51 protein-coding genes (1 of these 51 only partly in view) are annotated in these 56,616 nt (G+C 65.4%); 25 read left to right on the top strand and 26 right to left on the bottom strand.

Features of this window, described 5'->3' with window-relative positions; translation table 11 throughout:
- On the top strand, positions 1-216 hold a 216-nt coding region (locus AC3WUT_RS17935; protein ID WP_492348441.1), incomplete at its 5' end, for a hypothetical protein.
- On the opposite strand, the gene AC3WUT_RS17940 is transcribed toward AC3WUT_RS17935, so the two are convergent.
- Genes AC3WUT_RS17940 through AC3WUT_RS17955 form a run of 4 tightly spaced genes read right to left on the bottom strand, consistent with a single transcriptional unit; the run spans position 191 to position 7,860 of the window.
- Positions 191-820 (bottom strand): response regulator transcription factor, encoded by a 630-nt coding sequence (locus AC3WUT_RS17940; protein ID WP_027474691.1) that lies wholly within the window; start codon positions 818-820, stop codon positions 191-193. The genes AC3WUT_RS17935 and AC3WUT_RS17940 overlap by 26 nt on opposite strands.
- A gap of 52 nt (positions 821-872) precedes the next feature.
- Positions 873-2,936: a two-component system sensor histidine kinase NtrB gene (locus tag AC3WUT_RS17945; protein WP_492348442.1), complete on the bottom strand. Its 2,064-nt coding sequence runs from the start codon at positions 2,934-2,936 to the stop codon at positions 873-875.
- Between the two features lie 32 nt (positions 2,937-2,968).
- Complete coding sequence (locus tag AC3WUT_RS17950) at positions 2,969-3,784, bottom strand: carbon-nitrogen hydrolase family protein (RefSeq protein WP_492348443.1); 816 nt, start codon at positions 3,782-3,784, stop codon at positions 2,969-2,971.
- Positions 3,781-7,860, bottom strand: coding sequence for a YhdP family protein (locus AC3WUT_RS17955; RefSeq protein WP_492348444.1), 4,080 nt, complete (start codon positions 7,858-7,860; stop codon positions 3,781-3,783). The genes AC3WUT_RS17950 and AC3WUT_RS17955 overlap by 4 nt, the downstream gene beginning before the upstream one ends.
- A 124-nt stretch (positions 7,861-7,984) precedes the next feature.
- Between AC3WUT_RS17955 and glnE the strand changes: the two genes are divergently transcribed.
- The gene (gene glnE / locus AC3WUT_RS17960; protein ID WP_492348445.1) at positions 7,985-10,702 is read left to right on the top strand and encodes a bifunctional [glutamate--ammonia ligase]-adenylyl-L-tyrosine phosphorylase/[glutamate--ammonia-ligase] adenylyltransferase; all 2,718 of its coding nucleotides are present in this window, start codon (positions 7,985-7,987) and stop codon (positions 10,700-10,702) included.
- A gap of 36 nt (positions 10,703-10,738) precedes the next feature.
- Here glnE and AC3WUT_RS17965 read toward each other — a convergent pair whose 3' ends face one another.
- Complete coding sequence (locus tag AC3WUT_RS17965) at positions 10,739-11,404, bottom strand: DsbA family oxidoreductase (RefSeq protein WP_492348446.1); 666 nt, start codon at positions 11,402-11,404, stop codon at positions 10,739-10,741.
- Positions 11,405-11,482: 78 nt separating this feature from the next.
- Here AC3WUT_RS17965 and AC3WUT_RS17970 point away from each other — a divergent pair, with 78 nt between their 5' ends.
- The 5 genes from AC3WUT_RS17970 to AC3WUT_RS17990 all read left to right on the top strand — a co-directional run bounded on the left by AC3WUT_RS17970 (position 11,483) and on the right by AC3WUT_RS17990 (position 19,112).
- Positions 11,483-12,070, top strand: coding sequence for an IMPACT family protein (locus AC3WUT_RS17970; protein ID WP_492348447.1), 588 nt, complete (start codon positions 11,483-11,485; stop codon positions 12,068-12,070).
- A 64-nt stretch (positions 12,071-12,134) separates the two neighbouring features.
- Complete coding sequence (locus AC3WUT_RS17975; RefSeq protein ID WP_492348448.1) at positions 12,135-13,622, top strand: efflux transporter outer membrane subunit; 1,488 nt, start codon at positions 12,135-12,137, stop codon at positions 13,620-13,622.
- 8 nt (positions 13,623-13,630) lie between these two features.
- On the top strand, positions 13,631-14,740 hold the full coding sequence (locus AC3WUT_RS17980; protein WP_492348449.1) for an efflux RND transporter periplasmic adaptor subunit: 1,110 nt from the start codon (positions 13,631-13,633) through the stop codon (positions 14,738-14,740).
- Between the two features lie 10 nt (positions 14,741-14,750).
- Entirely contained in the window at positions 14,751-17,837 is a 3,087-nt protein-coding gene (locus AC3WUT_RS17985; RefSeq protein ID WP_492348450.1) for an efflux RND transporter permease subunit, read from the top strand.
- Between the two features lie 57 nt (positions 17,838-17,894).
- Positions 17,895-19,112 (top strand): HD-GYP domain-containing protein, encoded by a 1,218-nt coding sequence (locus AC3WUT_RS17990; protein ID WP_492348451.1) that lies wholly within the window; start codon positions 17,895-17,897, stop codon positions 19,110-19,112.
- 52 nt (positions 19,113-19,164) lie between these two features.
- Here the strand turns inward: AC3WUT_RS17990 and AC3WUT_RS17995 are convergent, their stop codons facing one another.
- Complete coding sequence (locus tag AC3WUT_RS17995; protein ID WP_492348452.1) at positions 19,165-20,025, bottom strand: ferritin family protein; 861 nt, start codon at positions 20,023-20,025, stop codon at positions 19,165-19,167.
- Between the two features lie 50 nt (positions 20,026-20,075).
- Entirely contained in the window at positions 20,076-21,647 is a 1,572-nt protein-coding gene (locus AC3WUT_RS18000; RefSeq protein WP_492348453.1) for a cryptochrome/photolyase family protein, read from the bottom strand.
- Between the two features lie 179 nt (positions 21,648-21,826).
- On the opposite strand from AC3WUT_RS18000, the gene AC3WUT_RS18005 reads away from it, so the two are divergent.
- The 9 genes from AC3WUT_RS18005 to AC3WUT_RS18045 all read left to right on the top strand — a co-directional run bounded on the left by AC3WUT_RS18005 (position 21,827) and on the right by AC3WUT_RS18045 (position 29,739).
- The gene (locus tag AC3WUT_RS18005; RefSeq protein WP_492348454.1) at positions 21,827-22,432 is read left to right on the top strand and encodes a glutathione peroxidase; all 606 of its coding nucleotides are present in this window, start codon (positions 21,827-21,829) and stop codon (positions 22,430-22,432) included.
- Between the two features lie 269 nt (positions 22,433-22,701).
- Complete coding sequence (locus AC3WUT_RS18010) at positions 22,702-24,006, top strand: NAD(P)/FAD-dependent oxidoreductase (protein ID WP_492348455.1); 1,305 nt, start codon at positions 22,702-22,704, stop codon at positions 24,004-24,006.
- Between the two features lie 11 nt (positions 24,007-24,017).
- The gene (locus AC3WUT_RS18015) at positions 24,018-24,821 is read left to right on the top strand and encodes a DUF1365 domain-containing protein (RefSeq protein WP_492348456.1); all 804 of its coding nucleotides are present in this window, start codon (positions 24,018-24,020) and stop codon (positions 24,819-24,821) included.
- A gap of 19 nt (positions 24,822-24,840) precedes the next feature.
- Positions 24,841-26,064, top strand: a complete 1,224-nt coding sequence (locus AC3WUT_RS18020) for a class I SAM-dependent methyltransferase (protein WP_492348457.1) — start codon at positions 24,841-24,843, stop codon at positions 26,062-26,064.
- On the top strand, positions 26,061-26,600 hold the full coding sequence (locus AC3WUT_RS18025) for a chalcone isomerase family protein (protein WP_492348458.1): 540 nt from the start codon (positions 26,061-26,063) through the stop codon (positions 26,598-26,600). Before AC3WUT_RS18020 ends, AC3WUT_RS18025 begins: the two co-directional genes overlap by 4 nt.
- Before the next feature lie 13 nt (positions 26,601-26,613).
- The gene (locus AC3WUT_RS18030; RefSeq protein ID WP_492348459.1) at positions 26,614-27,957 is read left to right on the top strand and encodes an MFS transporter; all 1,344 of its coding nucleotides are present in this window, start codon (positions 26,614-26,616) and stop codon (positions 27,955-27,957) included.
- A complete protein-coding gene (locus AC3WUT_RS18035) occupies positions 27,954-28,496 on the top strand; it encodes a DUF3833 domain-containing protein (RefSeq protein WP_492348460.1) in 543 nt (180 codons plus the stop codon). The genes AC3WUT_RS18030 and AC3WUT_RS18035 overlap by 4 nt, the downstream gene beginning before the upstream one ends.
- Positions 28,493-29,275 carry an SDR family NAD(P)-dependent oxidoreductase gene (locus AC3WUT_RS18040; protein WP_492348461.1) on the top strand — a complete coding sequence of 261 codons (783 nt, stop codon included), beginning with the start codon at positions 28,493-28,495 and terminating at the stop codon, positions 29,273-29,275. Before AC3WUT_RS18035 ends, AC3WUT_RS18040 begins: the two co-directional genes overlap by 4 nt.
- 2 nt (positions 29,276-29,277) lie before the next feature.
- Complete coding sequence (locus AC3WUT_RS18045; protein ID WP_492348462.1) at positions 29,278-29,739, top strand: nuclear transport factor 2 family protein; 462 nt, start codon at positions 29,278-29,280, stop codon at positions 29,737-29,739.
- Between the two features lie 83 nt (positions 29,740-29,822).
- Here the strand turns inward: AC3WUT_RS18045 and AC3WUT_RS18050 are convergent, their stop codons facing one another.
- Positions 29,823-30,437, bottom strand: coding sequence for a glutathione S-transferase N-terminal domain-containing protein (locus tag AC3WUT_RS18050; protein WP_492348463.1), 615 nt, complete (start codon positions 30,435-30,437; stop codon positions 29,823-29,825).
- A gap of 91 nt (positions 30,438-30,528) precedes the next feature.
- On the opposite strand from AC3WUT_RS18050, the gene purB reads away from it, so the two are divergent.
- Positions 30,529-31,908 (top strand): adenylosuccinate lyase, encoded by a 1,380-nt coding sequence (gene purB, locus AC3WUT_RS18055; protein WP_492348464.1) that lies wholly within the window; start codon positions 30,529-30,531, stop codon positions 31,906-31,908.
- 21 nt (positions 31,909-31,929) lie between these two features.
- On the opposite strand, the gene AC3WUT_RS18060 is transcribed toward purB, so the two are convergent.
- A complete protein-coding gene (locus AC3WUT_RS18060) occupies positions 31,930-32,487 on the bottom strand; it encodes a DUF4124 domain-containing protein (RefSeq protein ID WP_492348465.1) in 558 nt (185 codons plus the stop codon).
- A 140-nt stretch (positions 32,488-32,627) separates the two neighbouring features.
- On the opposite strand from AC3WUT_RS18060, the gene AC3WUT_RS18065 reads away from it, so the two are divergent.
- Positions 32,628-33,188: a YaeQ family protein gene (locus AC3WUT_RS18065; RefSeq protein ID WP_492348466.1), complete on the top strand. Its 561-nt coding sequence runs from the start codon at positions 32,628-32,630 to the stop codon at positions 33,186-33,188.
- 159 nt (positions 33,189-33,347) lie between these two features.
- Here AC3WUT_RS18065 and AC3WUT_RS18070 read toward each other — a convergent pair whose 3' ends face one another.
- Positions 33,348-33,830: a DUF3717 domain-containing protein gene (locus tag AC3WUT_RS18070; protein WP_492348467.1), complete on the bottom strand. Its 483-nt coding sequence runs from the start codon at positions 33,828-33,830 to the stop codon at positions 33,348-33,350.
- A 409-nt stretch (positions 33,831-34,239) separates the two neighbouring features.
- Between AC3WUT_RS18070 and AC3WUT_RS18075 the strand changes: the two genes are divergently transcribed.
- The 3 genes from AC3WUT_RS18075 to AC3WUT_RS18085 all read left to right on the top strand — a co-directional run bounded on the left by AC3WUT_RS18075 (position 34,240) and on the right by AC3WUT_RS18085 (position 35,924).
- The gene (locus AC3WUT_RS18075) at positions 34,240-34,971 is read left to right on the top strand and encodes a TerC family protein (RefSeq protein WP_492348468.1); all 732 of its coding nucleotides are present in this window, start codon (positions 34,240-34,242) and stop codon (positions 34,969-34,971) included.
- A 92-nt stretch (positions 34,972-35,063) separates the two neighbouring features.
- Complete coding sequence (locus AC3WUT_RS18080) at positions 35,064-35,528, top strand: hypothetical protein (RefSeq protein ID WP_492348469.1); 465 nt, start codon at positions 35,064-35,066, stop codon at positions 35,526-35,528.
- A 42-nt stretch (positions 35,529-35,570) separates the two neighbouring features.
- On the top strand, positions 35,571-35,924 hold the full coding sequence (locus AC3WUT_RS18085; protein WP_492348470.1) for a phage holin family protein: 354 nt from the start codon (positions 35,571-35,573) through the stop codon (positions 35,922-35,924).
- On the opposite strand, the gene AC3WUT_RS18090 is transcribed toward AC3WUT_RS18085, so the two are convergent.
- Both AC3WUT_RS18090 and tfpZ read right to left on the bottom strand, forming a co-directional pair.
- Complete coding sequence (locus AC3WUT_RS18090; RefSeq protein ID WP_492348471.1) at positions 35,892-37,418, bottom strand: M48 family metalloprotease; 1,527 nt, start codon at positions 37,416-37,418, stop codon at positions 35,892-35,894. The two genes, AC3WUT_RS18085 and AC3WUT_RS18090, sit on opposite strands and share 33 nt — an antisense overlap.
- 29 nt (positions 37,419-37,447) lie before the next feature.
- The gene (gene tfpZ / locus AC3WUT_RS18095; protein ID WP_492348472.1) at positions 37,448-38,206 is read right to left on the bottom strand and encodes a TfpX/TfpZ family type IV pilin accessory protein; all 759 of its coding nucleotides are present in this window, start codon (positions 38,204-38,206) and stop codon (positions 37,448-37,450) included.
- A gap of 64 nt (positions 38,207-38,270) precedes the next feature.
- On the opposite strand from tfpZ, the gene moaC reads away from it, so the two are divergent.
- The 3 genes from moaC to AC3WUT_RS18110 are packed head-to-tail and all read left to right on the top strand — an operon-like array spanning position 38,271 to position 40,680.
- Positions 38,271-38,753: a cyclic pyranopterin monophosphate synthase MoaC gene (gene moaC, locus AC3WUT_RS18100; protein ID WP_492348473.1), complete on the top strand. Its 483-nt coding sequence runs from the start codon at positions 38,271-38,273 to the stop codon at positions 38,751-38,753.
- 38 nt (positions 38,754-38,791) lie between these two features.
- Positions 38,792-39,184 (top strand): GtrA family protein, encoded by a 393-nt coding sequence (locus AC3WUT_RS18105; RefSeq protein ID WP_492348474.1) that lies wholly within the window; start codon positions 38,792-38,794, stop codon positions 39,182-39,184.
- A gap of 32 nt (positions 39,185-39,216) precedes the next feature.
- The gene (locus tag AC3WUT_RS18110) at positions 39,217-40,680 is read left to right on the top strand and encodes a hypothetical protein (protein WP_492348475.1); all 1,464 of its coding nucleotides are present in this window, start codon (positions 39,217-39,219) and stop codon (positions 40,678-40,680) included.
- Positions 40,681-40,708: 28 nt separating this feature from the next.
- Here AC3WUT_RS18110 and AC3WUT_RS18115 read toward each other — a convergent pair whose 3' ends face one another.
- From AC3WUT_RS18115 to sucC, 12 genes are all read right to left on the bottom strand, one after another.
- Positions 40,709-41,707: a glycosyltransferase family 2 protein gene (locus AC3WUT_RS18115; protein WP_492348476.1), complete on the bottom strand. Its 999-nt coding sequence runs from the start codon at positions 41,705-41,707 to the stop codon at positions 40,709-40,711.
- 12 nt (positions 41,708-41,719) lie between these two features.
- Positions 41,720-43,300 (bottom strand): NAD(P)/FAD-dependent oxidoreductase, encoded by a 1,581-nt coding sequence (locus AC3WUT_RS18120; RefSeq protein ID WP_492348477.1) that lies wholly within the window; start codon positions 43,298-43,300, stop codon positions 41,720-41,722.
- Positions 43,301-43,333: 33 nt separating this feature from the next.
- Positions 43,334-43,762, bottom strand: a complete 429-nt coding sequence (locus AC3WUT_RS18125) for a GtrA family protein (RefSeq protein ID WP_492348478.1) — start codon at positions 43,760-43,762, stop codon at positions 43,334-43,336.
- Between the two features lie 7 nt (positions 43,763-43,769).
- A complete protein-coding gene (locus tag AC3WUT_RS18130) occupies positions 43,770-45,692 on the bottom strand; it encodes a hypothetical protein (protein WP_492348479.1) in 1,923 nt (640 codons plus the stop codon).
- A gap of 180 nt (positions 45,693-45,872) precedes the next feature.
- Positions 45,873-46,355 carry a pilin gene (locus tag AC3WUT_RS18135; protein WP_492348480.1) on the bottom strand — a complete coding sequence of 161 codons (483 nt, stop codon included), beginning with the start codon at positions 46,353-46,355 and terminating at the stop codon, positions 45,873-45,875.
- 184 nt (positions 46,356-46,539) lie between these two features.
- Positions 46,540-47,331, bottom strand: coding sequence for an MBL fold metallo-hydrolase (locus tag AC3WUT_RS18140; protein WP_492348481.1), 792 nt, complete (start codon positions 47,329-47,331; stop codon positions 46,540-46,542).
- Between the two features lie 12 nt (positions 47,332-47,343).
- Entirely contained in the window at positions 47,344-49,632 is a 2,289-nt protein-coding gene (locus AC3WUT_RS18145; protein ID WP_492348482.1) for a CHASE2 domain-containing protein, read from the bottom strand.
- Between the two features lie 20 nt (positions 49,633-49,652).
- Positions 49,653-50,324 carry an FHA domain-containing protein gene (locus AC3WUT_RS18150; RefSeq protein ID WP_492348483.1) on the bottom strand — a complete coding sequence of 224 codons (672 nt, stop codon included), beginning with the start codon at positions 50,322-50,324 and terminating at the stop codon, positions 49,653-49,655.
- A 68-nt stretch (positions 50,325-50,392) separates the two neighbouring features.
- The gene (locus AC3WUT_RS18155) at positions 50,393-51,178 is read right to left on the bottom strand and encodes a Stp1/IreP family PP2C-type Ser/Thr phosphatase (protein ID WP_492348484.1); all 786 of its coding nucleotides are present in this window, start codon (positions 51,176-51,178) and stop codon (positions 50,393-50,395) included.
- A 443-nt stretch (positions 51,179-51,621) separates the two neighbouring features.
- Positions 51,622-52,311: a TerC family protein gene (locus tag AC3WUT_RS18160; RefSeq protein WP_492348485.1), complete on the bottom strand. Its 690-nt coding sequence runs from the start codon at positions 52,309-52,311 to the stop codon at positions 51,622-51,624.
- Between the two features lie 135 nt (positions 52,312-52,446).
- Positions 52,447-53,343 (bottom strand): succinate--CoA ligase subunit alpha, encoded by an 897-nt coding sequence (sucD, locus tag AC3WUT_RS18165; protein ID WP_019573884.1) that lies wholly within the window; start codon positions 53,341-53,343, stop codon positions 52,447-52,449.
- A 15-nt stretch (positions 53,344-53,358) separates the two neighbouring features.
- A complete protein-coding gene (gene sucC / locus AC3WUT_RS18170) occupies positions 53,359-54,519 on the bottom strand; it encodes an ADP-forming succinate--CoA ligase subunit beta (protein ID WP_027474734.1) in 1,161 nt (386 codons plus the stop codon).
- A gap of 156 nt (positions 54,520-54,675) precedes the next feature.
- Between sucC and argC the strand changes: the two genes are divergently transcribed.
- Positions 54,676-55,611: an N-acetyl-gamma-glutamyl-phosphate reductase gene (gene argC / locus AC3WUT_RS18175; RefSeq protein WP_492348486.1), complete on the top strand. Its 936-nt coding sequence runs from the start codon at positions 54,676-54,678 to the stop codon at positions 55,609-55,611.
- A 72-nt stretch (positions 55,612-55,683) separates the two neighbouring features.
- Here argC and recX read toward each other — a convergent pair whose 3' ends face one another.
- Together recX and recA are read right to left on the bottom strand one after the other, a co-directional pair.
- A complete protein-coding gene (gene recX / locus AC3WUT_RS18180; RefSeq protein WP_492348487.1) occupies positions 55,684-56,172 on the bottom strand; it encodes a recombination regulator RecX in 489 nt (162 codons plus the stop codon).
- 63 nt (positions 56,173-56,235) lie between these two features.
- Positions 56,236-56,616, bottom strand: partial view of a recombinase RecA gene (gene recA / locus AC3WUT_RS18185; RefSeq protein ID WP_492348488.1) — the 3' end only. The gene runs 687 nt beyond the window's last position; the window shows 381 of its 1,068 coding nt (coding positions 688-1,068); its start codon lies beyond the right edge, outside the window; the stop codon is at positions 56,236-56,238.

The following is a 56,616-nucleotide window of genomic DNA, read 5'->3' on the forward strand; positions in this document are numbered from 1 at the left end:
TTTCTTTTGGGTACTTTGCTTTGGCGAAGCAAAGAAAAGTGCCTCGGCCGCCGGGACGAACCCCCGGCCTCCGCCCTCAAACAAAGAGCAGAAGCCACAGAGCGCAGCGGCAAGACAAAGCCTTCAATCAATGAACAAGGCAAACCATCCATTGCCACCCAAGGCAGACAAGCTCAGTGGCGAAGCCACATCACCCCAAACTCCTCAACAAATTAGCCAACTCAACAGCCGACTTGACATTCATCTTGTCAAACACCCGCGACCGGTGCACCTCCACCGTCCGCACACTGATGTCGAGCTGATCCGCAATCAACTTGTTAGGCAAGCCCTCCACCACCAGCCGCATCACATCGCGCTCCCGCTCGGTCAGCTCCGTCAGCCGCACCTGCAAGCCCCGGTGCTGCCGGTGTTGCGCCAGCACCTCGGCCGAGCGCTGCAGGGCCTGCTCGATGCGGTCGACCAGGGCATTGTCAGAAAACGGCTTTTCGCAGAAGTCGAAAGCCCCGCGCTTGACCGCATCGACCGCTGTCGGCACATCAGCATGGCCGGTCAGGAAGATCACCGGCATGGCCGCCTGCAGGCCGCGCTCGATCAGTTGGTCGAACAGCGCCAGCCCGCTCATGCCGGGCATGCGCACATCGAGCAGCAGACAGCAAGGGTGGCTGGGGGCCGGGCGCGAGCGCAGGGCGGCGTCAAACTGCTCGGCGCTTTCGAACACCTCGCTGAGCAGATGGCGCGAGCGCAGCAGCCAGGCCAGCGCGTCGCGCACTCCGGCGTCGTCATCCACAATGAAAACGGTGGCGTCGGGCGAGGGTTCCATGAGGATCGGTTCCGTCGGATCAGAAAAAGAAAACAGGGTGGCCGGCCGGCGCTCAGGCCGTGCTCACGGTCGCATTCAAAGCCGCGGCCGTGGGGCCTTTTTTCACCGGCAGGGTGAAGCTGAAGATGGTACCCCTTGGCGCCTGGCCCTCGAAGCCCAGGTAACCCCCATGCTGCTCGACCACGGTGCGGCACAGGCTCAGGCCCAGGCCCATGCCCTCGGCCTTGGTGGTGAAGAAAGGGGTGAAGAGTTGCTCGCCCACCTCTTTCGGGATGCCCGGCCCATGGTCGATGACACGCCACTCCAGCCAGCCGCTGGATTCGTTGGAGGCGGCCTTGCGGGCCTCGATGCGCAGCACCCGCTGGGCCAGCTCGCAAGGCTCCATGGCCTGCATGCCGTTGCGCGCCAGGTTCAGCAGCACCTGCTCGACCATGGTGCGGTCGCACAGCACCTCGGGCAGGCCCGGCTCGATGTCGGTGATCACGCGCACCCCGAGCTTGCGCGCCTGCAGCGTGACCAGGGGCATGATGGCTTCGAGCAGGGCCCGGGCGGCCACCGGCTCGCGGGCCTGGTCACGGCGGCGCACAAAATCGTGCACGCTCTTGATCACCCGGCCGGCACGTTCGGCCTGCTCGGCAATGCGGCGCAGGGCCATGTCCAGGTCAGGCGGGGCACTGGCCCCCTGGTGGCGCAGCAGGTTCATCGAGCCGGTGGCATAACTGGAGATGGCGGCCAGGGGCTGGTTGAGCTCGTGGCTGAGCAGCGAGGCCATCTCGCCCACCGTGGCCAGGCGGGCGGTGGCCTGCAGGCGTTCTTGCGAGGCACGCGACAGCTCTTCGATGCGGCGCTGTTCGCTGATGTCGAGAAAGGCACTCATCCAGCCGGTCTGCAAGCCCTGGGCGTTGATCAGGGGCGCCTCGATCACCAGCACCGGAAAGCGCGTGCCGTCCTTGCGCATGAAGACCGACTCGAAGCCCTCGCGCGGCGGCACATTGCCGGCCAGCCGGATGGCCTGACGCTGTTCGTACTCGGTGACCCGGTCGGGGGGCCAATAAGGCGCCGGCACACCGTGGCCCAACAGTTCCTCAGCGCTGAAACCGACCATCTGGCAGAAGGCCGGATTCACATAGGTGATGTGGCCTTGCAGATCACGCGCACGCAAGCCCGTGACCAGGGAGTCTTCCATGGCCTTGCGGAAGGCCAGGGCATCGGCCAGGTCGCGCTCGGCGGCCAGGCGCCGGCGCGTGTCCTTGGCCAGCAGCACCAGCACCGACACCAGGGCAATCGCCATGGCCGTGACCAGGGCCGTCATCACGTTGGGAAACAGGCTGGGCGCGCTGTGCCAGCTGTCCAGGCGCAGCACCAGGGTGTTGCCCGGCAGGTCCAGCAGTTGCTGGGCGGTGAACATGCGCACCCCGCGCCGTGCCGACCCGTGCAGGGCCAGGCGCGTGCCGTCGGCCTCGGTGAAGGAGATCTCCTGGCTGCGCGCCAGTTGGCGCCCCACCAGGTTGGCCAACACTTCCTGCAGGGCGTAGGTGGTCACCGCGTAGCCCGCGACCCGCCCCGAGGTGATCAGGGGCAGGCACATCTCGATCACTTCCAGGCCCAGACCGTCGTTGCTGGGCACGAAATACGAGCTGGAATAGGCCGGCCCATTGAAGCGCCGCGCATTGGCACAGGCCAGCGACACGTCGGTCTGCGCCCGCTCGCGTCCACCCTGGCCGTCCACGGCACCGCGGCCGAACAGGTTGCCGCGGTAGGGCGTGTCCACGTGGGCCAAGGGGCGCAGACCCGCGTCGCGCCACTCGATGCGCATGATTTCGCGGTGCTGGCGCAGCATCTCGGCGGCATCGATGGCCCAGGAGTTGGGGGTGGGGTTGCTGGACTGCAGCGCCTGCAGGCTTTGCACATTGCGCGTCAGCCCCCCGCGGATGTCGCTCAGGGCGTCCGAGGTGTCGCGCTCCAGGCGGCTTTGCACCTGGCTGGCCTCATAGCGCCCGGCCAAGTACACCATGATGCCCAGCATCACCAGCACCAGGGCAGCCAGCAACAGCCACAGCGTCCAGCGTCGCCAGCCCAGGGGCAGCAGGCGCGCCTGCCAACCGCGGGACCGCAAGGGCCCGGGGGGCGGAGCGAATTCGTCCGCGCTCACAGCACGCGGTGGCCCAGCGCGGGCAATTGCTGTCGCCAGGTGGTCAGTTGCTCGCGATCCAGCTCGCCCAACACCACGCCCACGCCCTGGGCCTGACAGGCCATCACCTGGCCCCAGGGGTTGACCAGCATCGAATGACCCCAGGTGCGGCGACCGTTTTCGTGTTCGCCCCCCTGGGCCGGCGCCAGCACATAGGCCAGGTTCTCGACGGCCCGGGCGCGCAGCAGCAGCTCCCAATGCGCCTCGCCGGTGGTCGCGGTGAACGCACTGGGCACCAGCAGCAGATCGGCGCCCTGCGCCGCGTAAGTGCGGTACAGCTCGGGAAAGCGCAGGTCATAGCAGACCGACAGGCCGATGCGCCAGCGCTGGCCATCGCGCGAGGGCAGGTCGAAGCACACGGGCTCGGTGCCGGCCTCAAGTACGCGCGATTCGTCGTAGCGTTCACGCCCGTTGTCGAAGCAGAACAGGTGGATCTTGTCGTAGCGGGCCACGGGCTCGCCCGCGGGCGACCAGACCAGGCTGCTGTTGCGCACGCGCTCGGGCTGGCCGGTGGACAGCGGCAGGGTGCCACCCACGATCCACAGGCCCAGGGTGCGTGCCTGCCGGGCCAGAAAGTCCTGGATCGGGCCGTGGCCGGGGGCCTCCTGCACGGCCAGCTTGTCGGTGTCGCGCCGGCCGAGCAGGCAAAAATACTCGGGCAACACGGCCAACTCGGCCCCGGCCTCGGCGGCCTGGGCCAGCAACAGGCCGGCCCGCTCCAGATTGGCCTGGACCGTGGTGGCGGACACCATCTGAAGGGCGGCGACTTTCATGGTTTGACTCCTGCGGGTGCCGGAACATTGACGGGGAGATTGTCGCGCGGGCCGCGGCTCTGGCGCACGATGCGCGGGTCGGTCCAGGTGCCATCGATGTGGAACTCCTGGGTGGCCGCTTCCATCAAGGGCTTGCGCAGGAACAACTGGGCCAGAAACGTGCCCAGGCCAATCGCCGGGTTGATGGCGGTGGCCACCAGCGAGGCCGTGCCGGCATTCACCTCGGGCACCACCACCACCTTGAGGTCTTGCGTCTCGCGGGCCAGGTCGGCCTTGCCCTCCATCAGCACCGCGGCATTCACGCCCTTCATCTGCAGGTTGTTGGTGCTGGCAATGCCTTGCTCGATGTGGGCGTCGCCGCGCACCAGGTCAAAGGCAAAGCCCTGGCTGAACACATCCCGGAAATCCAGCGTCAGACGCCGCGGCAGGGCCTGCAGACTGAGCACGCCCAGCAGCTTGGCCAGGCCCGGGTCGGCCTTCAGAAACTGGCCACCTTCAACCTGGATGCTGAGTTGCCCCGCCATGCTGGGGTAGTCGAGCGTGAGGGGTGAGCCCATCCAGGCCACCTGCCCCTCCAGCGGGCCATGACCCTGGCGCACCACACCGGGCATGCCCAGGCGGGTGAGCAACTGACCGGCATCGCGAATGTCAAAACGGAAGTTCATCACCGTGCGGCGGCGCTCGGACAGCAGGCGCGGCCCGACGGTGGGCAGGGGCAGGCTGGCCCAGTTGCCGGTGGCCGTGAGCGTGGCCTCAGGGGTGAGGATGTTGAACTTGTTCAGGCGCCACTCGCGCTGGGCGCCCTCACCGCCTCGGTTCACGGCTTCGATCTCGACGCGGCCCAGGCGCTTGCCGCGCAATTCGAAGTCGTCCACCACGATGTCAAGGGCCGGGATGCTGGTGGGTTGCTCGTCCAGCAGGGCCTCGACCTCGCTCTGGTTGCTTTGTGCCAGCTTGAGTCGCGACAGGCGAGCGAACAGCCGCCCCGCACCGGCGCTGCCCGGTGGCCGGTACTCCAGATAGCCATTGAGCTCGGTGGCGTCAAGGTTGGCACGCCACACCGAGCCCTCGCGCGAGCCCCCGACCACCACCTGGTGCAGGTTGCGGCCGTCAAACACCAGGGTGTCGGCGCGCACGGCCAGCGCATTGGGCAGGTAACTTTGGGCACTGGCCTCGCTGCCCGAAGACGCCACCCCGGTGGACCGGGCCGGGCCACCGGCGCGGGTGAGCGCATGCTCCCAGGCATCCAGATCCACCAGGGGCAGGTGCACGCTGGCCATCACGCCGCTGTCGGGCAGGGGGGCCGATTCGCCCGGCCCCAGCCCAACCGCGATGCTGCCCTGCAGCACACGGGCCTGGGGGCCGGCGATGTCGCGCACGTAATGGATCTGCACCTGGCGCCCCAGTTCAACCATCAACTGGTCGCGCAGCGGGCCCTGGAGTTGTGCCTCGCGCAGCAGGCTGTTGTCGAAGCGCAGCGGCATCACGGCATCGGCCGCCTTGCCCAGGGGCGCAGGCAGGTTCAAGGTCAGGCCCTGCAGGCTGCTTTGCACCTGGATCTCGGGCTGGCCACGGCGCATGCCCAGCACCAGGGAATACGGGGCACTGCCCGTGGCCTGGGCCGCCAGTCCGGCCACAAAGCCCAGCTCACCGGCCTGGCGCAGGCCTTCGGCGCTGAACGTGCCGTTGGCCCGCAACTGCAGCACCGGGTCGGGCGGCTGGGTGCCGACCGGCGGCGGGCGCATACCGCCCTCCAGCCGCACATCGCCGCCCAAGGCCCGGGCCAGCACCCCATTGAGCTGGAAGCCGGTGTCGGAGAACGCCACGCTGCCCCGCACCCGCGACAACTGGGGGGCCTGCGGCACCACCCGCAAATCGTTGCTGCCCGTGAACGTGACGCTGCCCTGCACCTTGCTGCGCTCGATCTGGGCAATTGGCAGCGCGAGCTTGAGTTTGACCTCGGCCGGCCCGGTGGCCACGGCCTGGGCCAGGGCCTGGTTGGTGATGCGGCTCAGCGGCGAGCTGTTGACGATGCCCAGGGCATCGGCCAGCGGCCCGCGCACGGTGGCGTCCACATCGACCACGGTGTGCATCAGGTCGGGGATGTCGGCCTCCACACGCACCACCTGCAGATCGGGCAGGCCGGCGAACTGGGCGGTGGCGCCCTTCACGTGCATGCTCTGGCGATCGAAGATCAGCTCGCCATTGAGGTGGGCCAGGGCCGGCCAGGGCGCGGCGCCCGCCGGCATCAGGCTTTTGGGCACATAGGCGAGGCCGGCCTCGCGCACCTGGGCGCTGATGCGAAACTCTCCCAGGCGCGGGTTGGCAAAGGGCAGATCGCGCAGATCGCCCTTGACGCGGAACTGCGCCCGTCCGATGCGGCCGGCCGTCACGGCCTCGCGCACGTAGTCGCGCACATCCTTGGGCAGGGCGCGCGGCAGGTAGCGGTAAACCCGTGTGGCATCAGCCTCGCTGAGGCTGGCCGTGAGGTCCAGCACGCCCGGGGAGCGGCCTCGCCCCGGCACCTTGCCCGGCTCGGCGCTGCGCCACTGAAACCGCCCTTCACCCCGCAGATCGGCATTGGCAAAGCGCAGATCGGCCACCTGGAGCGCCAGTTGCTCACCCTGCTGCTGCCACTGCAGCTGGGCCTGCAACTGGTCCACCGGCAGCAGGGGCTCGTCAAACACCGTGGGCAGCTCGACCTGGCCATTGGCCATCCTGACCGAGGCCTTGCCGCCGCCCTGGTTGAGGTCGAAGTCCAGGTCCAGGCCGGACACCCCAGGCAGCGAATCGTGCGCGGCCAGCGCCAGGCTGCTGGCCCGGCCCTTCAGGCTGTAGCGTTCGGGGGCATCGACCGGCCCCTGCCATTGGGCCTGCACCGACTCGACCAGCCCCCGCGGCGCCTGACCCTTGAGCAGGCGGTGCGCGGCCTCCCCCAGGGGCAGGCGGTTGGCGATCTGGCTCAGGGCGGCCAGGTCCAGCCGGTCGGCCCGCAGTTCGCCCTTGGCGCCGTGGCGCGGATCGGGCTGGGTGTAGCTGACAAACGCATTGCCGCCCGGCCAGCGCAAACCGTCGGCGGTCAGAAACTGCAGCCCAGTCGTCGAGGCATCAAAACCGCCCGCCAGTCGGTGCCCCCCCAGCCGCCCTTGCACCGACTTGAGGGCCAGGGGCTCCAGGTCGGGGGCAAACTGCACGTTCACATCAGACAAGGCCACATCGGCCACCGCGCCGGTGAACTGCCCCTTGGCCACATCCGCCCACAGACGCAGGGCGCCCTGACCGCTGGCCACTTCAAAACCCAGGTCGATCTGGCGGCGCAAGCGGGCGACATCGACCCGATCGAAGCTGCCGTACAACTGGCCGTTCCAGTCGCGCCAGTGCCCGCGATGCACGCTCAACAAGGGCTGGCGAAACTGCCCCATCAGGGTGAAACGCTCGCCCCAATCGGGCGGGGGCGTGCCGTCCAGCCGCATCAGGTGGCGGCGCGGGCTGTTGCGCAGCACCACGTTGACGTCGGACAGGCTCAAGGTTTCGGCTCCGCGCAGCTCGTCGCTCCAGTGCACGATGCCCGAGGCCACCACCAGCTCGGCCTGGGAAAAGACCCAGTCGCTGATGCGGTCATCGCCCGGGCTGGCCGGGTCGATCTCCAGGCCGGCGACGCGCAGCCGACCCTCACGGGTGCGGCGGATTTCCAGTTCGGGGCGTTCGATGTAGAGCTGCTGAAAACCCAGGTTCCACAGCGAGCGCGGCGAGAGTGCCGCCACCACCCGCGGCAGGATCAGCGCCTCGCGCCCTTCGCGGTCGGACAGCACCACGTCCTCCAGCTCGAAGGTGGGGATCAGGCCTTCACTGCGGGCGCTGATGTGACCGATGCGCACGGGAAGCCCCATGGCCCGGCTGGCCTGCCGCTCCAGTGCGGGGCGGAACTCTGCGATTCGGGGCACAATCCAGCCGTGCAGCGCCCCCCAGGACGCTGCCAGGATGAGCCAGAAGGCCAGCAACGCCCACAGGGCCCAGCGCGTCAAGGCTGAAAACAGCTTCAGCCCTCGCGAAGGAATGGGGATCGGGTCGTTCATGGCGCTTGTTGAATGTGGCAGGAATTATGACCCGCAGCGGAAACACGGTTTTTTGCGTACCCCGTGAAGTTTTGTTAATGAATGGGATGCCCGTCGGGCATTCCCCCGTCTGATCCGAGGGCCCATGAGCACACAGCCACTCTCCACCCAGTCCCGCCTGGTGCAGCGCCTGCACCGGCGCTACGCCGATCTGCTGCCCCTGCTGCCCCCGGGGCCCCCCACCCATGCCACCCTGCGCGAAGCGCTGCAGGCCCTGCGCCAGCGCTCGCTGGACACCGGCGCCGCCTTGCGGGTGTTGCGCCAGCTGGTGATGGAACGCCTGGTGGTGCTCGATTGCGACCGGCAGGCCAATCTGGCCACCATCACCCGTGGCATCACCGAGCTGGCCGAACTGGCCCTGGATGTGGCCTGCACCGAGGTGCAGGCCGAACTTGACAGCCGGCACGGCGCCCCCCTGGGCCCGGACGGCCAACGCGCCGAACTGTGGGTGATCGGCATGGGCAAGCTGGGTGCGCGTGAGCTCAATGTGTCCAGCGACATCGACCTGATCTATATCTACGACCACGACGGTGAGACCGCAGGCCTGCCCGATGGGCGCGGCCGACTGTCCAACCACGAGTATTTCGGCCGGGCGGTGAAGATGATCTTCGCCCTGGTCGGCGACACCACCGAGCACGGTTTCGTGTTCCGCGTCGACCTGGCGCTGCGCCCCAACGGCAACTCAGGCCCGGCGGCGGTGTCGCTGTCGGCGCTTGAGGAATACTTTCAGGTGCAGGGCCGCGAGTGGGAGCGCTTTGCCTGGCTCAAGAGCCGGGTCATCGCCCCGCGCAGCGCCCTGAGCGGCAGCGGCGTGCAAGCCCTGCGCGGCGTGGTGCTGCCCTTTGTGTTCCGGCGTTACCTGGACTACAGCGTGTTCGAGGCGCTGCGCACCCTGCACCGCCAGATCCGCGAGCATGCAGCGCGGCGCAGCGCCGGCCACCCGGCGCGCGCCAACGACGTCAAACTGTCGCGCGGTGGCATCCGCGAGATCGAGTTCACCGTGCAATTGCTGCAGGTGGTGCGCGGCGGCCAGTACCCCGAGCTGCGCTGTCGCCCCACCCTGGAAGCCTTGCAGCGCCTGGCCCATGCGGGCCTGATGCCCGCCGAAACCGCCAACGCCCTGGCCCGCGCCTATACCTTCCTGCGCCGGGTCGAGCACCGCATCCAGTTCCTCGACGACCAGCAGACCCACCTGCTGCCCACCCAGGACGAAGACCTGAACTGGATCGCGCACAGCCTGGGCTTTGCCGACTGCTGCCCCTTCCTGCACGAACTGGACGCCCACCGCGAGCTGGTGGCGCAAGAGTTCGACACCCTGCTGGGCCAGAGCGAAGAACGCAAGAGCTGCCGCGGCGGCAGTTGCGGCGCCAAGACCGGCGCCGTGCCGGCCGACATTGAAGGCCTGCTCGACAAACTGCCACCCGCCCTGCGCGAACGGGTGCAGGAGTGGCAAAACCACCCGCGCGTGCAGGCATTGCGCGAGGACGCCCGGGCGCGCCTGATCCGCCTGGTCCAGCGCAGCGCGGTGTGGGTGCGCGAAGACCGCGTGACCGAAGCCGCCGCGGTGCAGCTGATCAACTGGCTGGAGCCCCTGCTGCGGCGCGAAAGCTACCTGGCCATGCTGCTGGAGCGCCCGGCCGTGCACGAACGCCTGATGCACCTGCTGGGGGCGGCCCGTTGGCCGGCGCGCTACCTGCTGCAACACCCTGGCGTGATCGACGAACTGGCCAGCGACGCGATGCTGTCCGAACGCTTCTCGGCGGCCGACCTCAAGGACGAGCTGGCGCGCCGCGTGGGCTCGCTGCGTTCGACCGGCGAAGACGACGACGAAACCCTGCTCAACCTGCTGCGCCGCGCCCACCACGCCGAGGTGTTCCGCACCCTGGCGCGCGATGTGGAGGGCCGGCTCAGCGTCGAACAGGTGGCCGACGACCTGAGCTCGCTGGCCGACACCTTGCTGCAGATCACCGTGCGCTGGTGCTGGGAGCGGCTGAAAAACCGCCACCGCACCGACGCCGACCTGCCGCAGTTCGCCATCATTGGCTACGGCAAGCTGGGCGGCAAAGAGCTGGGCTATGGCAGCGACCTGGACATCGTGTTCGTCTACGAAGACGAGGACGAACGCGCCTCCGAGGTGTACTCGGCCTTTGTTCGCAAGCTGATCAACTGGCTGACCGTCAAGACCGCCGAAGGCGATCTGTTCGAGATCGACACCGCCTTGCGCCCCAACGGCAACTCGGGCCTGCTGGTGACCAGCTTCCAGGCCTACGCCAACTACCAGCAGCAGCGCGGCAGCAACACCGCCTGGACCTGGGAACACCAGGCCATGACGCGGGCCCGCTTCGTGCTGGGCAGCCCGGGCCTGCAGGCCCGCTTCGACGCGGTGCGCGAGGCCGTGATCACCGCGCCGCGCGATGCGGCCGCCCTGCGCGACGAGATCGTGAGCATGCGCGACCGCGTGCGCGGCGCCCACAAGGTGCGCAGCGGCCGCTTTGACGTCAAATACAGCCAGGGCGGCATGGTCGATGCCGAGTTCGCGGTGCAGTACCTGGTGCTGGCCCAATCGGCCAGCCACCCCGGGCTGCGCGACAACGTGGGCAACATCGCCCTGCTGCAGCGTGCCGAGGCCTGCGGCCTGCTGCCCGCCGGGGTGGGCGAGCGGGCGGCTGCGGCCTACCGCGAACTGCGCCGCATCCAGCACAAGGCCCGGCTCAACGACGAGCCCACCCAGGTCGAGCCGGAGCAGGTGGCGGCCGAGCGCGACGCCATCATGGCGCTGAGTGCGGCGGTGCTGGGCGGCTGAAGCCGCCCGGGCGCCCATGTGGGCGCTGGCGCGGGCTCAGGCCTCGGCAGCGATCTGGCGCAGCGCCTGCACAAACACCGCCGGCGGCTGGCCGCCTTGAATCAGGTGGCGGTCGTTCACGATCACCGCCGGCACCGAATGGATGCCAGCACCTTGGTAAAGCTGCTCCTGCGCCCGCACCTCGGCGGCAAACTCATCGCTGACCAGAATGGCCCGGGCCCGGGCCGCGTCCAGGCCCACGCCGGCGGCCAGCTGGATCAGCAGTTCGGCATCGGACGGGTTCTGCCCGTGACTGAAATAGGCTTCGAACAAGGCTTTCTTGAGCGCCAGCTGACGCCCCGGGCCCTCGCCCTCGGCCCAGTGCAGCAGGCGGTGCGCGTCGAAGGTGTTGTAGATGCGGGCCCGTGCGGCCATGTCAAAACGAAAGCCCACCGATTCGCCGCGCTGCCGGATCGCTTCGCGGTTGGCGGCGCTCTGCTCGGCGGTGGCGCCGTACTTCTGGGCCAGGTGCTCGGTGATGTCCTGCCCATCAGGCCCCATCTGGGGGTTGAGCTCGAAAGGCTGGAAATGCAGTTCGGCTTGCACGCTGCCCTGCAGTTCGTCCAGGGCCTGCTGCAGACCGTTGAGGCCAATGGCGCACCAGGGGCAGGACACGTCGGAGACGAAATCGATCTTCAAGGTGGCAGGGGCGGTGGTGTTCATGGCGCAGCTCGGGTTCAGGATGATGGGCGCATCGTAGGGGATTCGCCCGGCCTTTGCCTGGGTTAAGCTTTTGCCCCCATGCCTCAGACCCTCAGTGCCCCCGCCCACAGCGAACTGCTGATCAAGAAAAGCCGCTTCATCGGCTGCGTCCAGCCGATGAGCGACCGGGCCGCCGCCCAGGCCGTGGTGCAGCAATTGCGCCAGCAACACCCAGGCGCAGCCCATGTGTGCTGGGCCTTGCTGGCGGGCGGCCAGTCGGCGGCGGTGGACGATGGCGAGCCCGGCGGCACCGCGGGCCGACCGATGCTGGACGTGCTGCGCCACCAGGACCTGGAGGGCGTGCTGGCCACCGTGGTGCGTTACTACGGCGGCGTCAAGCTCGGGGCTGGTGGCCTGGTGCGCGCCTACACGGATGCGGTAGCCCAGGCCCTGCTGCAGGCGCCGAAAGTGACGCTGCAGAAGATGCGGGCACTGGCCTGCAGCGTGCCCTATGCGCTCGAAGGCACGGTGCGGCGTGAGCTGGAGCAGGCGGGCGCCACACTGGGCGAGGTGCAGCACGGCAGCGTGGTGACCCTGCATTTCAGCCTGCCCGAGACGGCCAGTGCCGCCCTGGTGGCGCGCCTCAACGAGCTGGGCCAGGGCCGTCTGGCCTGGGTCTCGGACTGAATCCACAGCCGGGTCGCAACGGCCCACCCGCCAGAGCGCGCGCACTGTGCTCAAATCCGCCGCCATGACACCCGCTTTCGTTCTGATCGGGCGCGCCCTGCTGGTCGTGTTGCCCCTGGCCCTGGCGGCCTGTGCCGCGCCCCTGGCCATGCCCCCGCTACCGACCAGCGCCCCCGAGCGTTGGACCGCCCCCTTGCCACACGGCGGCCAGCCCCAGGCGGTGGCCGACTGGTGGCGGCAATGGAACGACCCCGTGCTGCCAGGCCTGATCGAACAGGCCCAGGCCCTGAGCCCGGGCCTGGCCAGCGCCCAGGCACGGCTGGTCGAGGCGCGCACACAGCGCGTCGAGGCGGCTGCCAAGCTGCAACCGCTGCTCAGCGGCAATGCCAGCGTGAGCCGCGGCTACGCCACCGCGCTGGGCAGCGTGGCCACCATCGCCTCCGCCGGCCCGCAACTGAGCTGGGAGGCCGATCTGTTCGGCATGAACCGGGCGGCCCTGGCCGCCAGCGAGGCCCGGCTGCAAGGCGCCCGGGCCCAATGGCACGAGGCGCGCGTGAGCGTGGCAGCCGAGGTGGCCAGCCAGTACGCCCAATGGCGCCAATGCGGGGCCCAGGCCCGGCTGGCTGCCGCCGATGCCCGCTCACGCGAGGCGAGTGCCCGATGGATGGAACAGGCCCAACGGGCAGGCCTGCAGGCGCCCGCGGCACTGGCCCTGGCCGAGGCCAGCGCCGCCGAGGGCCGGCAACGCTGGCGCCAGCAACAGACCCTGTGCGAGGTGCAGGTGCGCGCCCTGGTGGCCCTGACCGGCCAGACGCCCGGCTTTTTCGACACCCTGCAAGACAGCGAGCCCCCCGCCCCGCCCGACACGCTGTTCAGCCTGGGCAGCCTGCCGGCCCGCGTACTGGAGCAACGCCCCGACGTGGTCCAGGCCACCCGCCAGTTGGCCGCCAACTGGGCCGAGGTGCAACAGGCCGATGCCGCGGGCTACCCGCAGCTGAGCCTGCAAGGATCGGTGAGCGCGCTGCGCCTGGACGCCCGGGGCAGCACCCAGCACCTGTCGACCTGGTCGCTGGGGCCGCTGAGCCTGAGCTTTCCGATCACCGACGGCGGGCGCCTGAAGGCCGAGCGGCAAGCCGCCCAGGCCCGCTACACCGAAGCCGTGGCCCTGTATCAGGCCCGGGTGCGCCAGGCCGTGCGCGAGGTGGAGGAAGCCCTGCTGAACCTGGCCTCGGCCCAGCAGCGTCGACACGACGCACAACTGGCCAGCCAAGGCTACGACAGCGTGTTGCAACACACCCAGACGCGCCAGCGCGCCGGCCTGGCCAGCCTGGCCGAAGTGGAAGAAGCCCGGCGCAGCGCCCTGGCCGCCCAGACCAGCCTGAGCACCCTGGCCTTGGAACGACAGCTGGCCTGGATCAACCTGTACCGTGCCGCCGGCGGCGGCTGGGACGGCAACACAAGCTTGCCCGCCCCCCCACCCGACGCCCCACCCGACATCACCGAAGAAGCCGCCGCCCCCGCGGGCCCGGCCCGCCCCGGCCCCGCCCTGTGAGACCCGACATGAACCGCCAACGACTCGCCGCCCTCGCGCTGGCCTGCCTGCCCTGCCTGCTGGGGCTGATCGCCCCTGGAGCCCAGGGCGCCGAGCCCGCCACGGCCCGCCCCGCCTTGACCGTGAGCACCACCCGCCCCAGCCAGGTGACCCTGCCGCTGCAGTTGCAAGCCAACGGCAACGTGGCCGCCTGGCAGGAAGCCCTCGTCAGCCTGGAGACGCAGGGGCTGCGCCTGACCCAGGTGCTGGTCAATGTGGGCGATACGGTACGCGCCGGCCAGGTGCTGGCGCGGCTGGCCGACGAGACGGTGCAGGCCGATCTGGCCCAGGCCCGCGCCGCACTGCTGGAGGCCGAAGCCAACGCCGACGAAGCCGTGGCCAATGCCAACCGCACACGACAGGTGCAGCCCGGCGGGGCCCTGAGTGAACAGCAGATCAGCCAGGCCCTGAGCACTGAGCGGGCCGCCCAGGCCCGCGTGCTGGCCGCCCGGGCCAGCGTGCAGGCCCAGGAACTGCGGCTGCGCCAGACCCAGGTGCTGGCCCCTGACAGCGGCGTGATCTCGGCCCGCAGTGCCACTGTGGGGGCGGTGCCCGCCAGCGGCACCGAGCTGTTCCGCCTGATCCGGCAGAACCGGCTGGAGTGGCGCGCCGAGGTGACCGCCGCCGAGCTGCCACGCCTGCGCCGTGGCACCCGAGTGCGCTTGGGCCTGCCCAGCGGGGCCCAGGTGCTGGGCGAGCTGCGCCAATTGGCCCCCACCATCGACCCGCAGACGCGCAACGCCCTGGTCTATGTGGACCTGAAGCCCCACCCCGAACTGCGTCCGGGGCTGTTTGCCCGCGGTGAGTTCGAGCTGGGCCAGAGCCCGGCCCTGACCCTGCCGCAGCAGGCGCTGGTGGTGCGCGACGGCTTCAGCTATGTGTTCGAGCTGGATGCCCAGCAGACCGTGCAGCAGCGCAAGGTCGAGACCGGGCGGCGCCAGGGTGAACAGGTGGAGCTGCTGCGTGGCCTGGCCCCCGGGGCCACGGTGGTGCTGCAGGGCGCCGGCTTTCTGAACCAGGGTGACCGGGTGCGGGTGAGCAACCCGCCGGCCCCCGGCACCACCGCCCCTCAGCGCTGAGGAAGCCGGTATGAATGTCTCCGCCTGGTCCATCCGTAACCCGATCCCGGCCCTGATGCTGTTCGTGCTGCTCACCTTCGGTGGGCTGGTGGCGTTCCAAAGCATGAAGGTGCAGAACTTTCCCGACATCGACCTGCCCACGGTGTCGGTGTCGGTGTCGCTGCCTGGGGCCGCGCCCGCCCAACTGGAAAACGACGTAGCGCGCAAGATCGAAAACAGCTTGGCCACGCTGCAGGGGCTCAAGCACCTCTACACCAAGGTGCAGGACGGCGGGGTCACCCTGACGGCCGAATTCCGCCTGGAAAAGCCAGTGCAGGAGGCGGTGGACGATGTGCGCTCGGCCGTCTCGCGCGTGCGGGCCGACCTGCCCGCCGATGTGCGCGACCCCATCGTCACCAAGATGGACCTGGCGGCCCAGCCCATCCTGGCCTACAGCGTGCGCAGCGCGGCGCTGGACGACGAGGCCCTGTCCTGGTTCGTGGACAACACCGTGGCGCGGCGCCTGCTGACGGTGCGCGGTGTGGGCGCGGTGAACCGGGTCGGGGGGGCCGAGCGGCAGATCCAGGTGACGTTGGACCCCCTGAAGCTGCAGGCCCTGGGGGTGACGGCGGCCGAGGTGTCGCGTCAGCTGCGCCAGGTGCAGGTGGAGAGCGCCGGCGGGCGCACCGACCTGGGCGGCGGCGAGCAGCCCGTGCGCACCCTGGCCACCGTGCAGGATGCCGCCGGGGTGGCCGCGCTGGCCCTGCCGCTGGGCGACGGCCGCCCGCTGCGCCTGAGCCAGTTGGCCCGGGTCAGCGACACCGTGGCCGAGCCCCGGGCCGCGGCCCTGCTGAATGGCCAGCCGGTGGTGGGCTTCGAGGTGGCACGCAGCCGCGGGGCCAGCGAGGTCGAGGTGGGGGCCGCGGTGCGCCAGGCCCTGGCCGCGCTGCGCGCCGAGCGGCCCGATGTCGAGATCACCGAGGCCTTCGACTTTGTGGCGCCGGTGCAGGATGAATACGACGGCTCGATGCACCTGCTGTACGAGGGCGCCCTGCTGGCGGTGGTGGTGGTGTGGCTGTTCCTGCGCGATGCCCGCGCCACCCTGGTGTCGGCGGTGGCACTGCCGCTGTCGGTGATTCCGGCCTTCATCGGCATGGCCTGGCTGGGCTTTTCGATCAACGTGATCACCCTGCTCGCGCTGTCGCTGGTGGTGGGCATCCTGGTGGACGACGCCATCGTCGAGGTGGAGAACATCGTGCGCCACCTGCGCATGGGCAAGAGCCCCTACCAGGCGGCCATGGAGGCGGCCGACGAGATCGGCCTGGCCGTGGTGGCCACCACCTTCACCCTGGTGGCGGTGTTCCTGCCCACGGCGTTCATGAGCGGCATCGCCGGGCGCTTCTTCAAGCAGTTCGGCTGGACCGCCGCGCTGGCGGTGCTGGCCTCGCTGCTGGTGGCACGGGTGCTCACGCCCATGATGGCGGCCTACCTGCTGCGGCCCCAGCCCGAGGCCGAGCCCGACCCGCGCTGGATGCGCCTGTACCTGCGCTGGGCCGCCTGGTGCCTGCGCCACCGCTGGGCCACGCTGGGTTTCACGCTGGCCTTTTTTGTGGGTTCGCTGGCGCTGATCCCGCTGCTGCCCACCGGCTTCATCCCGCCCGACGACAATTCGCAGACCCAGGTGTACCTGGAGCTGCCCCCGGGCAGCACGCTGGCCCAGACCCGGGCCGCGGCCGAAGAGGCCCGCCAGCGGGTGAGCGCCGTCTCCGAGGTGAAAAGCATCTACACCACGATCGGCGGTGGCAGCGCCGGTGGCGACCCCTTTGCGCCCCAGGGCGCCTCGGAGGTGCGCCGCGCCACCCTGACCCTGCAACTGGCCGAACGGGGTCAGCGCCCGCCCAAGCCGGTGCTGGAAAACCGCTTGCGCGCCGCGCTGGAGCCGCTGGCCGGCGTGCGCAGCAAGGTGGGCCTGGGCGGTTCGGGCGAGAAGTACATCCTGGTGCTGACGGGCGATGACCCGGCCGCCCTGCAGCAAGCCGCCCTGGCGGTGGAGAAAGACCTGCGCACCATTCCCGGCCTGGGCAGCGTGGCCTCCAGTGCCAGCCTGGTGCGGCCCGAGATCGCGGTGCGGCCCGACTTTGCCCGCGCCGCCGACCTGGGCGTGACCAGCACGGCCATCGCCGACACCCTGCGCATCGCCACCGTGGGCGACTACGAGTTGGGCCTGGCCAAACTCAACCTGGCCCAGCGCCAGGTGCCGATCGTGGTGCAACTGGAGCCCGCCGCCCGCCAGGACCTGGCGCTGCTGGGACGGCTGAGCGTGCCCGGCACCCGGGGCCCGGTGCTGCTGGACCAGGTGGCCACGCTGAGCGCCTCGGGCGGGCCCGCGGTGATCGACCGCTACGACCGCTCGCGCAATGTGAACTTCGAGATCGAACTCTCTGGCCTGCCCCTGGGCGACGTGGCCAAAGCCGTGCAGGCCCTGCCCGCCATGCGCCAACTGCCGCCCGGGGTGCACGTGGTGGAGGTCGGCGACGCCGAGGTGATGGGCGAGTTGTTTGCCAGTTTCGGCCTGGCCATGCTGACCGGGGTGTTGTGCATCTACATCGTGCTGGTGCTGCTGTTCAAGCACCTGCTGCACCCGGTGACGATCCTGGCGGCCCTGCCGCTGTCGCTGGGCGGCGCTTTTGTCGGGCTGCTGATGGCTCAAAAGAGCTTTTCGATGCCTTCGCTGATCGGTCTGATCATGCTGATGGGCATTGCCACCAAAAACTCGATCCTGCTGGTCGAATACGCCATCCTGGCGCGCCGCGAACACGGCATGAGCCGCCGCGAGGCCTTGCTGGACGCCTGCCACAAACGGGCCCGGCCCATCATCATGACCACCCTGGCCATGGGCGCGGGCATGCTGCCGATCGCCCTGGGCATGGGCGCGGCCGATGCCTCGTTCCGCTCGCCCATGGCAGTGGCCGTGATCGGCGGCTTGATCACCTCCACCCTGCTGAGCCTGCTGGTGATTCCGGCGGTCTTCACCACCCTGGATGACCTGGCACAGGGGCGCCCCTGGCGACGCCGACCGCAGCCCCCCAGCCCCGCGATCGATCAAAAAGAAGCGTAAACACCTGGGCAGGAGGCCGCTCATTTGTTACGAATACATACATAATTGATGACGCCTATGAAGCTCGTCAAGCTCGACCTCGAAACCATTCCGCTGGGTCATCCACTGCCTTTCATCCTGCGCAGTGCTACCGGCGTTCTGCTCGCCCAGAAGGGCTATGTGGTGCAGTCCAAGGATGAATTGCAGCAGATGGCCTTGCGCGGCATGAGCCTGTGCGTGGACACCGACGAGTCGGGCGAGAGCCACCGGGCCTACGTGGGCAAGCTGCACTCGATGGTGCGAGAGGGCAAGACCCTGGGCACCATCGCATCGACCCAGTTCGTGACCGACGGCAAGGGGCCGGACACCACCGCCCCGACCATCACGGACCCGACGGCGCGCCCGAACTGGCACGACATCCAGACCCGGGCCAGCAATGTGCTGCGTCAGCCCGAGAGCACCAGCTTCATGACGCGGCTGTTCCAGCTGCACGCCGACCTGACCCTGTTGACCCAGCGCCAGACCGATGCCACCTTGTTTGCGCTGATGCACTTGTCGGCCGGGGAAACCCGGCTCTACAGTGCCACCCACGCCATGCTGGTGTCGGTGGTGTGTATGCTGGCCGCCCGCACGGTCTTGCAGTGGTCCGAGGATCGGGTGAACAGCCTGGGCCTGTCCGCGCTGACCATGAACATCAGCATGACCGAACTGCAGGACCAATTGGCCCAGCAAAGCCTGCCTTTGAGTTCAGCCCAGGTCGAGGCCATCGACGGCCATTCGCAAAAGTCGGTGGACATGCTCATGAAGCTGGGCATTCAAGACCCGGACTGGCTGGAGGCGGTGCGGCATCACCACGATCGCAGCCCCGGCCCCCTGACCGGCCGCCCACCCGCCCAGCAGATGGCGCGGCTGATCCAGCGGGCCGACATCTTCGGCGCCCGCATGGCCCCGCGCGCCACCCGCTTTCCGCTGCCCAGCACGGCCGCCATGCAGGGCAGCTATTTCGACGAAGACAAGAAAGTGGACGAGGCCGGTGCCGCGCTGGTCAAGGCGGTGGGCATGTACGCCCCGGGCTCGTACGTGAAGCTGGCCTCGGGTGAAGTGGCCGTGGTGACACGGCGCGGTGCCACGCCCAGCACACCGCGTGTCAGCGTGGTGATCAGTCGGCAGGGCATGGCGATGGCCGAACCCCCACCACGTGACACGGCCCGGCCCGACTTCAAGATCTCCGCCGGGCTGCCCGCGCGCGAGGTGAAGGTCAAGCTGCCGCTGGAACGCCTGCTGACCCTGGTCTGAAAGCTGAAAAACAAAACGGCCCCGAGGGGCCGTTTTTCGCAGGGGACGGGGCTCAGGCCGGCTGGGCGCCAGCCGCGGGGCTGACCAGGGTGGCCGAGACCTCCTTGCGGTAGCGGTTGAGTTCCTGCACGGTCTTGAAGCTGCGGTCCAGCAGCAGGCTCATGTTGTGCAGGATGCGGTCGACCACCTTGGTTTCCCACACGGCATCGAAGTTGATCTGACTGTCGAGCCAGGTCTCCAGCCACTCGGGGTTGGGCAGGCGGCTCTGGATGGTGTCACGTGGGAACAGCTGCTTGTTGACGTGCAGGTTGGTGGGGTGCAGCGCCTGGGCGGTGCGGCGGGCGCTGGCCATCAGCACCCCCACCTTGGCGAAGGCGGCCTTGGCTTCGTTGCCGAAGTTGTTGATGGCGCGCTTCATGTAGCGCAGGTAAGCGCCACCGTGGCGGGCTTCGTCCTGGCTGAGGGTGGTGTAGATCTGCTTGATCACCGGCTCGGTGTGCCATTCGGCCGCACGGCGGTACCAGTGGTTGAGGCGGATCTCGCCGCAGAAGTGCAGCATCAGGGTTTCCAGGGCGGGGGCCGGATCGAACTCGAAGCGGATCTCGTGCAGCTCTTGCTCGGTGGGCACCAGGTCGGGCCGGAAGCGACGCAGGTATTCCATCAGGACCAGCGAGTGCTTTTGCTCTTCAAAGAACCAGATCGACATGAAGGCCGAAAAGTCGCTGTCACCCCGGTTGTCGCGCAGGAACATCTCGGTGGCCGGCAGCGCAGCCCACTCGGTGATGGCGTTCATCTTGATGGTCTGGGCCTGCTCATCCGACAGCTGCGAAGCGTCGAATTGGTCCCAGGGGATGTCCTTGTCCATGTCCCAGCGGACGGATTCGAGTTGTTTGAAAAGTTCGGGGTAAAGCATGCTGTCTTTCGTGAATCGCTCGGATTTTAAGGGAGGGGCCTCAAAAACCTTCACAAATCATCGAGGTGATCAAGGACATGATTGGCCTTTTCAGTTATGGCAATGCGCTCGGCAGGCGGCAGCCGGGCCAGGCTGCGCGCCATCAGCGCCATGCGGGGATGGGCCTTGAAATCCGCTTCATGGCGCAGCAAAAACCGCCAATAGAGCACGGTGACCGGACAGGCGGTATCGCCCGTGCGCAGTGCAGGGTCATACGGGCAGTTGCCACAGTAGTTGCTCATGCGCTGGATGTATTGCCCGCTGGCGATGTAGGGTTTGCTGGTGAAGCGCCCGCCGCAGGCGTTCAGCGCCATGCCCAAGGTGTTGGGCAGTTCCACCCACTCGACCGCATCGACGTACATGGCCAGGTACCAGTCGCCGACTTGGCGCGGCTCGATCTCGGACAGCAGCGCGAACTGGCCGGTGACCATCAGGCGCTGGATGTGGTGCGCATAACCGTGGGCCAGGGTCTGCTGCACCACCTCGCGCATGCAGGCCATGCGGGTGTCACCGCTCCAGTACCAGGCCGGCAGGCCACGCTGGTGGCCCCAGTGGTTGGACTGGGCGAGTTGCGGCATGTCGAGCCAGTAAACCCCGCGGATGAACTCGCGCCAGCCCAGCACCTGGCGCACAAAGCCTTCGACACTGGCCAAGGGCAGGTGATGCTCCCGCCAGGCGGCCTCGGCCGCCGCCAGCACCTCGCGCGGGTCCAGCAGGTGCAGATTCAAAGCCACCGACAGCAGCGAGTGCCAGCCCCACGGCGTGGCGGTCCACAAGGCGTCCTGATGCGGCCCGAAATGAGCCAGCCGCACCGAGACAAAACGCTCCAGCGCCTCCAGCGCCTGTTCGCGCGTGACCGGCCAGCCAAAATGCGCCAGCGAGCCGGGGTGATCGGGAAAGTGCTTTTCGACCAGCGCGATCACCTGCACGGTGATGCGATCGGGCTCAAAAAACTCGGGCTCGGGAATGGCGCCCGGGCCGCTGGCCGGGTAGCCACGGCGGTTCTCGACATCGAAGTTCCATTGCCCGCCCGCCGGGTCGCGCCCGTTCATGAGCACCCGGTGACGCCGGCGCATGTCGCGGTAGAAGAGCTCCTGGCGCAGCTCTTTCTTGCCCAGCGCCCAGCGGGCGAACTCGGCGCGCGAGCACATGAAATGAGGGTCAGGCAGCACCTCGAGCGCCAGTTGGGCGGCATGGGCCACCCTGCGCACGTCTTCCAAGGTGCGCCATTCTCCGGGCTCGCACAGGCGCAGTGTCTCGGGCCGCAGGGCCTGCAAAACCCGCAGGGCGCGACCGTCGAGGTCAGGCGTTTCGGGCTGCTCGTCCAGGCGCACATAGGTGTAGGCCCAACCGCGGCGATGCACCTCGTTGCAGAAGTGACGCATGGCCGACAGGAACAGCGCAATGCGTGCCTTGTGGCTCCAGACCACCGAGGCCTCGCCCGGCGCCTCGACCATCAGAACATGGTCACAGGCAGGGTCGAAATCACGCAGGGCCGGGTGGCCGAACCAGAGCTGATCGCCCAACACCCAGACCACCCGTCGCGGGTGGGTCCAGGCGGGGCCGGAGCGGTCATGGGTCATGGTCATCTGGAACAAAAACAGGGGACAGCACGGATCCGGGAAAAACCCGACTGGCAAAATGGTGTCAAGAATACTGTTTAGTATCGGTCAAATACACTTCAGTACAAATTCAAAACCCTTCGGGGTCGGTCACAGACGATTGTGTCCTGATCGCCACCGATTCCGGCCCAGGAGGCCCCATGAAAAAACTGTTTTCCAAGCTGCTGCCAGGGCTGGCCCTGGGCCTGATCACGGTGCTCGCGATGCCGGCAGCCCGGGCGGCGACGGCGGCACCAGCGGCCCCGAACCCCGGTGCCGCGTCCAGTTGCCCGGCCACCTTGCAACACACCTTTGCCCGCCTGCAAGACGAAAAGCCCCAGTCGCTGTGCCAGTACGCCGGCAAGGTGGTGCTGGTGGTGAACACCGCCAGTTACTGCGGTTTCACCGGGCAGTACAAGGGCCTGGAGGCGCTGTACGCACGATACAAGGACCAGGGGCTGGTGGTGCTGGGCTTTCCGTCGAATGACTTTGCCCAGGAAACCGGCGACAACAAGCAGATCGCCGACTTCTGCGAAAACACCTTCGGGGTGAAGTTCCCCATGTTTGCCAAAAGCAGCGTGACCGGGGCCGACGCATCGCCCTTCTTCAAGCAACTGGCCGAGTTGTCAGGCCAGAAGCCGCGCTGGAACTTCTACAAATACCTGCTGGGGCGCGATGGCCGCGTGGTGGCCAGCTACTCCAGCATGAGCGGCCCCGATGACAAGGCTTTGATCAAGGCCTTGCAGCACGAGTTGCAGGCGCACTGAGACCCGGAGGAACACATGTCTTGTCTTTACGGGAATTTACGTTTTCAGCCCTGGAACTTTTCTGGGAAGTCCCCACTCTATCGGGCACTGAGAACTTCTGGTTCAAAGTTGCTTTTGTTGTTGCGAAGCCTTCCGGCGCTGTATAGGCCGGTCGAAATCCTGGAACGCTTCTCCTCCTCCCTCCCTCCCTCCTTCGTTCCGGGGCGCTTCGCAACACTTTTCTTCCCTCTCGCCCTTCTGGGCTCAGCCCGCCGCCACGGAGGCCAGCCATGAAGGTCGCCGTGATCGGATCCGGCATCTCCGGCCTGGCAGCGGCTCATGCCTTGCGCGACCAGGCCGCTGTCACCCTGTTCGAGGCAGGCGCCTACTTTGGCGGCCACACCCACACGGTCGACATCACCCTGCCCACGGCACGCGGCCCGGTCACCCATGGGGTGGACACCGGCTTTCTGGTCTTCAACGAACGCACCTACCCCCAACTGATTCGGCTGCTGGCCGAGCTGGGCGTGGCCACGTCGCCCTCGGACATGTCGTTCTCGGTGAAGGCACCGGGGGCCCTGGACGGCCACGACCTGGAGTGGAGCGGCTCCAGCCTGGCCACGGTGTTTGCCCAGCGCAGCAATCTGCTGCGCCCGCGCTTTCTGGGCATGCTGGCCGATCTGCTGCGCTTCAATGCGCTGTGCACGCGCATCGCCCGCGCCAACGAAGAAAGCGCCCTGATGCAGCCGCTGGCCGACTTTCTGCGCCAGCACCGTTTCGGCGACGCCTTCCGTGACTGGTACTTCCTGCCCATGCTGGGCTGCATCTGGAGCTGTCCGACCGACCAGATGCTGAAGTTTCCGGTGGCCACCATGATCCGTTTCTGCCACAACCATGGCCTGATCCAGGTCAGCCAGCGGCCCCAGTGGCACACCGTGACCGGCGGCGCCCGCCACTATGTGGACAAAATCCTTGCCGGCCTGGACGACAAACGGCTCAACACGCCGGTGCACCGCATCGAACGCGACGCCGCCGGCGTGCGAGTGACCAGCGACCAGGGAGCCGAACGCTTCGATCGACTGGTGCTTGCCACCCATCCCAACCAGGCCCTGGGCTTGCTCGCCGATGCCAGCACGCTGGAGCGCGAGGTGCTGGGCGCCATCCGCTACCAGGCCAACCGGGCCGTGCTGCACACCGATGCCAGCGTGCTGCCCCAACGGCGCCAGGCCTGGGCCGCCTGGAATTACGAACGCGCGGCCGACAGCGCCCAGGAATCCACCCGCGTCTGCCTGCACTACCTGATCAACCGACTGCAGCCGCTGCCCTTTGAACAACCGGTGCTGGTGTCGCTCAATCCGGTGAAAGCGATTGCCCCGGCCCAGGTGCTGGGCGAGTACGACTACGAACACCCGGTGTTCGACCTGGCCGCCATTGCGGCCCAGCAGCAGGTGCCCCACCTGCAAGGCCGCCAGCACACCTGGTTCTGCGGCGCCTGGACAGGCTACGGCTTCCATGAAGATGGCCTGAAATCCGGCCTGCAGGCGGCGGCCATGCTGCAGCCCACCCTGGCGGCATCGCAGGCCCGGGCCGCATGAGGCCGCAACGCATGGCGCCCCCCAGCCCCGCGACAGAACAGACCCAGCCCCTGCTGGGCTTTGGCCAGGTGCGCCACACCCGCCTGCGGCCCCATCGCCACGCCTTTGCCTACCCCACCTTCTTTGTGCTGCTGCCGATGCGTGAACTGGCGGGCTGCGACGGCCCCTTGGGCATCAACCGGCGCGCCGCCCTGAGCTTTCACGATGTCGACCACGGCGATGGCCGCCCGGCCAGCCAGGGGGGTGCCCTGGCCTGGCTGGAGCAGGTGCTGCAAGCCGAGGGCATCCTCGACGCCACCGGCCCCGTGTGGCTGCACTGCTACCCGCGCGTGCTGGGCTACACCTTCAAGCCCGTGAGCTTCTGGTACTGCCACCGCGCCGATGGCACGCTGCGGGCCATCGTGGTCGAGGTGAACAACACCTTCGGCGAGCGCCATTGCTACCTGCTGGATCCCCCTGCCAGCGGGCCCTTCTGGGGCGCCGAGCTGAGCGCTCGCAAGGTGTTCCATGTGTCGCCCTTCTGCGCCGTGCAGGGCGGCTACCGCTTTCGCTTCATGCGCACACAGCGCGACGGCCTGGATCGCACCGTGGTGCGCATCGACCACGATGACGCCCAGGGCCCGCTGCTGCAGACCAGTGTCAGCGGCACGCTGGAACCGATCACGCCCGCCAGCGTGCGCCGCGCGCTGTGGGGCCACCCTTTGATGACGCTGGCCCTGATGGCCCGCATCCACCTGCAGGCGCTCAGGCTGTGGCTCAAGCGCGTGCCCTTTCACCGCAAGCCCGAAGCGCCCACCGCCTTCGTCAGCCGTTGACCTGCCCACCCCGAACGCCATGAACAGCAGCACCGCCCCCACCTCGTTCACCCTGCCGCAGGGCACGCCCGCCGCCGCGCGCACCGCGCTCAGGCTGCTGCAGCGACTGCAGCACGGCTCGCTGACCGTGCAATTGCCTGATGGGGCTTTGCACCATTTCGGCGACGGCCACGGCCCCGCGGCGGCCATGACGCTGCGCAACTGGCAGGTGTGCCGGGCGGCCCTGAAATCGGGCGACATCGGCTTTGCCGAGAGCTACATCGCCGGTGACTGGACCACGCCCAACCTGACCGAATTGCTGAAGGTGTTCCTGGCCAACCGCCAGCACGTGGAAGACGTGATCTATGGCAGCTGGGCTGGGCGCCTGCTGTACCGCATCAAGCACCTGCTCAACCGCAACACGCGGCACAACAGCCAGAAAAACATCCACGCCCACTACGACCTGGGCAACGCCTTTTACGAGCTCTGGCTGGACGACACGATGAACTACTCGTCGGCCTGGTTCGAGGCCGGGCCAGACCAGGACATGCGCAGCGCCCAGCACGCCAAGGTGCGCCGGGCGCTGCGCATGGCCCGGGTGCAGCCGGGCGACCGGGTGCTGGAGATCGGCTGCGGCTGGGGCGCCCTGGCCGAGATGAGCACCACCGAGTTCCAGGCCCGCCTGACCGGCGTGACCCTGTCCACCGAGCAGTTGGACTTTGCCCGGCAGCGCATGCACGCGCTGGGCGTGCCAGACCGGGCCGACCTGCGCCTGCAGGACTACCGCGACATCGACGACGGCCCCTACGATGCGGTGTGCTCGATCGAGATGGTCGAGGCCGTGGGGCGCGAGTACTGGCCCACCTATTTCTCGGCCATCCAGCGCCTGCTCAAGCCGGGTGGGCGGGCCTGCATCCAGAGCATCGTGATCGATGACGCCTTGTTCGAGCGCTACATCGGCTCGACCGACTTCATCCAGCAATACATCTTTCCGGGCGGCTGCCTGCCCTGCCCACGCGAGTTTCGCCAGGCCGCCGAAGCCGCCGGCCTGCAGGTCGAGGACAGCTTCGCCTTCGGCCAGGATTACGCCGAAACCCTGCGCCGCTGGCGCGAACGCTTTCTGGCCCAGCGCAGCCAGATCCAGCAACTGGGTTTTGACGAACGCTTCATGCACATCTGGGAGTTCTACCTGGCCTATTGCGAGGCCGGCTTCTCGATGGGCAGCATCGACCTGGTGCAGTACACCCTGGTGAAGCCCGCATGAAACGCCGCCAGAACCTGCTCTGGTGGGCCGCGCTGGCGGCCAGCGCAGGGCATGCCGCCGCGAGCCCGCAGCACCCACCCTTGCCCGGCGCCGTGCCCGCCGGCGAGGCCACGATGCGCTTTCTGGGCTGGTCGGTCTACCAGGCCCGTCTGTGGGTGAGCCCGGGCTTTAGCGCCGAGCAGTACGCCAGCCTTCCGCTGGCGCTTGAGCTGCTCTACCTGCGCGACTTCAGCGCCGAGGCCATCGCCAAGCGCTCGCTCAGCGAGATGCGCCGCATCGAGCCCATCAGCGATGAGCAGGGCGCCCGCTGGCAGGCCCAGTTGCAGGCCCTGCTGCCCGACGTGAAGAACGGCGACCGGCTGTTGGGCCTGCACCAGCCCGACGCCGGAGCCCGCTTCTTGTACAACAACCGCCCCCTGGGCGCGCTGGAAGACGCCCGCTTCTCACGGCTGTTCTTCGGCATCTGGCTCTCCGCATCGACCTCGGAGCCCTCGCTGCGGCAAGCCTTGCTGGCACCCGTGACCGGCGCCCGCTGAAGGGATTTGCCTCATGGCCGACCTTGCCCCCCCCTCGCCGGTGACCGGCGTGCAGCCCGCACTGACGCCGCCCCTAGGCCTGGCCTATGGCCTGATGGGCCTGCCCCTGGCCTTTGTGGCCCTGCCCCTGTACGTGGTGCTGCCGCACCATTACGCCAGCACGCTGGGCGCCCCGCTGGCGGCCCTGGGGGGCGTGCTGCTGGGCGCCCGCCTGCTGGACGCGCTGATCGACCCGGCCCTGGGCCGGCTCGCCGATCGCCTGCTGCACCAGGGGCCACAGGCCGTGTGGCGTGCCTGTGCCGCGGCCGGTGCCTTGCTCGCGCTGGCCCTGTGGGCCGTGTTCATGCCCCCGGTGCACAGCCCGGGCGCCTTGCTGGTTTGGGCTGCGGCAGGCCTGGCACTGGCCTACCCGGCTTACAGCCTGTTGAGCATCGCCCACCAGGCCTGGGGCGCCCGCCTGGGCGGTGACGAAGCACAGCGCGGCCGGGTGGTGGCCTGGCGCGAGGGCGCAGGTCTGCTGGGGGTGGTGCTGGCCTCGGTGCTGCCTACGCTGCTGGGGGTGCCGGCCATGCTCGCCGCCTTCAGTGGCTTGCTGATGCTGGGCTGGCTGGCCTGGCACCGCGCACCGGTGCCTTCCCCCCGGCCTCCGGCCAACGAATCCGCCGACCCGGCCGGGCTGTGGCAGCCGTGGCGGCAGGTGGCCTTCCGCCGCCTGATGGGGGTCTTTGTGCTGAATGGCATCGCCAGCGCGGTGCCGGCCACCTTGCTGCTGTTTTTTGTGCAGGACCGGCTGCACGCCGCGCCCGGACAAGAGCCGGTGTTGCTGGGTCTGTACTTTCTGAGTGCCGCCGCCGCCATGCCGCTGTGGCTGCGTGCCGTGGCGCGCTGGGGGCTGACGCGCTGCTGGCTGGCCGGCATGCTGCTGGCGGTGGCGGTGTTTGCCTGGGCCGCCACGTTGGGGACGGGGCAGGTGGGCGCGTTCCGCTGGATCTGCGCCCTGTCCGGACTGACGCTGGGGGCCGATCTGGTGGTGCCCGGTGCCCTGCTGGCCGGCGTGCTGGCCCAGCCCGGCGCCGCCTCGGCAGGGGCCAGCTTTGGCTGGTGGAACTTTGCCAACAAGCTGAACCTGGCCCTGGCTGCCGGCCTGGCACTGCCCCTGCTGGCCGCGCTGGGCTACACGCCCGGCAGCACCGACGCAGCCGGCCTGCAGGCCCTGAGCCTGGGCTATGCCGCGCTGCCTTGCGCGCTCAAGCTGGGGGCGGCCGCGGCGCTGTACCAGTTGATCCTGCGGCCAGCAGCCCGGGCCAAGGCCCAACCCGGGCCCCTTCTTCAACCCTCACCCCTCGACACACCATGAACCGACAACACTTTCTGCGCTGCGCCCTGGGCGCCGCCACCTTGGCGCTGGCAGGCTGTGCCGGCCCCCAGGTGAGCGACTACGCGGCCGAAAAACCCACCCTGGATCTGCGCGAGTTCTTCAAGGGCCGCGTGGATGCCCAGGGCCTGTTCCAGGACCGCAGCGGTCGCATCGTGAAGCGCTTCACCGTGGTGATGGATTGCCGCTGGGACGGCGACGAAGGCGTGCTGGACGAACATTTCAGCTACTCCGACGGCAGCACCCAGCGCCGCGTCTGGCACTTGACCCGCCTGCCCGACGGAAGCTACCGGGGCCGGGCCGATGATGTGGTCGGCGAGGCCCAGGGCCAGGTGGCCGGCAACGCGCTGCGCTGGAACTACACCCTGGCGCTGCCGGTGGACGGCAGCACCTACCACGTGCAATTTGACGACTGGATGATCCTGATGAGCGCGCAGACCATGCTGAACCGGGCCACCATGAGCAAATTCGGTGTGCGCCTGGGCGAGGTGCTGCTGTCGTTCCAGAAGGCGCAGCCATGAGCCGCAACCCGCGCATCACCGACTGGCAGGGACGCCGGGTGTGGCTGGTCGGGGCCTCCAGCGGCATCGGGCTGGCCACGGCCAGCGCACTGCACCAGCGGGGCGCCCAGGTGATCGTGTCGGCGCGCAATGCCGAGGCGCTGCAGGTTTTTGCCCACCAGCACCCCGGCAGCCAGGGCCTGGCACTGGACGTGACGCAGCGCGATCAGGTGCAGGCCGTGGCCGCCCAGGTGCTGGGCGCGGGCCCGCTGGACCTGATGCTGTACTGCGCCGGCTACTACCAGCCCATGCGGGCCACGCAGCTACGGCTCGACAGCCTGCTGCAGCACCTGCAGATCAACTACATGGGGGCCCTGCATGTGCTGGACGCCGTGCTGCCCGGCATGATCGAGGCGGCCCGCGCCGGGCGGCCTGGCCACCTGAGCCTGGTCAGCAGCGTGGCGGGCTACCGGGGCCTGCCCAACAGCCTGGCCTATGGCCCGACCAAGGCGGCACTGATCCACCTGGCCGAAACCCTGTACCTGGACCTGCAGGACCTGGGCCTGGGCGTGAGCGTGATCAACCCCGGCTTTGTGGCCACCCCGCTGACGGCCCAGAACGACTTTGCCATGCCGGCCCTGATCAGCCCCGAGCAGGCGGCACTGGCCATGCTGCAAGGCTGGCGCCAGGGAGATTTCGACATCCATTTTCCGAAACGATTCAGCCGCGTGATGAAGCTCTTGCAGTGCCTGCCTTACCCTGTCTACTTTCCGCTGGTGCGCCGCTTCACAGGACTGTGACCATGACCGAACCCCTGTCACCCGCCCCCGGCGGGATCGATGCCGCCGTGCAGCGCACGGTGCAGTTCTTTGAACACCTGCGCCCGACCGATCTGGCCCGACTGGGGCAGCACTACGCGGCTGATGCGGTCTTCAAGGACCCGTTCAACGAGGTGCGTGGCCTGGCTGCGATCGAGGGGGTGTTCCAGCACATGTTCGTGTCGCTGCATGAGCCGCACTTTGTCGTGACCCAGCGCGTGGTGCAGGGCCCGCACTGCTTTCTGACCTGGGATTTCTTGTTCCGATTCCAGCGCTTCTCGCCCACCCAGTGGCAGACGGTGCGTGGCGCCAGCCATCTGGTGTACGACGAGCAGGGCCTGATCACGCTGCACCGCGACTACTGGGACGCGGCCGAAGAGCTGTACGAGAAACTGCCCGTGGTGGGCCGCATGATGCGCTGGCTGAAGCAACGCGCCCGCGAGTGAGCCGTGAGCCCCGGGGCCCAGACATGAAAAAACCGGCCAAGGCCGGTTTTTGATTGGAGGGCCATGCCCCGCACCGAGGCGCTTCAGGCCGGGCGGGTGTCGGCAAAGCTGGGGCGCTGCATGAGCTTGTCCATGAGGCGCGCCAGGTTGGGGTGCTCGGTGCGCCAGGACACCTCAGGAAAGCGGAACTCGAGCCAGCCCAGGGCACAACCCACGGCGATGTCGGACAGGCTGAGGTGGATGCCACTGCAGAAAGGCTTGTCGCCCAGGCCCTGGCTCATGGCCTTGAGGCTTTCGGTGATCTTGCCCATCTGGCGGTCGATCCAGGCCTGGCATTGCTGCTCGGGCGGGCGGTGTGCCCACACGGTTTCCATGCGTGCCAGCAGGCCGGCGTCCATCAGGCCATCGGCCAGCGCCTCCCAGGTCTTGACCTCGGCGCGCTCGCGGCCCTGGGCCGGGATCAGCTTGCCGACGGGCGACAGGGTGTCGAGGTACTCGACGATGACGCGCGAATCGAAGACGGCCTCGCCGCCCTCCATCACCAGACACGGCACCTTGCCCAGGGGGTTGGAGGTGCTGATCGTCGTGTCATCGGCCCAGACGTTCTCAATGACGAACTGGTAGTCGAGCTTTTTTTCGGCCATCACGATGCGCACTTTTCGCACATACGGGCTGGTGGTAGAACCGATCAATTTCATGTGTCTATGTCTCAGGGAATGGGACCAGGGATCCGTGCAGCGCATTCTATCGAGTCGCCCCTGTCCCGGCCCGGCAACCTACAATTCAGGGATGAGCTTCTCACCCATCTCCGCCCTTTCGCCGCTGGACGGTCGTTACGCCAGCAAACTCAGCCCCCTGCGCCCGCTCATGAGCGAGCTGGGATACATGCACCGCCGTGTGCAAGTGGAGGTGGCGTGGTTCATCGCGCTGTCCGACGCCGGTTTTGACGAATTCAAACCCCTCACCCCCGGCGCCCGCACCTACCTGCTGGGCCTGGTGAAGAACTTCTCCGAAGCCGATGGCCTGGCCATCAAGGAGATCGAAAAGACCACCAACCACGACGTGAAGGCCGTGGAGTACTGGATCAAGTCGAAGTTCGAGGCCCGCCCCGAGCTGCAGGCAGCCAGCGAATTCGTGCACTTTGCCTGCACCAGCGAAGACATCAACAACACCAGCCACGCGCTGCAGATCAAGGCCGCGCGTGACGTGGTGATCCTGCCGGCCCTGGACGGCCTCATCACCAAGCTGCGCGACATGGCGCACGCCTATGCCGACGTGCCCCTGCTGAGCCGCACCCATGGCCAGACCGCCAGCCCGACCACGGTGGGCAAGGAAGTGGCCAACGTGCTGGTGCGCCTGGCCGCCGCCCGCGAGAAGATCGCCGCGGTGAAGCTGATGGGCAAGATGAACGGCGCCGTCGGCAACTACAACGCCCACCTGTCGGCCTGGCCCGACTTCGACTGGGAGGCCTTCAGCAAGAAGGTGATCGAGTCGCCCGAACCCCTGGGCCTGGGCCTGACCTTCCAGCCCTACAGCATCCAAATCGAGCCGCACGATTACATGGCCGAGTTCTTCGATGCCGTGGCCCGCGCCAACACCATCCTGGTCGACTGGTCGCGTGACGTGTGGGGCTATGTGAGCCTGGGCTACTTCAAGCAACGCCTGAAGGCCGGCGAGATCGGCTCGTCGACCATGCCGCACAAGGTCAACCCGATCGACTTCGAGAACGCCGAAGGCAACCTGGGCCTGGCCAATGCCGTGTTGCGCCACCTGAGCGAAAAGCTGCCGGTGAGCCGCTGGCAGCGTGACCTGACCGACAGCACGGTGCTGCGCAACATCGGCGTGGCCCTGGGCTACGCCGCCCTGGCCTACAACTCGCTGATGGTGGGCCTGAACAAGCTCGAACTCAACGAAGAAGCCCTGGCAGCTGACCTGGACGCCTCATGGGAAGTGCTGGCCGAGCCCATCCAGACCGTGATGCGCCGCTTTGGCGTGCAGGGTGCCTACGAAAAGCTCAAGGAAGTGACCCGTGGCAAGACCGTGACGGCCGAAGCCCTGCACGGCCTGATCCGCTCGCTGGAAATCCCGCAGGCCGAAAAAGACCGCCTGCTGGCCATGACGCCGGGCAGCTACGTGGGCAAGGCCGCCGAACTGGCACGCCGGGCCTGAGGCCCACAGGCCTCAAGCTGCTCAGGGCAGCGAGGCCTGGTAGGCCTGGGCGCGCTGCAGCGCCAGGGCCGCATTGTCGATGGCCTGGCGCTCGCGCAGGCGCCGCTGGGCATAACGCTCGCTGAGGCGCGAGCCCGTGCGCACCCGATTCGATTCGTCCTCACGCGGGGCCTCGCCGGCCAGATAGAGGGCCTGGGCCTGCTCCAGGTGCTGGCGGGCCAGTTCGACGGCGCGCGCCGCCTCGCTGCGGCGCTGCAGCTTCTGGTTGAGTTGCTGGTTGTAGCGGTCGATTTCGACCTGCTCATGCTGTCGCTTGGCCTGCGCCTGGGCAGCCATCTCAGGCGTCACCTTCTCAACCTTTACCGGCTGCGCCCGACCCGAGGCAATGTCGTCTTCGCTGACCCGATCGGTGAACACCGTGCGGCCTTGCGCATCCTGCAGGCGCCACACCGCGGCGGGCCCGGCGGCCCCCGCAACCTGGGCGAGGGTGAGCGCCAAACCGGCCAGCCCGGCCCCCCGCCACAGCGTGCGGCGCCAGGGCAAAACAGCGCCTGTGGTGAAATGCAAGGTTGGACCCATGGCAGTCGATGCTCCATTCGAATGGACCGACCCGCCCGCAGGCGGGCCCATCCGGCTGCCAGCATAGCCGCTTGTGGCTCGCACGGCACAGGCCCCTGCACGGGTTTTGCGACCTTCTCCTTTCAGAACAAGAACGCCTCATGGCTCTCAAATCCACCATCTTCAAAGCCGCCCTGTCGATCGCCGACATCGACCACAACTACTACGCGGACCACGCCCTCACCCTGGCACGCCATCCCAGCGAAACCGATGAACGCATGATGATCCGCCTGGCGGCCCTGGCGCTGCAAGCGCACCAGTTGCAGGACGTTTGCAACGGCGACGGCACCCTGGCCTTTGGCGCCGGCCTGTCAGACCCGGACGACCCCGACGTGTCGCTGACCGACTTCACCGGGTACAAGCGGGTGTGGGTGGAGGTGGGCCAGCCCGAAGAAAAGCCCATGCTCAAGGCCTGCCAGAAGTCGGACCAGGTGCTGGTGTACTGCTTTCACCACGCCGCAGAGGTGTGGTGGAAGACCATGGAAAACAAGGTCAGCCGCATGGACAAGCTGCAGGTCTGGCGCGTGCCCACCGAGGCCTCGCAGGCCCTGGCCAAGCTGGCGCAACGCAGCATGCAGCTGCAGGCGACGGTGCAGGAGGGGGCGCTGATGATGAGCGACTCGAAAGACACCGTAGAGATCGAGTGCATCCGCTGGAAGTGAACTGTTGGCCCCCACGGTCGCGCACTGCGTGTCGCTCCCTGCCCCCCAAAGGGGGCCCAGCCCGCCTTCGGGCGGCCGGGCGGCGGGCTGACCTCTTCGTTGCAGGGCCTGCCTGATCGGGCAGGCGCCCCGTTGGTCAACGGGCTGCGTGAGGTCGGGTCAGGCGGTGGTTTGGCGGCGGCGTTGGCGGTGGGCTTCCTGGGCTGCGGTCTGCATGGCTTGGGCTGCGGCGGTGGGGCCTTCGGCGGCGCGCTCCAGGTAGCGGTTGAAGCGCCAGGCCTGCCCCTCCTGGGTGATTCGGCGCCAGGTGTGGCGTTTTTCGGTGGCGCTCATGCCGGGCCAGTGCTGCACCTCGTCAAAGGTGCGGCCGCAGCCCTTGCAATGGCTGTCGCCCTGGCTGGTGGAGCAGATCGCAATGCAGGGGGTGTCGGGCGTGGTGTCGTACCAGGCCTGCCAGGCCTGCCAAGCCGCCTCGGGCAGGCTGAACTCGTCGGCCTCGTCTTCATGGAAATACACCATCAGCGCATACACCTCGGCCAGCGCGCGCAGCTCGGGCGACAGAACGACCCCATCGGGCGAGGGCTTCTTGGCGCGCCAGTGGTTGATGGCGGCTTCGATGTCGGTGATGTGGATTCCGGCCATGGCAAATTCAAAACAAGGGGCGCGATCATAATCCGCCGCCACAAGCCCTGCCTGGTGACCGGGCCGCCGTGAAGCCACCTCGTTGGAATTTAAAAAACCTACAACTTGCAAGGCCTCTGCGACCAATGGTTAAATCAGGGCACGAAGGGGAGTAGCTCCCTCGGTGTGAACGGGTCTGCACCCTCGTGCAACCGCCACACCAGATCAGCAAGTCGTCAATACGAAGCCTAGGCTTCCGGCTTGTTGGGCATTTTCTGCATGACTCCATGCCGAGCAAGACCTTCGATTCGAACCTGGGACAGGTTTGGTCGAAGCGTGTCTGCCACCGCATCCGCCTGGGTGCGCGCCCAGCCCCACCATGACCGCCACCTGCCCCAGGGTTTGTTCTTGCACATCCTGGAGTGTTTTCATGGAATTTCTTTCCGCACCGTGGTGGTCCGCCCTGCTGGCCATCGTTCTGATCGACCTGGTTCTGGCCGGGGACAACGCCATCGTGATCGCCCTGGCCGCGCGGCAATTGCCTGCGCACCTGCAGAAGAAGGCGATCCTGTGGGGCACGGTGGGCGCCATCGGCGTGCGCTCGCTGATGACCGTGGGCGTGGTCTGGCTGCTGAAGGTGCCCGGCCTGATGCTGATCGGTGGGCTGGGCCTGATGTGGATCGCCTACAAACTGCTGGCCGACGACGGCGATGGCCATGCCGACGGCCCGGCCGCCAGCACGTTCTGGGGTGCCATGAAGACGATTGTGGTGGCCGACGCCCTGATGGGCATCGACAACGTGCTGGGCGTCGCCGGGGCCGCGCACGGCGCATTTGACCTGGTGATCCTGGGCCTGTTGATCAGCGTGCCCATCGTGGTGTTTGGCAGCTCGGTGGTGCTGAAGCTGGTGGAACGCTTCCCGCTGATCATCCATGCCGGTGCCGCGGTGTTGGCCTTCACGGCCGCTCGCATGATCGTGGGCGAGCCCTTGCTGGACGCGGTGTTTGATCCGCCTGAACTGATGAACACGCTGGCCCGCTGGAGCACCTACGGGGTGGCCATTGCTGGCGTGCTGGGCGCCGGCTGGCTGCACCAGCGCCGGCAGTCCACCCACCAGGGCGGCCGCACCACGCCGCAAATCAGCTCCGACCCCTCGGCATGAACCAGGCCCCTGCCATGTTCCTTCCCGGATCCAAGACAGCTTCCGTTCCCGCCAGCGGCCCCACACGGCCACCTTCGTCTCAAGGAGAAACCATGGACACCCTGATTGCCTACTTCGACGATGCCGAACACGCCTGCCATCAACTGCTGCCCCTGCTCGCGCCGGCCACAGCCCCCGCGCAGCAGGCCGCCACCCACTGGATCCTGGTGGCCTGCCCGCCGCGCATGACGCGCCGCGTGAGCAAATGGGTGAGCTACGCCAACCGCGAGAACTGGCGCGCCCGCTGGGCCGACAAGGTGACCGAGCCCGTGGTGCAGGCCGTGGTGGGCCCCGGCGATCAACTGACCCGCCTGGTGGCCCATGGCTCGCTGGCCGATCTGTCGGACAGCCTGCGCCGGCAGTTCCCCGGTGCCCGGGTGCTGGATGCGCGCCGCCCCAAGCTGGGCCAGGACCTGCCCGCCGTGACGCACAACCAGCCCGAGCCCCACGGCGCGCGCTGGGCGGTACCGGGCGCCGTGGCAGGTCTGGGCGCCGCCCTGGTGCTGGCCACCGAGTAAAGCAGCAGGGTGCCGCGTGCCACCTGCTGCTATGCTGCGCCCATGAAACTGCTGCTGAAATGGCTGCTGAGCGCAGCCGCACTGATGTTCGTGGCCTACCTGTACCCGGGCGTGCAGGTCACCAGCCTGAGCGCGGCCTTGGTGGCCGCGCTGGTGATCGGCCTGTTCAACGCCGTGTTGCGCCCCATCCTGGTGGTGCTGACACTGCCCGTGACAGTGGTGACGCTGGGGCTGTTCCTGTTCGTGATCAATGCCTTCATGTTCTGGGCCGCCGCCGAGGTGCTCAAAGGCTTTCAGGTGGCCGGGTTTGGTGCGGCCCTGATCGGCTCGCTGATCTACTCGGCCTTGGGCATGGTGATCGACTCAGCGCTGCGCAGCCTGTTCCCGCAGCAGTGAAGCCACCTCGCGGGTGCGGGCATCGATGATCGAGGCCTCGACATGGTCGGTGGCGGCGCTGCCGCCGCGGCGAACCATGTCTTGCGCGGCCTTGAAACGGTCCATGGCACCGCTGTAATCAAAGTGCGCCACCTGCACCTCGGCTTCGGCCCGCAGCGCCCGCAAGGGCTTGCCAGCGCCCGCCCAGGCACGTGACAACCACTGCCATGCCGTGCCATCGTGGGGGTGCACGGTCACCCAGGTCTGCAGGGCTTCGGCCGTCTGTTCGGCCTGATCCACGCCACCCAGCGCCAGGCGCCCCTGGGTGCCCAGCAACAGCTCCGGACGCCGCACGCCCGCACCCATTGGCAGAGCAGCCGCCGTGGCAGGCTTGCCCGTGGCCAGGTCGAGCTCGGCCACCAGCAGGCGCTGCAGGCGCAGGGCCTCGGGGCTGGACTGCACCAGAGGCTGCAGGCGATTGACCGCATCGCGAGCGCGAGCCCAGTCACGCAGTTGCATGGAGGCCAGCGCGGCCCCGTACAAGGCCTGCGCCTGACGCACGGGCGGTTGCTGCCGGAAAGCAGCCCCATCGGGTTCGGTCTGGCGCTGGCGCTGCAATTCGATGTTGTCGGCACTGATGGCCCGGGCCCGGGCCATGATGAGGGCGTGCTCCAGCGTGGTCGGCACCCCCCCCTTGCTGCCGGGGCGCAGCTCCTGGCGGGCCTGCATGTCGGCGATGCGCTCGGTGGTCAGCGGGTGGCTGCGCAGGTAGGGGTAGGCGCCGTTGTCGTTCAGGCGCGAAGCCTGCTGCAGCTTGTCGAACATGGTGACAAAGCCCTGGCCATCAAAGCCCGCCTGGGTCATGACGCCATAGCCCACCCGATCGGCCTCGCGCTCCATGTCGCGCGAGAACTTGAGCTGATTCTGCACCGTGAGTGCCTGCCCCCCCACCACCAGCGCGCTGGCGGCATCGGGGCTTTTGCTGGCCGCCAGGGCGGCCAGGATCAGCGCGGCAACCAGCAAGGGGGTCTGCTGGCTGTCCTTGCTCATCATGCGCGAGATGTGGCGCTGGGTGATGTGGCTGAGTTCATGCCCCAGCACCGAGGCCAGCTCGTCGCGGTTGGCCACGATGGCGATCAGCCCCAGGTACACGCCCATGTAGCCGCCCGGCAGCGCAAAAGCGTTGACCTGGCGGTCCTTGCCCAGCAGCACCTGCCAGGCAAAACGCTCGTCCTGATCGGGCGTGAGTTCGCCGCGCTGGCGGGCCGCCTGCATCAGCTGCTGCCAGATGCCCTCCACATACTCCTGCAGCACCGGGTCATCTAAGTAGTCCGGGTCACGGTAGAGCTCACGCGCAATCTGGTCACCCAGGCGGCGCTCGGCGCCCAGGGTCATGCCGTCGCCATCGCCCAGGGCGGGGAGCTGGGCGCTGCTGAGGGTGGGGGTGCCCAGCGCGGCCAAGAGGGCCAGGGTCAGGGGCGCCAGCCAGCGGTGGCGGAATGCAGAACGGGTCACGATGGGCTTGGTGGCGGGGCAGCCGGTGGTCAGAAGGAATCGATGGGCAAGTAGCCCAGGATATCGGCAGTTTGGACGTCCAGGATCACGGTCCAGAAGGTTTTACGGCCCACCATCGGCACATAGGCCAGGGAGGAGACAGGACGGCCGATCTTTTGCACGCTCTGGTCGATCAGGCTGGCCTGATCAGGAAAGCGGGCGCGAAGTGCCGTCAGAGGGCGAGACTCCTTGAGCACAGATGTGTGGGCCTTTTCGTACGAAACCCACAGATCAGGTCGAAAACCCAGCTGCAACCCGTTCAAGGCGGCCAGGGTGGCGTCGACCTGTTCATTGCTGCTATGGAAATCGCGCAGGCCAATGGGCTTCGGTCCGGTCCAGGGCAGCCTGCGAAATGCAGGCTCAGCCTTGTCGAGCAGGTCGTCAGGCACATCGATCGCGTGAACCACCCGGAAGCGGTTGTATTCAAAGGCCAGATACACCGGTCGGGCCACCGACACCGTCCAAAGCCCATAAACCAGTGCCGACAGTTGCAGCACGGCCACCAAGCTGAAATCCAGCGTCAGCGCGCGCCGGGTCTTGGTCGGGTTGAACAGGATGAAGGTGACCAGTGGCCCCAGCACCACATCCACGCCTATGACCAGGAAAAACAACTCCCGGCCACCCGATATCTCGCGGTAGGGAAAGGGGTACCAGATCCAGAACACCAGGGCAGCCGCGCCGGCCGCAAACAACAGGCTGATGCAGGCATGAACGCCCAAGGCCTTGAGACGAGGTATCAACTGACTCATTTCCGTATGATGCTCGAAGTACGTCAATCTGGCGTAAATGCCGTTTGTCTCCCTATTTTCAAGCATGACAGCCCTCACCCACTTCGATGCCCACGGACAGGCCCATATGGTCGACGTCAGCCACAAGGCCAGCACGCACCGCATTGCGGTGGCAGGGGGGCAGATCCTGATGCAAGCCGAAACCCTGGCGCTGATCCTGGCGGGCAACGCCAAAAAGGGGGATGTACTGGGCATTGCCCGGATCGCGGGCATCCAGGGCGCCAAGAAGACCAGCGACCTGATCCCACTGTGCCATCCCCTGGCACTGACCAGGGTGGCTGTCGAGTTCCAGGTGCTTGATGTAGAAACGGCCGGCATCCGATGTGAAGCCACAGTCGAGACAGTGGGCGTGACCGGGGTGGAAATGGAGGCACTGACAGCGGTTCAGGTGGCCTTGCTGACCATCTATGACATGTGCAAGGCGGTAGACCGCGGCATGACCATCACCGATGTGCGGGTGCTGGAAAAGCATGGGGGCAAGTCGGGGTCGTTTGTGGCCACCACCTGAGCGCCATGAAGTCCGATACCGTTCGGCACCAGGCCTTGATGCTTTGGCGCTCCCGGCAACTTCGTTTCGTCGTTGTAGGGATATGGAACACATTGGCGGGCTATCTGCTATTCGTGATCGTCTACAGGCTGTTCTCGACCGTACTGCCTTACCCGGTGTTGGCGGTGTTCACCCACGTAGCGGCCATCAGCCAGGCTTTTCTATGCCAGCGCTACCTCGTCTACCGATCCAAAGGTCATTGGCTGAGAGAATTCATGCGCTTTCATGTGGCCCATCTGGGCCTGTTCGCGCTTTCACTGGCCTGTCTGACGGCGCTGGTCGAATGGGGCGGCTTGCACCCTTTGCTGGCCCAGGCCGCGGTGACGACCGCGGCAGTCATCGCCAGCTATTTTGTGCACACCTTTTTCACGTTCAGAAAAGCGCGACCGTGAGTCGGGCGACTTTCCATCCTGCTCCAAGCCCCATGTCCAGCACCCCAACGTCTCTTTTTGAAGCCAGCCAGTCCCAGGCATTGGATCGCAAGACCGCCGCAGCTCTGCTGTACCTGGCGCTGCCGGTCGCCCTGTTTTTCGCCGGCTGGCTCCAGCCCTGGTTTGCTGCCACGTTGCTGGCGGCGTTGGCCCTGGGTCTCTCCCACGCCTTGCGACCGGTGTTCTCCGCCGCCACTCGGGATCCCTCACGGTCCCGTAACTGGCTGTGGGGCCTGACCGCGGTGGCCTTGGTCTGGACCTGCCTGGGGGGGGCTGGACACCTGTTTTACGCCAACACCGACTGGGGCATTCGCGATGCCGTGCTGCGCGACCTGACAGTGGGCGACTGGCCACCCAGCTATGGCCTGCCTGGCGGGCTTGACCTCATTTTGCGTGCCCCAGTCGCCTACTACCTGCCCGCGGCCACGCTGGGGAAATGGTTGGGCATCCATTGGGCGGACAAACTGCTGCTGGCCTGGACCTGTCTGGGAGTTCTGCTGTTCCTGCAATTGCTGCCCCTTTCCCAACGGCCCATGCGATGGGCCTTGGGCCTGGCCTGCGTGATTCTGTTCAGTGGAATGGACATCGTTGGAGGCTTGCTGTTTTATGGAAGTTGGCCACCTGCAGGCAGCCACATCGAGTGGTGGGCCAATGCATTTCAGTACTCGTCGCACACCACCCAGCTGTTCTGGGTGCCGAACCATGCATTGCCAGCCTGGTTGGCCATGACCTTGTTCTTTCGACATTGGCGCCATCCGGACTTCCTGCGTTTCGCACCGATGCTTTTCGCTTTACTGCCATTGTGGTCACCCTTTGCTGCCATCGGCATGGCGCCGTTCTACCTGCTGCTACTGGCCGACGCTGTGCGAGCCAAGTGGCGCTTCTTCCAGCCCCTGAACCTGCTGCCAGCACTGCTCATCCTGGGGGTCACAGGCCTGTATCTGACGCTGGACCTGGCATCGGTACCTGCCCAGAGCCAGATCGGCGCCGGCGGCGTGGCACTCGATTTCTTGGTGTTGTATGTCATTTTCTGCAGCCTGGAGTTCGGGCTTCTGGGCCTGGCGCTTTACCGCTATGGGAAAGGTCCCCTGCTGACCGTGGCACTGCTGACGCTGTGCGTGCTGCCGTTTTTCAGGATGGGGCCCGGCAATGACATCGTGATGCGCGGCGGTATCCCGGCCTTGATGCTGCTGTGCCTGATCTTCCTGAGTTCGCTGCAGGACACGCGCCTTCGACTGCAGGACTTGGCGGGCACGGTCGTGATTCTCCTGATCGGCGCCGTCACCCCGATGGAGGAAATCTACCGCACCTTGGCCCTGCCGACCGGGGTCTTCCGCGAAGACTTGAATCTGATACAGGCTGCCGATGGACAGCCCCCCCCCCACTACACAGCGCGGCTGAATCTTGAGGTCTTACAGAAGGTCATGCGTTCGCCAGCCCCTTTGACGACACATTGAAGGCAGCAAGCCCGGTCGAAAAGACGATTCACATACCCTGAACCGGGCGCTCCTGGGCAATCACAGGGTCTTTCGCCTCATCGGCGGAGACCGGGAAATTGACGCGATACAACTCGACGACATGAGGGTGGTTCAAGGCACGCTGATGCAGAGCCGCAATGTATTCGCCAATCAAGCCCGCAAAAAGCAATTGCACCGAGCCAAAGAGGAAAATACCAATCAACAATGGAGCCTGTCCCAGGGGGAATTGGCTCCAGAAAAGCAGCTTGGCACACAAATAGAGCAGTGCGATCACCGCCCCCAGCACCGACATGACAGCCCCCGTCAGAGTGGCCAGACGAATCGGCGCCCGGGACATATTGGTCAACCCCAGGATCGATATCTCCAGCAATGTCAGCAAATTGTTCTTCGTGACACCAAACTTGCGAGGCGCTTTGTCAAAAGGGACTGTCTCAATAGGCAGCCCCAACTCCGAGACCAGGCCACGGATATAAGGGTAGGGTCCCCCCAGTCGACGGATCAACTCAATGACACGCCGGTCATACAGACCAAAGCCTGTGAAAGCAGCGATGGGCTTGGCCTCGGAGACGGCCTGGATGATCTTGTAATAAAGCTTGCGAGCCCAACCGATCCAACCTGTTTTCACCGGTTGCTTGTAGACCGCCGCCACCACGGAAGCGCCCTGCTCCCACCGGGCGATCAATTCAGGGATCAGCTCTGGCGGATCTTCCAGATCGGCGGCCATGGCGATCACGGCAGCCCCCCTGGCCTGCATCAGTGCGTGAGCAGGAGAGCGGACCTGACCGAAGTTCCGGGCATTCACAATCAAACGCACAGAGGGGTCAGTGCGGCAGATTTTTTCGATGCGAAGTGCTGTTCCGTCTTCTGACTTGTTGTCAATGAAAATGATTTCCAGCTCATAACGTGCGACCAATTCCGCTGTTGCCAGCCGGATTCGCTGGTGCAAAGACTCCACGTTGTCCTGTTCGTTGAAACAAGGCACCACGATGCTGATCAAGGGTTTCATCGTCTGGGGCCCTCACACTTTGGGAGCGGAGGCTTGCTGAGCTTCTTCATGGTATTCATCATCGACATTGATATCCCAGATTTCCTGCTTGTCCGTGCGGCCCTCAACGATCAAATCAACCGCCTTCTTGGCCGTCAGCATGGAATGGTCCTGGTTGTTGTAGCGATGCATGCCATTGCGACCGACCAGGAACAGGTTTTCAATCGAGTCAAGCTCAGTGCGCAATTGATCAAAATTTGCGTAGGCGGATCCGAAATACCCTGGATAAGCCTTTGGAACACGGATCACCACAGCATCCAGGGCCATGGGCACGGCCGTCAGACCAATCTGGTGCATTTCAGACTGCGCCAGTGACTTCAAGTCCTCATCCTTCATCAGCCAGAGTGGATCGACGTCCTTGCAGAAGAACTCCAGCCCCATCCAGACCGTGTCGGGACGCGCCACCATGTAGGGGCTCCAGTTGTTGAACACCTGCACCCGACCCACCTGAACGCCGGGCTCCTGGATGTAGATCCAGTTGTCTTTCAAGGGTACGACCAGGCTCGAAGCGTCATACAACAAGCCCACCGTGATGAAATCCCGATATTGAAGCTCCCGCGCAACCTGTGCAGCCTTGGGTGCCCAGTCTGAAGGCAAGGCTGCAACAAGCTCCTTGATCGGCATGGTGGAAATGACCTGCGCGCAAGGCAATGTCTGCGTCTGGCCCTGGGCATCTGTTGCCTGCACTGCGGTCAAGCGTCCTTCCTGCAAAATCAGTTGGGTAGCCCGATGGCCCATGTGCAAGTGCCCGCCAGCAGCGACAAAATTGCTGGCAACAGCCTCCCACATCTGCCCAGGCCCCAATTTGGGATAAATGAACTTTTCAATCAACGAGGTTTGCGCCACCTGGCCCTGCCCCAAACCCAGCAAGTCTCGCAAGGCGTGCCAGACGGCCGACCAGATCGACAGGCTCTTGATGCGTTGCGCCCCCCATTCCGCACTGATTTCATGGCAAGGCACACCCCAGACCTTTTCCGTGTACTCTTTGAAGAACTGGCGATACAGCTTGCGGCCAAAGCGGTTGATGAGAAAGTCTTCAAGCGACTTCTCACCACGAATAGGCTGAATCTTGGCCCAGGCATAACTGAGGCCAAAGGTCACGGTCTTGCACAGACCGAGCTTTCTCAAAGAAGCCAGGTTCAGCTTCAACGGGTAATCAAAAAACTGCTGGTTGTAAAAAATGCGGGACAAGCGGTCGCGCAGCAGCATCACGTCGTCACCCGACACGTGGGCCTCTGAAGAGGCTGTGCGCCCGGGCAGATCTTTGCGGGCCATACCGCGGTATTGCAGGTGCCCCAAGTCCGCTCCGGGCGCCACGGCCACCGGCAACACCTGGGCCCACCACTTCATCACCCAGTCCGACTTGGAAAAAAAACGGTGCCCACCGATGTCAATTCGGTTGCCCTTGTAATTGACAGTTCGGGAAATGCCCCCCACCTGCTGATCCGCCTCCAGCACAGTGACATTCTGATAGCCAGCCCGTTGCAGCTCACGCGCAGCCGTGAGGCCCGCCGGGCCGGCACCGATGATCACGATCGGGTCATTTGTATTCATGATGTGTTCGCTTCAGCACTCGATGCGCCAAGTTCACCTGAACAGAAGCACCTTTCGGCTGATGAAATTGGTCAGAAAAGTCACGATCGCGGCGACGCCTTTGGACACTTCTGCAGGCCACGACAACCATTCAATGCAAAAGTACAGAACCAGCTGCGTCACCCCCAAACCCAGAACACCCAGGCCAACAAAAATGAGCAGCTCAACGCGCGGGCTGTGCCGCAGTTTACGCACCTGAAAAACAAACCGGATGCTCAAGCCATAAGCAACACACACCCCGCTGACAAAGCCGATACATGCCGCCAAAGGCCAAGGCGTGCCCAAGTACCGCAGACTGAACGAGAAAACCAGCATGTCGGCCAGCAGGGCCATCCCGGAGATCAGCAGGTACCTGAAGGGCTCCCAGGTCAGCAGTGCTGCCAGCGAGCCTGATCGGCCTGGTGCATTGAAGTTCATGCTCATGGAATGCTCATGATCCGGCCCTGATCGCACTTGTATTCAAGGGTGCATCTGCAGCAGCCTTTTTCAACAAATCAGCGCACCGATAAAGATAATATGTAATTGGCTTTTTTGCGTTATCAACCGCATTCAGGTGCCACATCCCGGTATACCGCTCATCAGCCTCAAAATCAAGCACAATATAATCCAAACTTGACTTGGCAACCCGGCACAATGCAGTCAGCGTGATGCTCTGCACATTGCATACTTCATCGTCACGATCAGAAGTCTTTTTGATCTTGCAGACATCTAAATTTTGATTAAGCGCATCCAATGCTGTATGCCGTTGAATCACCTCGCGAGCGGTATCTCGATTAAACAAAATACCTGCCGTTTGTTGCACACTGAAATAACTTGGACGCCTCAACACCAGCCAGGGGGCCAGCAATTCATTGGACCAAAAGACTTGAGCCGATGGCTCAAGCGTCACACCAAATTCAGATCCATCACCTCGGGTGTGCTCAACTTCTAATGTCCAGGCACTGCGTCGATCCCAATGAGTAAACGAAAAAATCAATGCTGCCAACACAAAGATCAAACCACAACCTCGCCAACCCGGTCGCTTTTTAAAAAGGTATACCAAAAATGCCACCACCAAGCCGCCAATGACTGGGTGCGACAGAATCATAAAATTCATCATCGGAGGGTTCCCAAGATGCCCCGATATACTAAATCGATCCAATAAATTGTAAGAATATTTAAGCAAAGAAAGTGCAACAGCAAAAAACATGCTGACAATCAGTGCCCGGGTCAGGACAGGACCGATTTTTCTTTGCACCTTAGGCCAACTCAAATACAGTGGAATCAAAACATAAATAATCACCGCCATGTCTGGCGATATTCTATTTTGCGTCCCCAATGCAACGATGGTAAGTAAAGCCAAGAATTGGACACTCTTGGGACCTGAATTCTTGTACTCCATGGACAGCAAACCGGGAATTCCAGCAATCGCAAGCCAGTGCATCAGCCAATCAACGCGCCAAAATTGCAAACCACCCAAAAAAACAAATCGCAGTTGTTCATAAAACACATAGCTCAACGCGAAGCCCATGGCCGTAGCCAACAACGCGGCTCGCGCCATCGAGCGCATCGGTTCAGAGGCACTGCGAGCCCACAGGCTGAGCAAGAAGACATCCGTCAGAATGAACGTCCAGTCCATGGCTGGCCATTCACTTAAGAAGGTGAGCTTGTTAGGTCCACGAATCCAGTCAAACCACTGCGGATCAAAACGGGCACTCAAAAACTCCAGATGTGGCACACCCAATAGAGCAGCAGCAAAAATGAGAATTGGCACCCAAAGCAAGTGCAGCCAAATGAGTCGCCGCACCACCAGATGAGCCCATAAAACCATCAGCCCCCCCAGCGCCGGCAGGGGATGGATCAGGGCCGCCACCAAAAACAACACAGCGGACCAGCCATAGGAGCGCCCCAGATAGGCCGCCAACATCAGCAAGACAATGGGTTCGGAAAGCACACGCCCCGTCAGAAAGCCTTCGGCGTAGGACAGGATCCAGGTCCCGCCATAAACTGAAGGAAAAATCAGCAAGGCCAACAAACCCCAATAGCCCACCTCAGGATTCAGCAGTCGGCGGCAGAGAACATATGCCGATGCGGCAAACAAACCCAATGACAGAGCTGTCAACCAAAGAAAAACTTGGGCTGGATGCCAATGAAGGCAAAGCCAACCCAATACAGCGGGCAACAACGTGTAGTCAGCTTGGCTACCGTAGGCAAAGAACAGATCTTTTTTGAAGGTGACTGGGTCCATCGCCAGCAAGGCTTGCCCCAAGTACAGAGGACTGTCGTGGCGTATCCCGTAATACGGATGCAGGTAATAGACCAAGCACGCCACAAACAGAATGGGCAGCAGGGTGGACGCACTCTTCTTCGTCAAAAACACCATATGTCCTCGATCAATACACCAACGATGCCACGCGTGCCAAGACCACACCCAGCGACCCGCCGCGACCTCACTTCGAGTGGAATACACCACGCCTCATGGATTTTTGGATTTCCGTACCCAAAAAATCAAAAAGGCAGCCAAGCTGCCTTTTTGTGACGGAACGATATCCGATTAACCGCGGCAAGAACCTGGCAGGAACTTGGGCAGGATCCCGGAGGTGGCAGCCGGGCCGCACTTCCACATGTACACAGGGCTACCGGCGTTAGCTGCGGACATGGGGTTGGCGCTGTCGACGTACGGAGTCAGCGTGAGGGACTGGCCGTCGATGTTCGTGTCATTGAAGCCGGTGGCCTTTGCACTGATCACACCAGCCGACGAGGTGGTGACGGTCGAGACGTATTTGGATGCAGAGCCACCCGTCTGCTCGCAACCCCAACCATTGGCGCCAGTAGGCAGGCTACCGCTGGAGGCAGATTGGTACACCTCAGTGATCGTGGTACGGCACGAGGACGCGGCCAGAACCACTTCGGCAATCTTGGCCTTCTTGGTGTAGTCCTGGTAAGCCGGCAGAGCCACGGCAGCCAAGATGCCGATGATCGCGACCACGATCATCAATTCGATCAGGGTGAAACCCTGTTGGACGGTACGCTTCATGTGAAAACTCCTGAAATGAAGGGGAAGAGCGGTCGAGTTCAGCAGATTCCGTGCCATGCGAATCCAGCGGTTTTGTGCGCAGCTTGATGCCCTGAAGGCCTTTTGATTTCCAAAGGTGTCATATGTGTATTTTTGCTGCTTCCGAGAGGACAAATTTGTCAGAACAAAATTGTCACCCCATCCCTCAGATCTCGAACACATCGCCCGAAGCGAGCCACGCCAGGGTCAAGGGCCATCCCACGGGGTGCTCGGCCTGTTGTTCCAGGGCCTGAAGTTGGGCCGCGATGTCGGCCGTCTCGGAGGGCTTGGTGTGGGTGATGTGGATCGGGAACCCCGGCTGCTCACCCAGCAGGCGCAGTTGTTCGATCAGGCTGGTGGGTGACAGGTGGCGGCTGCGCACGGCAAGTTCATGCTCCGCCTCGCCAAAGGCTGTCTCGATCACCAGGGCCTTGACGGGCAGTTGCCGGATGCGGGCCCAGAAAGCAGGGTGGCCGCAGGTGTCGCCCGTGAAGACCCAGGCCCCACGGCCGGCATCGACAGAGAACCCCACGGCAGGCACCGCATGGTCGGCCGGCAACACCTCGATCTGACAGGGACCGCAGGACAGAACATCTCCGCATTCGAACGGATGAAGAGTGACAAAGGGCCGGGCAGGGTTGGGGAGGCGGGTGAAATCGGGCCAGATGACGTCGTTGAACACATGCTGCCGCAAGGCATGCAGGGTTTGCGGCAAGGCGCGCACGCGCAACGGGCTTTGGCGCCATTTGCTCACAGCATCCAGCATCAGGGGCAAGGCGGCGATGTGGTCCAGGTGGGAATGGGTCAGGAACACATCATCGACGCGCACCATTTCCTCCAGGGTGAGCTCGCCCACACCGGTTCCGGCGTCGATGAGAACCGAGTCACCGACGAGAAACGAGGTGGTGTGGCAACCTCTGGCAATGGCGCCCGAGCAGCCAAGAACCCTGATTTTCATGCGCAAACATCCCTACTTGATGTCAAAGACCGTCACGCCATCCCAATCGTCGGGAGGGGGTGTCTGCTGGTATTGCAACAAACGCTCGCCATACATCTGACAAACCGTTACCAACGGCTCCATTTTCCGCAACTCTTTCAGCCTCTGGCTACAGGCATCCCAATTTTTTGCGCGGTAGTTCGCCAAAAATTCCGCCCATTGGGCCAACTCTTCCTGAATGCGGCGCCCCGACTCTTCACTTTCGGGCACTGGGTGAGGCGTGTGGATCAGAACGGGCTCTCCCTTGCCTTTGACGCGCACGCAATCCAGCGTTTGCCACAGCGCCTCAGGATCAGCTTGGCGACGGGTGGTGTCTCCGGCGATCACAGAGACCCCGTAAAGCCTGGACAGCCCCTCGAGGCGCGACGCCAGATTGACCGCATCACCGATCACGGTGTAGCTGCGGCGCAAGTCAGATCCCATGTCGCCGACCCGCATCACGCCTGTGTTGAGGCCGATGCCAACGCTCACGCGGGGCAGGCCCTGGGCGAGGCGCTCCTGGTTGAAGCGCGCTACCTCGTTCACCATGTCCAGGGCAGCCCGCACGGCCAGCGCGGCATGGTTGGGCAGGGCCACCGGGGCGCCCCAGAACGCCATGACGCAGTCGCCAATGTACTTGTCGATGGTGCCTTGATGACGGCGAATGCAGACAGTGAGTCGGCTGAACAGTTGGTTGAGCAAGGCCTGCACCGCCTCGGGCTCCAACCCTTCGGAGAGGTGGGTAAAACCGCGCATGTCGCAGAACATGACGGTGAGCTCGCGGCTGGCCGCACGCATGGTGTATTGATCAGGGGCCTGCAGCATCTGATCGACCAGTTCTGGTGGCACGTAGGTGCCAAAGACGTTGGCCAGCCGGCGCTTGGCACGGCTCTCCACCAGGTAGCCGTAGCTCATGTTCACGCCGAAAGTCAGCACGATCAGCAACAGGGCGCTGGCCAGGGGCAGCACCAGGCCGTGTGCACGGTACAGGGCAAAGTTGAGGCCACTGACCAGCAGCAAGCTGGCCAGGCTGGTCCACATCGCGGCGGCCGCGCTGAGCCCAGGCAGCAGCAGGGCCAAGGTCAGGCCCACGGAGGCGAGCACCAGCACTTCGTAGCCGGCAGCATAGTCTGGCCGCACCAGCAGATGCTGGTCCAGCAAACCGCTGATCAGGTTGGCGTGGGATTCCACCCCAGGGTAAATCTGCCCCACAGGCGTGGCCCGCAAGTCAAGCAGGCCCGGCGAGGTGGAGCCCACCAGCACGATGCGGCCCTGCAGGTCCTCACGCGGGGCCTTGGCCTGCAGGACGTCGATCGCCGAGACATAACGGTAGGAGCCCCCCCCGGGTCCGCCTCGCCCCCGAAAGGGCACCAGGGCCGTGCCGGAAGGGTCCAGGGGTACCCGCTCCGTGCCCGATTGGCCCTGCAGTTGCAAGGCCTCCAGCACGGGCGGTGATCCCCCTTCGCTTGGGGATTGCGCCCAGACGGGGCCACTCACCCGCAGGTCATGTGCAACGCGGTACAGGGCCAGGGCCAGGGATTCGTAATACTGCCCGTCGTGGCGAGACAGCAGAGGCAGCGAACGGACCACCCCATCCTCGTCGGTGACTGAGTTGAAAAAGCCGGCGCGCGGCGCCGCACGCGCCAATTCGGGCAGGCTGGCGCCGTAGCCATCCCAATCCAGCACTTGCAAGCCCTCTGCGGGCACTTGCGCGGCACTCAGAACGGGGGCCGGCAACTCTCCTTTGCGGCGCCCATCGCGATCGCTGGAGAAGTAATAGCCCAACACCACCGGGCGCCCCTGCAGCGCCTGAGCAAAGCGCCGGTCGTAATTCAAGCGGGGGGTGAGGTGGTCCAGTTGCTGCTTGAAGCCCGCATTGTCCTGCAGCGGGCCGTGGGCCAAGGCCTGCAGAGAGGCCAGCCCGGAGCTGGTGTCCGACTCGGAGAACAGCACGTCAAAACCCAGCGCCGCAATCCCGTAGTGCTGAAACAGGCGATCCGCCAGCAAGGCCAGTTGATCGCGCCCCCAAGGCCAATGGCCGAGTTGGGCCAGGCTTTTTTCGTCGATGTCGACGATGGCCACCCGTTCGTCCAAGGTGGCCGGCATGGTCAGACGCAGGCGAACGTCGTAGATCTGGTCGTCCAGCCGGTTCACCAGTGTGAGGGGGAGGAGGCCCAGGACATGGGCCAGCAACAGGACGGCGGGCACCAACATGACGCCACGGCGCCAGAAGTGCCGAACGCTCAAGCGGCTCGCGGTTGCCGCTACGGCAGGCCAGACCATGCGGGCCGCCTTGAAAACACTCAAACCTGGAAGAACTGCATCTGGGTGCCCGCCAGTTCCAGCACGTCGCCACTTTTCAGGGTGACGGGCTCGGCGCTGACAGGGTTCCCGTTGAGGGTTGGGAAGGTACCGCCTTCCACGTGGGCCAGCACGAAGCCATGCGGGCGACGGGTGATGGCGGCCACCGCCACACCAGGCTTGCCAATGGTGGTGACCACCTTGGTCAGACTGACCTCACGGCCAGCCGCAGAGCCTGAAAGCACCTTGATCGAACCGGCCAGGGATTCTCCGGCCTGCGTAGGGGCCGACTGGTAGCTGCCCATGGCAGCAGGCACCGTGGAAAGAGAGTCGGACAATGAAACCGGCGGCTTCACCACCATGGTCTTGTCGTATTCACTGGATTCCAGCTCGGCAATGAAGCGGATCTTGTACTTGCCGACTTCGATCGTGTCACCGCTCTGCAGTTGCTGCTTTTTGACGGCCTTGCCGTTCACATAGGTCCCGTTGGTGCTGTTGAGGTCTTCCAGCGTGACCGCCTGCCCCACCATCTGCAGCACGGCATGCTCACCGCTCACGGCCAGATTGTCGATGACGATATCGTTGTAAGGCCTCCGGCCCAGGGTGGTGCGCTCCTTGGTGAGCTGCACTTCCTTGATGACGACCCCATCGATCGATACGATCATCTTGGGCATGTTCGGTACTCCTGAAAACCTGGCTTGTTATGGATTGGTGGTGTTCGCAAAATGGCGAATCGGCAGAGCTAGCCGCCCCAAAGGCGTGACAGAAGCCTTTTCTTGGACGAGGCATCCCCCGCTCTGACCAGCAATACGCTGATATTATCGCGCCCCCCATGGTGATTGGCGATCTTGATCATTCGCGTTGCTTTCTGGGTCAATGCTTCGGGAATATTCAGCAGTTCGGCGATCTCGGTCGCCCCCATCATGTCTGACAAGCCATCCGAGCACAGCAGATAAAGATCCCCGTTCTCGACCCGGCATTCGCTGACCTCCAGGATGGCTGCGTCCTCCACCCCCATGGCACGGGTGACCAGATTGCGGTTGATGGACACTGCGGCCTGCTCAGGTGTGATCAGCCCGGCATCGACCTGCTCCTGCAACAAGGAATGGTCCTTGGTGAGCTGGGCCAATTCGCCATCACGCAGGCGATAGCAGCGCGAGTCGCCAATGTGGCCCAACATCAGGCGGGCGTCCTGAAACACGCCCATGACGAGTGTGGTGCCCATGCCCGAATACTGGGGGTTGCTGTGCGCTGCGTTGAAAATGGCCCGGTTGGCGTTGTCGACGCAGATTTCCATCGCCCGCTGGATTTCCTTGGCGTTGGCATGTCGCCCCGCCTGCGCCAACCAACGCGACAATTCGGTGCGGATGAAGGTCGTGGCCATGCCGCTGGCCACCTCGCCAGCGTTGTACCCCCCCATGCCATCAGCCAGCACGGCCAGGCAGGTCGACTCGTCAAAAGTGACGGAATCCTCATTGTTGGCACGGGCCAGACCAGGGTCCGTGAAGGCACAAAACTCGTATTTCATGGCTCAAAAACCGGGTCCGACTCAGGAACCCAGGACAACCGCGGCAGCTCCGCCAGCCTCTTGCAGCCCATGCCAAGGCATGGGCAACCCCCTCGACAGCGGAAGCACAAGGCACACAGCGCCCTGCACAGGGCCGGCTGGCGTCAACCTTGAACCACTTCGTCGATCACCCTTGACGCATCACATGACAGCGTGCTCGGCACACCTCGTCACGGCACAGGCGGGCCAGCCTGACGAGGCCTCCATGACCTCGCCAAGACAGCCCCCACAGCAGGGTGATTTGTTGACTTATTTACACAAATAAACTGATCGACACACTATCAGAGGCCCCAGGGTGGAGCAAGTCAACTGCAGCAAAAATGACAACGGGGCCAGCGCCTGGGCGCTGGCCCCGTGGTTTGATCGCAGCCTGGCAAGAAAGCCAGGTCAGGCGGCAAGTGTCTTCAGTCTGCCTTGTGGGCCGCGGCGGAGCGGGCCTGCAGCACCTTGCCCACCAGCACCACCAACACCGCACCGGTCGTCGCGGCAACGTAGTGCAGCCAGGGGTTGGCATGTGCAAAGTCGGCCAGGAAGACATCGCTGGCGATCGTCTCACCGCCCACCCAGCCGATCAGTGCAGCACCCAGCACCACGATGATGGGGAAGCGCTCCATCAGCTTGATCATCAGCGTGCTGCCGAAGATCACCAGCGGAATGCTGATGCCCAGGCCCAGGATCAGCAGCAGGTCGCTGCCCTTGGCGGCGGCAGCCACGGCGATCACGTTGTCCAGGCTCATCACCAGGTCGGCGATCAGGATGGTGCGCACGGCGGCCATCATGTTGCCCGAGGATTTGGCTTCGCCTTCTTCCTCTTCCTCTTCGCTCAGCAGCTGGACACCGATCCACAGCAGCAGCAAACCGCCTACCACCTGCAGGAACGGTAGGCCGAGCAGCTTGGCAGCCACAAAGGTCAGCACGATACGCAACACCACCGCAGCGCCGGAGCCGAACAGAATGGCCTTGCGTTGCAGTTCGGGGGGCAGCGAGCGGGCCGCCAAAGCGATCACCACCGCGTTGTCACCTGACAAGATGATGTTGATCCAGACAATCTTGATCAGACCGATCCAGAAGTCCGGGCTTTGCAGCATTTCCATGCAGTTTCTCCTGTGTTTTGAATGCAAGAAGCGCCCGAAACCTGCGTTTCGAGCGCTTCTGTTGAGTGGGAGGCCGCAGTTTAACGGCCCCTCGCGCAATGGCCGTCCGTAATATTGCTTACGGACGCCGCTGGCTTACTTGAGCTGAGCTTTCAGCAGCTTGCCCAGTTCGGACGGGTTGCGGGTCACGACGAAACCGCACTCTTCCATGATGGCGAGCTTGGCATCGGCGGTATCGGCACCACCCGAGATCAGGGCACCGGCGTGGCCCATGCGCTTGCCGGGAGGCGCGGTCACGCCAGCGATGAAGCCGACCACCGGCTTCTTCATGTTTTCCTTGCACCAGCGAGCGGCGTCGGCTTCATCGGGGCCGCCGATTTCACCGATCATGATCACGGCGTCGGTGTCCGGATCGTCGTTGAACGCCTTCATCACGTCGATGTGCTTCAGGCCGTTGATGGGGTCGCCACCAATGCCCACGGCGCTCGACTGGCCCAGGCCGACTTCGGTCAGCATGGCCACGGCTTCATAGGTCAGGGTGCCCGAACGCGAGACCACGCCGATGCGGCCCTTGCGGTGGATGTGACCCGGCATGATGCCGATCTTGATTTCGTCGGGGGTGATCAGGCCAGGGCAGTTGGGGCCCAGCAGCAGGGTGCGCTTGCCACCGGCGGCTTCCTTGGCCTTCATCTTGTTGCGCACTTCCAGCATGTCGCGGACCGGGATGCCTTCGGTGATGCAGATCGCCAGGTCCAGGTCGGCTTCAACAGCTTCCCAGATGGCAGCGGCTGCACCTGCGGGCGGCACATAGATCACCGACACGGTGGCGCCGGTTTCGGAAGCAGCTTCCTTGACGGAGGCGTAGATCGGGATGTTGAAGATCGACTCGCCGGCCTTCTTCGGGTTCACGCCAGCCACGAAGGCGTTCTTGCCGTTCGCGTATTCCTGGCACTTTTCGGTGTGGAACTGGCCAGTCTTGCCCGTGATGCCCTGGGTGATGACCTTGGTGTCTTTGTTGATGTAGATCGACATGTGTGTTCTCCGGGCTTACTTGACGGCAGCCACGATCTTGGTCGCAGCTTCGGCCATGGTGTCGGCGGCAATGATGGGCAGGCCGGATTCGGCCAGCAGCTTCTTGCCCAGCTCTTCGTTGGTGCCCTTCATGCGCACCACCAGCGGCACGGACAGGTTCACGGCCTTGCAAGCGGTGATCACGCCGTTGGCGATGGTGTCGCACTTCATGATGCCGCCGAAGATGTTGACCAGGATGCCCTTGACCTTTTCGTTCTTGAGCATGATCTTGAAGGCTTCGGTCACCTTCTCGGCCGTGGCGCCGCCGCCGACGTCCAGGAAGTTGGCCGGCTCGCCGCCGAACAGCTTGATGGTGTCCATGGTGGCCATGGCCAGACCGGCGCCGTTCACCAGGCAGCCGATGTTGCCATCCAGGCTGATGTAGGCCAGGTCGAACTTGGAAGCCTCGACTTCAGCCGGATCTTCTTCGTCCAGATCGCGGTAGGCCACGATTTCCGGGTGACGGAACAGGGCGTTGGCGTCGAAGTTGAACTTGGCGTCCAGGGCGATCAGGTTGTTCTTGCTGTCACGGTTCAGCGGGTTGATTTCAACCAGCGAAGCGTCGGTGTCCATGTAGCACTTGAACAGCTTCTGGAAGATGTCCACAGCCTGGGCGGTCGACTCGGCGGGCAGGCCGATGCCATTGGCAATGCGGGTCGCCTGCTCGGCGCTCAGGCCGGTCAGCGGGTCGATGAATTCGGTGATGATCTTCTCGGGGGTGGAGTGAGCCACTTCCTCGATGTCCATGCCGCCTTCGCTGGAGGCAATGAAGGCCAGCTTCTGCGTGGCGCGATCGGTCACGATCGACACGTAGTATTCCTTCTGGATGTCGGCGCCGTCTTCGATGTACAGACGACGGACCTTCTGGCCTTCGGGGCCAGTCTGGTGGGTCTTGAGCTGCATGCCCAGGATCTCGCCAGCCAGGCGCTTCACGTCATCGATGGACTTGGCCACCTTGACGCCGCCGCCCTTGCCGCGGCCGCCCGCGTGGATCTGGGCCTTGACGACCCAAACCGGACCGCCCAGTTTCTGGGCAGCTTCCACCGCCTCTTGAACCGTGAATGCAGGGATGCCACGGGGGACGGGCACACCAAACTGACGCAAGATTTCCTTGCCTTGGTACTCGTGAATCTTCATGAGGTCTCTCTCAGGAATGGATGATTTTCACCCGGCGACCTCGCAAAAGCCGGCGTCGGGCAGTGGACACAGCAACCTCGAAATGTATCATGCTGCCCTGCACAAACCTTGTGCGTAACTTACGTGGTTACCACAACACTGAGTCAGGAAGACATCATGGCCTTGGTTTTTATTGACGGCGAAGCAGGCACCACCGGCCTGCAAATCCGGGAGCGGCTGCAACACATGCCCGCCATCGAACTGGTGAGCATTGCGCCTGAACGACGCAAAGACCCGGCCGCCAAACGTGAGCTGCTGGCCGGCGTGGACCTGGTCATTCTGTGCCTGCACGACGATGCGGCCCGCGAGACCGTGGCTCTGGTGGACGAGCTGGAACGCAGCACCGGCCGCCCCGGCCCCAAGATCATCGATGCCTCGACCGCCCACCGCGTGAGTCCGGGCTGGGTCTACGGTTTTCCCGAACTGGCCCCGGGCCAGAAAGAGGCGGTGCGACAGGCCCGCCGCGTGGCCAACCCGGGCTGCTACGCCACCGGCGCCATCGCCTTGCTGCGCCCCCTGATTGATGCGGGCCTGCTGCCCAAGGACCACCCGGTGGCCCTGCCCTCGGTCAGCGGCTACTCGGGTGGCGGGCGCACCATGATCGAAGCCTATGAAAAAGGTGAAGCCCCCTTGTACGAGGCCTATGCGCTGGGCCTCAAGCACAAGCACATTCCCGAGATCATGGCCTGCACCGGCCTGACCCGCCGCCCCTTGTTTGTGCCCGCCGTGGGCAACTTCCGCCAGGGCATGCTGGTGCAGCTGCCGCTGCACCTGGACACGCTGCCGGGGGCACCCAAGGCCGCCGATCTGCACGACGCCCTGAGCCGCCACTATGCGGCCAGCGCCGCCGATGGGGGCTGGGTCAGCGTGCTGCCGGCCACCGAAGACGGCAAGCTCGATGCCCTGGCTCTGAACGACACCAACAAACTTGAACTGCGTGTGTTCGGCAACGATGAATTCAACCACGCCGTGCTGATCGCCCGCCTGGACAACCTCGGCAAAGGTGCCAGCGGCGCCGCCGTGCAGAACCTGCAACTGATGCTGAGCCTCTGAGCGCACCAGCCCAGGCGCAGCAAAGGCCCCGAGGGGCCTTTTTTCATGGCGTGGTCCTGCGCACTGTGGCGCTCAATCCTGGTCGATTTCGTCGCTGCATGCCGACTCGTCGTCCTCAACGCCCCGGCCTGCCAGTACCTGGCGCACCACCTCGGACGAGAAGCCGCGCGCCATCAGAAAGCGGGTTTGCCGGGCCCGCTCGGTGGCCGCCGTCGGCAGGCTGTCAAAGCGCTTGCGCCAAACCACCTGAGCACGCGCCAGTTCGGTGTCACGCAAGCCGGCCAAGGCCTGCTGCACGGCTTCGCCCTGCAGGCCCTTGGCCTGCAACTCCTGACGCAGACGCCCGGCGCCCAGACGCGAGGCCCGGCGGTACAGCAGCGACTCGATCACGCGCTGCTCATCAATGAAGCCTCGGGCCTGCAACTCGTCCAGCGCCCGGGCCAATTCACCGGGCACCTCTTCGTGAGGCGCCAGCTTGCGCTCCAGCTCTGAGCGCGAATGCTCGCGCATAGCGAGGTAGCGCAGCGCACGCCCCTTGAGCGAAATCTTTTCAAACGACATCGGCACTCAGCCGGCCCAGAGGCCCCGCCCGGCAAGAGGCGGGCACCCCGGAGCCTGGGCCTGTCACGCGGCGTCGGCAGCCGCAGCCGGGCTGCTCAGCACCGGGGGCAACAGGGCGATGCCCAGGCTTTCACGCACCTTGTTCTCGATCTCGCGGGCCAGGTCGGGGTTCTCGCGCAGGAACTCACGGGCGTTGTCACGGCCCTGGCCGATCTTTTCGCCGTTGTAGGCATACCAGGCACCCGATTTTTCGATGATCTTGGCGGTGACACCCATGTCGATGATTTCACCATGGCGGCTGATGCCCTCGCCGAACAGAATGTCGAACTCGGCCGTCTTGAACGGAGGCGAGACCTTGTTCTTCACGACCTTCACCTTGGTCTCGTTGCCGATCGCCTCTTCGCCCTTCTTGATGGTGCCGGTGCGGCGGATGTCCAGGCGCAC

The organism is Curvibacter sp. EU05-FHT14A10, assembly GCF_058791075.1.

Bases quoted from the DNA above. Each gene is read 5' to 3' on its own strand.
- AC3WUT_RS17940 (WP_027474691.1), bottom strand. From the start codon at position 820: ATGGAACCCTCGCCCGACGCCACCGTTTTCATTGTGGATGACGACGCC.
- AC3WUT_RS17950 (WP_492348443.1), bottom strand. From the start codon at position 3,784: ATGAAAGTCGCCGCCCTTCAGATGGTGTCCGCCACCACGGTCCAGGCC.
- AC3WUT_RS17955 (WP_492348444.1), bottom strand. From the start codon at position 7,860: ATGAACGACCCGATCCCCATTCCTTCGCGAGGGCTGAAGCTGTTTTCA.
- glnE (WP_492348445.1), top strand. From the start codon at position 7,985: ATGAGCACACAGCCACTCTCCACCCAGTCCCGCCTGGTGCAGCGCCTG.
- AC3WUT_RS17965 (WP_492348446.1), bottom strand. From the start codon at position 11,404: ATGAACACCACCGCCCCTGCCACCTTGAAGATCGATTTCGTCTCCGAC.
- AC3WUT_RS17970 (WP_492348447.1), top strand. From the start codon at position 11,483: ATGCCTCAGACCCTCAGTGCCCCCGCCCACAGCGAACTGCTGATCAAG.
- AC3WUT_RS17975 (WP_492348448.1), top strand. From the start codon at position 12,135: ATGACACCCGCTTTCGTTCTGATCGGGCGCGCCCTGCTGGTCGTGTTG.
- AC3WUT_RS17980 (WP_492348449.1), top strand. From the start codon at position 13,631: ATGAACCGCCAACGACTCGCCGCCCTCGCGCTGGCCTGCCTGCCCTGC.
- AC3WUT_RS17985 (WP_492348450.1), top strand. From the start codon at position 14,751: ATGAATGTCTCCGCCTGGTCCATCCGTAACCCGATCCCGGCCCTGATG.
- AC3WUT_RS17990 (WP_492348451.1), top strand. From the start codon at position 17,895: ATGAAGCTCGTCAAGCTCGACCTCGAAACCATTCCGCTGGGTCATCCA.
- AC3WUT_RS17995 (WP_492348452.1), bottom strand. From the start codon at position 20,025: ATGCTTTACCCCGAACTTTTCAAACAACTCGAATCCGTCCGCTGGGAC.
- AC3WUT_RS18000 (WP_492348453.1), bottom strand. From the start codon at position 21,647: ATGACCCATGACCGCTCCGGCCCCGCCTGGACCCACCCGCGACGGGTG.
- AC3WUT_RS18005 (WP_492348454.1), top strand. From the start codon at position 21,827: ATGAAAAAACTGTTTTCCAAGCTGCTGCCAGGGCTGGCCCTGGGCCTG.
- AC3WUT_RS18010 (WP_492348455.1), top strand. From the start codon at position 22,702: ATGAAGGTCGCCGTGATCGGATCCGGCATCTCCGGCCTGGCAGCGGCT.
- AC3WUT_RS18015 (WP_492348456.1), top strand. From the start codon at position 24,018: ATGGCGCCCCCCAGCCCCGCGACAGAACAGACCCAGCCCCTGCTGGGC.
- AC3WUT_RS18020 (WP_492348457.1), top strand. From the start codon at position 24,841: ATGAACAGCAGCACCGCCCCCACCTCGTTCACCCTGCCGCAGGGCACG.
- AC3WUT_RS18025 (WP_492348458.1), top strand. From the start codon at position 26,061: ATGAAACGCCGCCAGAACCTGCTCTGGTGGGCCGCGCTGGCGGCCAGC.
- AC3WUT_RS18030 (WP_492348459.1), top strand. From the start codon at position 26,614: ATGGCCGACCTTGCCCCCCCCTCGCCGGTGACCGGCGTGCAGCCCGCA.
- AC3WUT_RS18035 (WP_492348460.1), top strand. From the start codon at position 27,954: ATGAACCGACAACACTTTCTGCGCTGCGCCCTGGGCGCCGCCACCTTG.
- AC3WUT_RS18040 (WP_492348461.1), top strand. From the start codon at position 28,493: ATGAGCCGCAACCCGCGCATCACCGACTGGCAGGGACGCCGGGTGTGG.
- AC3WUT_RS18045 (WP_492348462.1), top strand. From the start codon at position 29,278: ATGACCGAACCCCTGTCACCCGCCCCCGGCGGGATCGATGCCGCCGTG.
- AC3WUT_RS18050 (WP_492348463.1), bottom strand. From the start codon at position 30,437: ATGAAATTGATCGGTTCTACCACCAGCCCGTATGTGCGAAAAGTGCGC.
- purB (WP_492348464.1), top strand. From the start codon at position 30,529: ATGAGCTTCTCACCCATCTCCGCCCTTTCGCCGCTGGACGGTCGTTAC.
- AC3WUT_RS18060 (WP_492348465.1), bottom strand. From the start codon at position 32,487: ATGGGTCCAACCTTGCATTTCACCACAGGCGCTGTTTTGCCCTGGCGC.
- AC3WUT_RS18065 (WP_492348466.1), top strand. From the start codon at position 32,628: ATGGCTCTCAAATCCACCATCTTCAAAGCCGCCCTGTCGATCGCCGAC.
- AC3WUT_RS18070 (WP_492348467.1), bottom strand. From the start codon at position 33,830: ATGGCCGGAATCCACATCACCGACATCGAAGCCGCCATCAACCACTGG.
- AC3WUT_RS18075 (WP_492348468.1), top strand. From the start codon at position 34,240: ATGGAATTTCTTTCCGCACCGTGGTGGTCCGCCCTGCTGGCCATCGTT.
- AC3WUT_RS18080 (WP_492348469.1), top strand. From the start codon at position 35,064: ATGGACACCCTGATTGCCTACTTCGACGATGCCGAACACGCCTGCCAT.
- AC3WUT_RS18085 (WP_492348470.1), top strand. From the start codon at position 35,571: ATGAAACTGCTGCTGAAATGGCTGCTGAGCGCAGCCGCACTGATGTTC.
- tfpZ (WP_492348472.1), bottom strand. From the start codon at position 38,206: ATGAGTCAGTTGATACCTCGTCTCAAGGCCTTGGGCGTTCATGCCTGC.
- moaC (WP_492348473.1), top strand. From the start codon at position 38,271: ATGACAGCCCTCACCCACTTCGATGCCCACGGACAGGCCCATATGGTC.
- AC3WUT_RS18105 (WP_492348474.1), top strand. From the start codon at position 38,792: ATGCTTTGGCGCTCCCGGCAACTTCGTTTCGTCGTTGTAGGGATATGG.
- AC3WUT_RS18110 (WP_492348475.1), top strand. From the start codon at position 39,217: ATGTCCAGCACCCCAACGTCTCTTTTTGAAGCCAGCCAGTCCCAGGCA.
- AC3WUT_RS18115 (WP_492348476.1), bottom strand. From the start codon at position 41,707: ATGAAACCCTTGATCAGCATCGTGGTGCCTTGTTTCAACGAACAGGAC.
- AC3WUT_RS18120 (WP_492348477.1), bottom strand. From the start codon at position 43,300: ATGAATACAAATGACCCGATCGTGATCATCGGTGCCGGCCCGGCGGGC.
- AC3WUT_RS18125 (WP_492348478.1), bottom strand. From the start codon at position 43,762: ATGAGCATGAACTTCAATGCACCAGGCCGATCAGGCTCGCTGGCAGCA.
- AC3WUT_RS18135 (WP_492348480.1), bottom strand. From the start codon at position 46,355: ATGAAGCGTACCGTCCAACAGGGTTTCACCCTGATCGAATTGATGATC.
- AC3WUT_RS18140 (WP_492348481.1), bottom strand. From the start codon at position 47,331: ATGAAAATCAGGGTTCTTGGCTGCTCGGGCGCCATTGCCAGAGGTTGC.
- AC3WUT_RS18145 (WP_492348482.1), bottom strand. From the start codon at position 49,632: ATGGTCTGGCCTGCCGTAGCGGCAACCGCGAGCCGCTTGAGCGTTCGG.
- AC3WUT_RS18150 (WP_492348483.1), bottom strand. From the start codon at position 50,324: ATGCCCAAGATGATCGTATCGATCGATGGGGTCGTCATCAAGGAAGTG.
- AC3WUT_RS18155 (WP_492348484.1), bottom strand. From the start codon at position 51,178: ATGAAATACGAGTTTTGTGCCTTCACGGACCCTGGTCTGGCCCGTGCC.
- AC3WUT_RS18160 (WP_492348485.1), bottom strand. From the start codon at position 52,311: ATGGAAATGCTGCAAAGCCCGGACTTCTGGATCGGTCTGATCAAGATT.
- sucD (WP_019573884.1), bottom strand. From the start codon at position 53,343: ATGTCGATCTACATCAACAAAGACACCAAGGTCATCACCCAGGGCATC.
- sucC (WP_027474734.1), bottom strand. From the start codon at position 54,519: ATGAAGATTCACGAGTACCAAGGCAAGGAAATCTTGCGTCAGTTTGGT.
- argC (WP_492348486.1), top strand. From the start codon at position 54,676: ATGGCCTTGGTTTTTATTGACGGCGAAGCAGGCACCACCGGCCTGCAA.
- recX (WP_492348487.1), bottom strand. From the start codon at position 56,172: ATGTCGTTTGAAAAGATTTCGCTCAAGGGGCGTGCGCTGCGCTACCTC.